Origin of the sequence: Coprobacillus sp. AF33-1AC (assembly GCF_003475785.1) — a bacterium.
Taxonomy (GTDB): domain Bacteria; phylum Bacillota_I; class Bacilli_A; order Erysipelotrichales; family Coprobacillaceae; genus Faecalibacillus.
Window position 1 is genome coordinate 1 of the sequence record NZ_QRQB01000007.1, and the last position, 57,671, is coordinate 57,671.

Annotated in this window: 56 protein-coding genes, 1 pseudogene and 2 riboswitches (1 of these 59 running past the window's edge); of the genes and pseudogenes, 47 read left to right on the forward strand and 10 right to left on the reverse strand. The window is 29.3% G+C overall.

All coding sequences use genetic code 11. The annotated features are described in order from the left end of the window. The first annotated feature begins 112 nt into the window (after positions 1 to 112). Positions 113 to 279: riboswitch (M-box (ykoK) riboswitch) on the forward strand. Positions 280 to 376: 97 nt separating this feature from the next. Next, positions 377 to 1,714 carry a magnesium transporter gene (mgtE, locus tag DWZ53_RS03925; protein WP_118432197.1) on the forward strand — a complete coding sequence of 446 codons (1,338 nt, stop codon included), beginning with the start codon at positions 377 to 379 and terminating at the stop codon, positions 1,712 to 1,714. Between the two features lie 91 nt (positions 1,715 to 1,805). Further along, a complete protein-coding gene (locus tag DWZ53_RS03930) occupies positions 1,806 to 2,261 on the forward strand; it encodes an S-ribosylhomocysteine lyase (protein WP_118432199.1) in 456 nt (151 codons plus the stop codon). 6 nt (positions 2,262 to 2,267) lie between these two features. Here the strand turns inward: DWZ53_RS03930 and DWZ53_RS03935 are convergent, their stop codons facing one another. Beyond that, entirely contained in the window at positions 2,268 to 3,155 is an 888-nt protein-coding gene (locus DWZ53_RS03935) for a LysR family transcriptional regulator (RefSeq protein WP_118432201.1), read from the reverse strand. Positions 3,156 to 3,286: 131 nt separating this feature from the next. Between DWZ53_RS03935 and DWZ53_RS03940 the strand changes: the two genes are divergently transcribed. The 6 genes from DWZ53_RS03940 to DWZ53_RS03965 all read left to right on the forward strand — a co-directional run bounded on the left by DWZ53_RS03940 (position 3,287) and on the right by DWZ53_RS03965 (position 12,122). After that, complete coding sequence (locus tag DWZ53_RS03940; protein ID WP_199589055.1) at positions 3,287 to 5,191, forward strand: FAD-dependent oxidoreductase; 1,905 nt, start codon at positions 3,287 to 3,289, stop codon at positions 5,189 to 5,191. A 91-nt stretch (positions 5,192 to 5,282) separates the two neighbouring features. Beyond that, a riboswitch (Lysine riboswitch) is annotated at positions 5,283 to 5,453 on the forward strand. 105 nt (positions 5,454 to 5,558) lie between these two features. Continuing rightward, entirely contained in the window at positions 5,559 to 6,023 is a 465-nt protein-coding gene (locus DWZ53_RS03945; protein ID WP_118432203.1) for an ACT domain-containing protein, read from the forward strand. Positions 6,024 to 6,032: 9 nt separating this feature from the next. Continuing rightward, complete coding sequence (gene dapA, locus DWZ53_RS03950; RefSeq protein ID WP_118432205.1) at positions 6,033 to 6,926, forward strand: 4-hydroxy-tetrahydrodipicolinate synthase; 894 nt, start codon at positions 6,033 to 6,035, stop codon at positions 6,924 to 6,926. Position 6,927: 1 nt separating this feature from the next. Continuing rightward, positions 6,928 to 7,671 (forward strand): 4-hydroxy-tetrahydrodipicolinate reductase, encoded by a 744-nt coding sequence (dapB, locus tag DWZ53_RS03955; RefSeq protein ID WP_118432207.1) that lies wholly within the window; start codon positions 6,928 to 6,930, stop codon positions 7,669 to 7,671. An 8-nt stretch (positions 7,672 to 7,679) separates the two neighbouring features. Then, on the forward strand, positions 7,680 to 8,978 hold the full coding sequence (gene lysA, locus DWZ53_RS03960; RefSeq protein WP_118432209.1) for a diaminopimelate decarboxylase: 1,299 nt from the start codon (positions 7,680 to 7,682) through the stop codon (positions 8,976 to 8,978). An 87-nt stretch (positions 8,979 to 9,065) separates the two neighbouring features. Further along, entirely contained in the window at positions 9,066 to 12,122 is a 3,057-nt protein-coding gene (locus DWZ53_RS03965; RefSeq protein WP_118432211.1) for an ABC transporter ATP-binding protein/permease, read from the forward strand. A 197-nt stretch (positions 12,123 to 12,319) separates the two neighbouring features. On the opposite strand, the gene DWZ53_RS03970 is transcribed toward DWZ53_RS03965, so the two are convergent. The 3 genes from DWZ53_RS03970 to DWZ53_RS03980 are packed head-to-tail and all read right to left on the reverse strand — an operon-like array spanning position 12,320 to position 14,032. Then, positions 12,320 to 12,973, reverse strand: coding sequence for a prepilin-type N-terminal cleavage/methylation domain-containing protein (locus DWZ53_RS03970; protein ID WP_118432213.1), 654 nt, complete (start codon positions 12,971 to 12,973; stop codon positions 12,320 to 12,322). Positions 12,974 to 13,025: 52 nt separating this feature from the next. Continuing rightward, positions 13,026 to 13,280: a hypothetical protein gene (locus DWZ53_RS03975; protein WP_118432215.1), complete on the reverse strand. Its 255-nt coding sequence runs from the start codon at positions 13,278 to 13,280 to the stop codon at positions 13,026 to 13,028. Between the two features lie 59 nt (positions 13,281 to 13,339). Next, positions 13,340 to 14,032, reverse strand: coding sequence for a GTP pyrophosphokinase family protein (locus DWZ53_RS03980; protein ID WP_118432217.1), 693 nt, complete (start codon positions 14,030 to 14,032; stop codon positions 13,340 to 13,342). A gap of 64 nt (positions 14,033 to 14,096) precedes the next feature. Between DWZ53_RS03980 and DWZ53_RS03985 the strand changes: the two genes are divergently transcribed. The 19 genes and pseudogenes from DWZ53_RS03985 to DWZ53_RS04070 all read left to right on the forward strand — a co-directional run bounded on the left by DWZ53_RS03985 (position 14,097) and on the right by DWZ53_RS04070 (position 31,177). Beyond that, on the forward strand, positions 14,097 to 14,465 hold the full coding sequence (locus DWZ53_RS03985; protein WP_118432219.1) for a hypothetical protein: 369 nt from the start codon (positions 14,097 to 14,099) through the stop codon (positions 14,463 to 14,465). Positions 14,466 to 14,535: 70 nt separating this feature from the next. Continuing rightward, positions 14,536 to 16,509 carry an AAA family ATPase gene (locus DWZ53_RS03990; RefSeq protein WP_118432221.1) on the forward strand — a complete coding sequence of 658 codons (1,974 nt, stop codon included), beginning with the start codon at positions 14,536 to 14,538 and terminating at the stop codon, positions 16,507 to 16,509. A 121-nt stretch (positions 16,510 to 16,630) separates the two neighbouring features. Next, positions 16,631 to 17,773, forward strand: coding sequence for an MFS transporter (locus tag DWZ53_RS03995; protein WP_118432223.1), 1,143 nt, complete (start codon positions 16,631 to 16,633; stop codon positions 17,771 to 17,773). Positions 17,774 to 17,870: 97 nt separating this feature from the next. Then, complete coding sequence (gene ispD, locus DWZ53_RS04000) at positions 17,871 to 18,506, forward strand: 2-C-methyl-D-erythritol 4-phosphate cytidylyltransferase (RefSeq protein ID WP_118432225.1); 636 nt, start codon at positions 17,871 to 17,873, stop codon at positions 18,504 to 18,506. Beyond that, positions 18,506 to 19,849 carry a glycoside hydrolase family 3 N-terminal domain-containing protein gene (locus tag DWZ53_RS04005; protein WP_118432227.1) on the forward strand — a complete coding sequence of 448 codons (1,344 nt, stop codon included), beginning with the start codon at positions 18,506 to 18,508 and terminating at the stop codon, positions 19,847 to 19,849. The genes ispD and DWZ53_RS04005 overlap by 1 nt, the downstream gene beginning before the upstream one ends. A 123-nt stretch (positions 19,850 to 19,972) precedes the next feature. Next, the gene (rpsF, locus tag DWZ53_RS04010) at positions 19,973 to 20,254 is read left to right on the forward strand and encodes a 30S ribosomal protein S6 (protein ID WP_118432229.1); all 282 of its coding nucleotides are present in this window, start codon (positions 19,973 to 19,975) and stop codon (positions 20,252 to 20,254) included. Positions 20,255 to 20,272: 18 nt separating this feature from the next. Beyond that, positions 20,273 to 20,746, forward strand: a complete 474-nt coding sequence (gene ssb / locus DWZ53_RS04015) for a single-stranded DNA-binding protein (RefSeq protein WP_118432231.1) — start codon at positions 20,273 to 20,275, stop codon at positions 20,744 to 20,746. Positions 20,747 to 20,763: 17 nt separating this feature from the next. Then, positions 20,764 to 20,994, forward strand: coding sequence for a 30S ribosomal protein S18 (rpsR, locus tag DWZ53_RS04020; RefSeq protein ID WP_118432233.1), 231 nt, complete (start codon positions 20,764 to 20,766; stop codon positions 20,992 to 20,994). Between the two features lie 237 nt (positions 20,995 to 21,231). Then, positions 21,232 to 21,417, forward strand: coding sequence for a hypothetical protein (locus DWZ53_RS04025; protein WP_118432235.1), 186 nt, complete (start codon positions 21,232 to 21,234; stop codon positions 21,415 to 21,417). A gap of 103 nt (positions 21,418 to 21,520) precedes the next feature. After that, positions 21,521 to 22,780, forward strand: a complete 1,260-nt coding sequence (locus DWZ53_RS04030) for an ATP-binding protein (RefSeq protein ID WP_118432237.1) — start codon at positions 21,521 to 21,523, stop codon at positions 22,778 to 22,780. A gap of 180 nt (positions 22,781 to 22,960) precedes the next feature. Further along, positions 22,961 to 23,389, forward strand: a pseudogene (locus tag DWZ53_RS11280) (flavin reductase family protein); the annotation flags it as partial. 69 nt (positions 23,390 to 23,458) lie between these two features. Next, positions 23,459 to 23,995 carry a rubrerythrin gene (rbr, locus tag DWZ53_RS11285; protein ID WP_233541832.1) on the forward strand — a complete coding sequence of 179 codons (537 nt, stop codon included), beginning with the start codon at positions 23,459 to 23,461 and terminating at the stop codon, positions 23,993 to 23,995. A 276-nt stretch (positions 23,996 to 24,271) separates the two neighbouring features. Next, positions 24,272 to 24,718, forward strand: coding sequence for a PTS sugar transporter subunit IIA (locus DWZ53_RS04040; protein ID WP_158568175.1), 447 nt, complete (start codon positions 24,272 to 24,274; stop codon positions 24,716 to 24,718). A 2-nt stretch (positions 24,719 to 24,720) separates the two neighbouring features. Continuing rightward, positions 24,721 to 25,026 (forward strand): PTS fructose transporter subunit IIB, encoded by a 306-nt coding sequence (locus DWZ53_RS04045; protein WP_118432243.1) that lies wholly within the window; start codon positions 24,721 to 24,723, stop codon positions 25,024 to 25,026. Positions 25,027 to 25,040: 14 nt separating this feature from the next. Then, complete coding sequence (locus DWZ53_RS04050; RefSeq protein WP_118432245.1) at positions 25,041 to 26,117, forward strand: PTS fructose transporter subunit IIC; 1,077 nt, start codon at positions 25,041 to 25,043, stop codon at positions 26,115 to 26,117. 30 nt (positions 26,118 to 26,147) lie between these two features. Continuing rightward, positions 26,148 to 27,938 carry a transcription antiterminator gene (locus DWZ53_RS04055; protein ID WP_118432247.1) on the forward strand — a complete coding sequence of 597 codons (1,791 nt, stop codon included), beginning with the start codon at positions 26,148 to 26,150 and terminating at the stop codon, positions 27,936 to 27,938. Between the two features lie 9 nt (positions 27,939 to 27,947). Beyond that, on the forward strand, positions 27,948 to 28,973 hold the full coding sequence (locus tag DWZ53_RS04060; protein ID WP_118432249.1) for a Gfo/Idh/MocA family oxidoreductase: 1,026 nt from the start codon (positions 27,948 to 27,950) through the stop codon (positions 28,971 to 28,973). Between the two features lie 224 nt (positions 28,974 to 29,197). Continuing rightward, complete coding sequence (locus tag DWZ53_RS04065; RefSeq protein ID WP_118432251.1) at positions 29,198 to 30,013, forward strand: aldo/keto reductase; 816 nt, start codon at positions 29,198 to 29,200, stop codon at positions 30,011 to 30,013. A gap of 9 nt (positions 30,014 to 30,022) precedes the next feature. Then, positions 30,023 to 31,177 (forward strand): MFS transporter, encoded by a 1,155-nt coding sequence (locus DWZ53_RS04070; protein ID WP_118432253.1) that lies wholly within the window; start codon positions 30,023 to 30,025, stop codon positions 31,175 to 31,177. A gap of 39 nt (positions 31,178 to 31,216) precedes the next feature. On the opposite strand, the gene DWZ53_RS04075 is transcribed toward DWZ53_RS04070, so the two are convergent. The 3 genes from DWZ53_RS04075 to DWZ53_RS04085 form a co-directional block, all read right to left on the reverse strand. Beyond that, positions 31,217 to 32,101 (reverse strand): MurR/RpiR family transcriptional regulator, encoded by an 885-nt coding sequence (locus DWZ53_RS04075; protein WP_118432254.1) that lies wholly within the window; start codon positions 32,099 to 32,101, stop codon positions 31,217 to 31,219. Between the two features lie 215 nt (positions 32,102 to 32,316). After that, positions 32,317 to 32,934 (reverse strand): YitT family protein, encoded by a 618-nt coding sequence (locus tag DWZ53_RS04080; RefSeq protein WP_118432256.1) that lies wholly within the window; start codon positions 32,932 to 32,934, stop codon positions 32,317 to 32,319. Continuing rightward, positions 32,934 to 34,358 (reverse strand): 6-phospho-beta-glucosidase, encoded by a 1,425-nt coding sequence (locus DWZ53_RS04085; protein ID WP_118432258.1) that lies wholly within the window; start codon positions 34,356 to 34,358, stop codon positions 32,934 to 32,936. The genes DWZ53_RS04080 and DWZ53_RS04085 overlap by 1 nt, the downstream gene beginning before the upstream one ends. Positions 34,359 to 34,542: 184 nt before the next feature. Between DWZ53_RS04085 and DWZ53_RS04090 the strand changes: the two genes are divergently transcribed. Then, positions 34,543 to 35,433 (forward strand): MurR/RpiR family transcriptional regulator, encoded by an 891-nt coding sequence (locus DWZ53_RS04090; RefSeq protein WP_118432260.1) that lies wholly within the window; start codon positions 34,543 to 34,545, stop codon positions 35,431 to 35,433. 148 nt (positions 35,434 to 35,581) lie between these two features. Then, positions 35,582 to 36,979, forward strand: a complete 1,398-nt coding sequence (locus DWZ53_RS04095; RefSeq protein WP_118432262.1) for an ROK family protein — start codon at positions 35,582 to 35,584, stop codon at positions 36,977 to 36,979. Between the two features lie 83 nt (positions 36,980 to 37,062). Here the strand turns inward: DWZ53_RS04095 and DWZ53_RS04100 are convergent, their stop codons facing one another. Both DWZ53_RS04100 and DWZ53_RS04105 read right to left on the reverse strand, forming a co-directional pair. Further along, a complete protein-coding gene (locus DWZ53_RS04100; RefSeq protein WP_118432264.1) occupies positions 37,063 to 38,418 on the reverse strand; it encodes an MATE family efflux transporter in 1,356 nt (451 codons plus the stop codon). A gap of 1 nt (position 38,419) precedes the next feature. Beyond that, positions 38,420 to 38,995 carry a histidine phosphatase family protein gene (locus tag DWZ53_RS04105; RefSeq protein WP_118432266.1) on the reverse strand — a complete coding sequence of 192 codons (576 nt, stop codon included), beginning with the start codon at positions 38,993 to 38,995 and terminating at the stop codon, positions 38,420 to 38,422. 106 nt (positions 38,996 to 39,101) lie between these two features. Between DWZ53_RS04105 and DWZ53_RS04110 the strand changes: the two genes are divergently transcribed. Then, positions 39,102 to 39,950: a LysR family transcriptional regulator gene (locus DWZ53_RS04110; protein WP_118432268.1), complete on the forward strand. Its 849-nt coding sequence runs from the start codon at positions 39,102 to 39,104 to the stop codon at positions 39,948 to 39,950. Positions 39,951 to 39,956: 6 nt separating this feature from the next. On the opposite strand, the gene DWZ53_RS04115 is transcribed toward DWZ53_RS04110, so the two are convergent. Continuing rightward, positions 39,957 to 41,594, reverse strand: coding sequence for an aryl-sulfate sulfotransferase (locus tag DWZ53_RS04115; RefSeq protein WP_118432270.1), 1,638 nt, complete (start codon positions 41,592 to 41,594; stop codon positions 39,957 to 39,959). Positions 41,595 to 41,888: 294 nt separating this feature from the next. Here DWZ53_RS04115 and DWZ53_RS04120 point away from each other — a divergent pair, with 294 nt between their 5' ends. The 17 genes from DWZ53_RS04120 to DWZ53_RS04200 form a co-directional block, all read left to right on the forward strand. Further along, positions 41,889 to 42,440: a flavodoxin family protein gene (locus DWZ53_RS04120; protein WP_199589059.1), complete on the forward strand. Its 552-nt coding sequence runs from the start codon at positions 41,889 to 41,891 to the stop codon at positions 42,438 to 42,440. A 78-nt stretch (positions 42,441 to 42,518) separates the two neighbouring features. Further along, complete coding sequence (locus DWZ53_RS04125; RefSeq protein WP_118432274.1) at positions 42,519 to 43,322, forward strand: MarR family transcriptional regulator; 804 nt, start codon at positions 42,519 to 42,521, stop codon at positions 43,320 to 43,322. A gap of 131 nt (positions 43,323 to 43,453) precedes the next feature. Beyond that, complete coding sequence (locus tag DWZ53_RS04130) at positions 43,454 to 43,819, forward strand: YbaN family protein (RefSeq protein WP_118432276.1); 366 nt, start codon at positions 43,454 to 43,456, stop codon at positions 43,817 to 43,819. Then, positions 43,809 to 44,141: a nitrous oxide-stimulated promoter family protein gene (locus DWZ53_RS04135; protein WP_118432278.1), complete on the forward strand. Its 333-nt coding sequence runs from the start codon at positions 43,809 to 43,811 to the stop codon at positions 44,139 to 44,141. The genes DWZ53_RS04130 and DWZ53_RS04135 overlap by 11 nt, the downstream gene beginning before the upstream one ends. After that, entirely contained in the window at positions 44,131 to 45,825 is a 1,695-nt protein-coding gene (locus tag DWZ53_RS04140; RefSeq protein WP_118432280.1) for an ABC transporter ATP-binding protein/permease, read from the forward strand. The genes DWZ53_RS04135 and DWZ53_RS04140 overlap by 11 nt, the downstream gene beginning before the upstream one ends. Beyond that, positions 45,818 to 47,428, forward strand: coding sequence for an amino acid ABC transporter ATP-binding/permease protein (locus DWZ53_RS04145; RefSeq protein WP_118432282.1), 1,611 nt, complete (start codon positions 45,818 to 45,820; stop codon positions 47,426 to 47,428). The genes DWZ53_RS04140 and DWZ53_RS04145 overlap by 8 nt, the downstream gene beginning before the upstream one ends. A 48-nt stretch (positions 47,429 to 47,476) precedes the next feature. Next, positions 47,477 to 48,010, forward strand: coding sequence for a TIGR00730 family Rossman fold protein (locus tag DWZ53_RS04150; RefSeq protein ID WP_118432284.1), 534 nt, complete (start codon positions 47,477 to 47,479; stop codon positions 48,008 to 48,010). 112 nt (positions 48,011 to 48,122) lie between these two features. Beyond that, positions 48,123 to 49,448 carry an MATE family efflux transporter gene (locus DWZ53_RS04155; protein WP_233541830.1) on the forward strand — a complete coding sequence of 442 codons (1,326 nt, stop codon included), beginning with the start codon at positions 48,123 to 48,125 and terminating at the stop codon, positions 49,446 to 49,448. A gap of 61 nt (positions 49,449 to 49,509) precedes the next feature. Continuing rightward, positions 49,510 to 50,103: a metalloprotease family protein gene (locus DWZ53_RS04160; protein WP_118432286.1), complete on the forward strand. Its 594-nt coding sequence runs from the start codon at positions 49,510 to 49,512 to the stop codon at positions 50,101 to 50,103. Positions 50,104 to 50,181: 78 nt separating this feature from the next. Then, positions 50,182 to 51,609: an NAD(P)/FAD-dependent oxidoreductase gene (locus tag DWZ53_RS04165; protein WP_118432288.1), complete on the forward strand. Its 1,428-nt coding sequence runs from the start codon at positions 50,182 to 50,184 to the stop codon at positions 51,607 to 51,609. A 60-nt stretch (positions 51,610 to 51,669) separates the two neighbouring features. Next, the gene (locus DWZ53_RS04170; RefSeq protein WP_118432290.1) at positions 51,670 to 52,626 is read left to right on the forward strand and encodes a ketopantoate reductase family protein; all 957 of its coding nucleotides are present in this window, start codon (positions 51,670 to 51,672) and stop codon (positions 52,624 to 52,626) included. Positions 52,627 to 52,700: 74 nt separating this feature from the next. Next, on the forward strand, positions 52,701 to 53,546 hold the full coding sequence (folD, locus tag DWZ53_RS04175; protein WP_118432333.1) for a bifunctional methylenetetrahydrofolate dehydrogenase/methenyltetrahydrofolate cyclohydrolase FolD: 846 nt from the start codon (positions 52,701 to 52,703) through the stop codon (positions 53,544 to 53,546). Between the two features lie 5 nt (positions 53,547 to 53,551). Then, positions 53,552 to 53,749: a DUF951 domain-containing protein gene (locus DWZ53_RS04180; RefSeq protein ID WP_118432292.1), complete on the forward strand. Its 198-nt coding sequence runs from the start codon at positions 53,552 to 53,554 to the stop codon at positions 53,747 to 53,749. Between the two features lie 129 nt (positions 53,750 to 53,878). Continuing rightward, a complete protein-coding gene (locus DWZ53_RS04185; RefSeq protein ID WP_118432294.1) occupies positions 53,879 to 55,234 on the forward strand; it encodes a glycoside hydrolase family 1 protein in 1,356 nt (451 codons plus the stop codon). 90 nt (positions 55,235 to 55,324) lie between these two features. Continuing rightward, on the forward strand, positions 55,325 to 56,743 hold the full coding sequence (locus tag DWZ53_RS04190) for an LTA synthase family protein (protein ID WP_118432296.1): 1,419 nt from the start codon (positions 55,325 to 55,327) through the stop codon (positions 56,741 to 56,743). A gap of 143 nt (positions 56,744 to 56,886) precedes the next feature. Beyond that, positions 56,887 to 57,429 (forward strand): hypothetical protein, encoded by a 543-nt coding sequence (locus DWZ53_RS04195; protein WP_118432298.1) that lies wholly within the window; start codon positions 56,887 to 56,889, stop codon positions 57,427 to 57,429. Beyond that, positions 57,429 to 57,671, forward strand: partial view of a nucleotidyl transferase AbiEii/AbiGii toxin family protein gene (locus DWZ53_RS04200; protein WP_199589061.1) — the 5' portion only. Its footprint extends 402 nt past the window's final position; only the first 243 of its 645 coding nucleotides appear in the window; the start codon lies at positions 57,429 to 57,431; its stop codon lies off the right edge, out of view. The genes DWZ53_RS04195 and DWZ53_RS04200 overlap by 1 nt, the downstream gene beginning before the upstream one ends.

The following is a 57,671-nucleotide window of genomic DNA, read 5'->3' on the forward strand; positions in this document are numbered from 1 at the left end:
TCGTTACTATCTGAAATTCATCTGTCCAACAAATTGGGTTCAGTTCACTTCGGCTTTTAGTCTTTTTTTTCAAATTTATTGACATTTATCATTTTATCAATATAATGAATTAAATAATAAACGGTAGGTGAGGTTACCGCAGGGATTTGGATATCCTAAGATTACTGCCGCAAAATTGTGGAGACACAATACGCTGGTTAACAGATGAAGTCGAGAAGGCTTTATTTAATGTAATTTATATGCCCTGTGATACTAAAGCTTGAACGAATGAATGAACAGATACATCATTGCTCAGGCAATGATGTTTTTTTATAGGAGGTGAGCTATATGGATGAAAGTTGTCAGAATGCAAAAGATAAAATAAGGAGGAATAAAAATGAAAAAGGAATTATTATTAAATTTATTAAAAAACAAACAATATCGACAATTACATACTTTATTAAATCAAAACAATACAACAGATATAGCTTGTCTTCTAGAACAATTAGATATTAAAGATTGTGCTTTAGTATTTCGCTTAATTCCAAAAAAGAAAGCAGCACAAGTATTTGTAAATTTTAATCATTGTACTCAAAAACAATTAGAGATGTTTAGTGAAAAAGAATTAATTGATGTTATCGAAAACCAATATATGGATGATCTTGTTGATATCATCGAAGAATTACCTGCCAATCTAGTTATGCGTATTTTAAATCATATTGATCAAAATCAAAGAGAGACAATTAATCAATTGCTTAGTTATCCTAAAGATAGTGCCGGTTCGATTATGACAACCGAATTTATATCTTTAAAAAAAGAGTATACAATTGGTGAAGCATTGGAATATATTAAAAAAAATGGAATATCTTCAAAAACAATTTATACAAGTTATGTTGTTCAAAATAAGGAACTTTTAGGTGTTGTTTCTACTAAAGATTTACTACTTAGTGATGAAAATAAAAAAATAACGGAAATCATGAATAAAAACAATCAGTATGTTTATACCCATACTGATCAAGAAGCAGTAATAGAAATTTTTAGGAAATATGATTTAATGGTTTTACCAGTATTAGATGATGAAATGATGATGGTTGGTATTGTTACATTTGATGACGTGATGGATGTAATGGTAGATGAAACAACAGAGGATATTGAAAAAATGTCAGCTGTTGAACCTAATGATCAATCATATTTTCAAACATCGGTATTAGAACATGCTAAACATCGCATAGTGTGGTTATTAATTCTTATGTTTTCAGCTACTTTAACAGGGAGTATTATTACCCGATATGAAGACGCTTTTCAGACCATACCATTATTAGTTTCCTTTATTCCTATGCTTATGGATACAGGGGGAAATTGCGGTTCACAAAGTTCGACTTTGATTATTCGAGGGATTGCATTAAATGAAATACATTTCAGAGAAATTTTTAAAGTTATATTCAAAGAATTTCGTATAGCTTTATTAGTTGGTGGTATTCTAGCTCTAGCTAATGGTATTAGAATTTACATGATGTATCAAAATGTAGATATAGCATTTGTTATAGCGTTATCACTTATTGTTACAGTTGTTTTATCCAAATTAATTGGTTGTGTCTTACCATTACTCGCTAATAAGATAGGATTAGATCCCGCTATTATGGCATCACCGCTTATTACAACTATTGTTGATACATGTTCTATTCTTGTTTATTTTAATATTGCAGTACAAGTATTTCATTTAACAATAAAGTAATAAAAATCAAACTTGACATCAGTTAGGATTGCATCTTACTATTTCTATAAGAAAAAATGTTGGACATGGAAAAGAGAAAGAGGGATAAAACATGGAAAGAATAACAAGTTTTAGTGTTGATCATCGTTTATTAAAAAAAGGACTTTATGTATCAAGAATAGATGGTGATTTGATTACTTATGATATTAGAATGACACAACCTAATGTAGAGCCGGCAATGAATCCTCAAGCAGCTCATACTATTGAACATATTGGTGCAACATTACTGAGAAATGGTCCTTATAAAGATCAAGTCATTTATTTTGGTCCAATGGGATGTATGACGGGATTTTATTTGATTGTTAGAGATTTAGATTTAGAAGTTGTGAAAAATATTGTAAAGGACGTATATGAAAAAATAGCTTCATGGGATCAAGAAATTCCAGGAGCTAAGATGGAAGAATGTGGAAATTATACATATATGGATTTGCAGGGAGCAAGACAAGCAGCTCAGTATTTTATTTCTAGTCCTTGGGAACATCAATATCATTTATTAGAAGAAAAATAGTAGATATCATGATTTGATATCTACTATTTTTTCATGATTAATCATGTAATCAATCACGTACTTACATGTTGAAGATAACTTAGTGTTTGAATTATAAGCTAAATAAATGGTTCTAGCTGATTGATCAAGATCTAAAGGAATAATATTAATATCTTTAAAAGGATTTAGTAAATCATTTTTTGCGACAATAGCCACCCCAAAGTTTAAAGAGACCATACTGGCTATAGATGTTTCATCGTCAAGATTATAGATAATATTCGGTTTTAAATGATGCTGTTTAAAGATATCCATAATATTATGATATATAGCGATTTGTTCAAGGTAAGTAATGAAAGGATATTGTGCAATATTTTCAAAAGTAACTTTATTTAAGCTATTAAGAGGATGATTCTTAGGAGTAATCAAGACTAATTCCTCATATAGAAGTGGTAAAAATGTTAAATGAGAATCTTCTATTTTAGAACAAATACCAAAGTCATATTTATTATTTTTTATCCCTTCAATAATATCTAAAGTCTTTTCACTTCTAAATTGAACTTTAATATTTTGTTCATTTAATTTTTTGATCACAGGTGTTAAATAAGAATTGATAATCGTGGCAATGACACTGATTTGGATGACATGTTGTTGATCTTTATTTTTATTTGCTATTTCGTTTACACCTTGTTCTAATATAGAAAGACTTTGATTAACATATTTTAAAAATGTTTTACCTTCATCACTTAAAACAACATTTCTGCCTTTTTTAACAAATAAAACACAATTAATTTCTTTTTCTAATTCTTTAATTGCGTGAGTTAAACTGGGTTGAGAAATATAAAGTTCTTGACTTGCTTTTGTATAATGCTGGTATTTAGCTAAAGTTTGAAAATAATATAATTGATTAATATTCATATTGATCACCACACATTATCATAATATAATCTATAGAATTTTTCTATACATTGAATAAAAATAATATATTGGAAAATACAGGAAAACCTCGTTATATTTAATGTGAAATGTTTAACAAGGAGAGGAATGTTATGTACAAAGAAATGTTTAAACCGATTCAAATCGGTCCTATGAAAGTCAATAATCGTTTTGTTGTGCCACCTATGTCTAATAACTTTGCGATAGCCAGTGGTGAATTAAGTGATCGTTCTTTAGCTTACTATCGAGAAAGAGCAAAAGGTGGATTTGGGTTGATTACTGTAGAAGCTACAGTTATTGATCCTACTGCTAAAGGTGGTCCTAGAAAACACTGTTTATTTGATGATCAACAAATTCCAGCACTAAAGAAAGTAGCAGATGCTTGTCATCAATATGGATCAAAATTGATGGTTCAATTACAACAAGCAGGTCCTGAGGGAAGTGCTAAAGCAGCAGGGCATCCTTTAAAATCAGCATCCCGTATTCAAGCATCATTTAATAAAGATATTCCTTTAGAAATGACCAATGAACAAATTTATGAATTAGTAGAATTATATGGCGATGCCGCTTTAAGAGCAATGAAAGCAGGTGTTGATGCTGTTGAAATTCATATGGCTCATGGTTATCTTGTATCAAGTTTTATTTCTCCACAAACAAATAAAAGAGTCGATGAATTTGGTGGATGTTTCTATAATCGTATGCGTTTACCAAGATTAATTATTGAAAACATTCGCCGTAAAGTTGGTCATAATATAGCTGTTCTAGCAAGAATTAATAGTTGTGATGAAACACCTGGAGGATTAACAGTTGAAGATTCAATGATGGTTGCTAGCTACTTGGAATCATTAGGAATTGACGCTATTGATGTTTCTCGTAGTATTCATTTAAAAGATGAATATATGTGGGCGCCAACTGTTGTTCATCAAGGATTTAATTTAGATCATGTAAAGAAAATTAAAGATGTTGTTAGTGTTCCAGTTATTACTGTAGGTCGTTATAATGATCCATTTTTACCTTCATTAGTTGTAAAAAAAGGTTATGCAGACATGGTCGCATTAGGAAGACAATCTATTGCTGATCCTCATTTTCCAAATAAAGCAGCTGCCAATGCTTTTGATGAAATTACACCATGTATTGCCTGCCTTCAAGGTTGTGTTGGAAATATGTTTAAAGGTAATCCAATTGAATGTCTAGTTAATCCATTTGTTGGATATGAAGAACATCTAGATGAAAAATGTAAAGAAGTTAAAAAAGTGATGGTTGTAGGTGGGGGTGTTGCAGGTTTATTCGCTGCTTACAATCTAGCTAAAAAAGGACATCAAGTTTCTTTATATGAAAAAAGTACAGTTCTTGGTGGACAAATGCGTTTAGCTGCTGTGCCACCAGGTAAAGGTGATATTACGCAAATGGTACGTAATTATATTGCTTTATGTTACAAATATCATGTTGATTTACATGTTGGTCAAGCAGTAGATGAAGGCATGATTAAAGAAATGAATCCAGATGTCTTAATTCTAGCAACAGGGGCAACGCCTTTAGTCCCACCAATTACAGGGGTTGATCATTGTTTACATGCTATTGATGTATTAGATGGTCAAAGTCAATGTGGTAAAAAGACATTAGTTATCGGTGGTGGTTTAGTTGGTTGTGAAACAGCTGATTATTTAGCTAATCGTGGTTATGATGTTACATTAATTGAAGCTAAAGATGATATTGCTGGTGATATTGTTAGTGAACATCGCATCTTCTTAATGGAAAGCTTTAAAGAAAATCATGTTAAAGTCTATACCCAAAGTCCAGTACAATCTATTAGTGAAAATAGTGTAGAAATTGAACATAATGGGTGTCTAGAAACATTTTCTGGATTTGATAGTATCGTTTTAGCTTTAGGTTCAAAAGCAAACCAACCATTTAAAGAAAATCTTGTTAAAGAACAATATGTTATTGGTGATGCTATTAAAGCAAGAAGAGCTATTGATGCTTTAAGAGAAGCAAGAGAAGTGATTATTAAAATCTAAAACTGGGGTATCCCAGTTTTTTTGTATTATAAATGATGATTATTTTGATATTTTCATTGTTTATTAGAGTTGAATATGCTATATTGTATACAAGTTAGATAGAGGCGCAGGTTGTTAAAAATTCTTTGTTATACGATGCAACGAGATAAAGAGGGCGGAACGCTTGCCGAAGGGTTCATTATTTGCATATGATGAATTCCTGGGTAATTAGGGAATACCTAATTAACTGTCATTACTTAAGTAATGTTGGGCTATCATTGTTAGAATCTCAAATAGATGTTGCAATGATAACCATTGCAACATTTTTTATAAAAAAGTATATATAGTTATTGAAAAAAAGAATATAATAGGGAAGAGAGGTAAAGTCATGGAAAATATAGTAGAAGCAAAAAGTTATGAAGATGATATTATTCAATTAAAATTATTAAATGTACCTAAACATCCAAAGATGATAGCAAGAATCTTTAGAATTATTCAGGAACAAGATATTAATATTGATATGATATCACAAGTTATGTTAGAAGATTCAATGCAAATTGAAATTACTTTAGATGCAAAGTTTCAATTAAAATTAAATGAAGCTATTGTTAATCTAAAAGAAGAATTCACTTCAATTGAAATCTATCAAAAAAGAACATTTGCTAAAGTTGCTGTAGGGGGACCATTAATTGAAACAACACCGGGTGCAGCAGCAAGATGTTTTGAAGTATTAGGAAACAATAACATTCATTTTTATCAAATAACAACAAGTAAACGTACTATTTCATTTGTTATTGATAAAGATTCATTAGATTTAGCTTTAGAAAAATTAAAATTGGAATTTAACTTATAGGAGGAAATTATGGCTATTTTTGAAGGTAGTGCAGTTGCACTTGTACTTCCTATGTTTGATGATGGAAGTATTGATTATGAAGGGTATAAAAGACAAGTTCAAAGAATGATTGATGGAGGTGTTCAAGCTTTATTAGTTAATGGAACAACGGGTGAAACAGCAACCATTCATATTAATGATGAATTTAAATTATTAGATATCACAATGGAACTTGCTAAAGGAACAGGGGTAAAAGTTATTTGTGGCGCTGGTTCTAATGATACACAAACAGCACTAAAGAAAGCACGTTATGCTAAAGAAAAAGGAGCAGACGCTATTTTAGTCGTGACTCCTTATTATAATAAAACAAGTCAAAGAGGATTAATTGCTCATTATACTACTATTGCTGATGCAGTTGATATTCCTATGATTTTATATAATGTTCCAGGAAGAACAGGATTAAATATTCAAGTAGATACAGTTGTAGAATTAGCTAAACATAAAAATATCGTTGCTATGAAAGATGCGACAGATAATATTGCTTATGCAATGGAAATCTTAAATAAAACACAAGATTTAGATTTTGATTTATATTCTGGATGTGATGACAATATCTTGCCATTTATGGCTGCTGGAGGGAAAGGCGTTATTTCAGTAACTTCAAACTTATATCCTCGTCAAGTTGAAAAATTAACACAACTTATCTTAAATGGTAATTTAAAAGAAGCTCAAAAATTAGCTTATGCTTTAGATCCTGTATCACGTTATTTATTTATTGATGTTAATCCAATTATGCCAAAAGCTGCATTAGCTAAAATGGGTATTTGTAGTGAACAAGTACGTTTACCATTGCTTCCTACTACTCAAGAAAATAAACAAAAATTATTTGATGCAATGGATGCATTTGAAAAATTGGGGTACTAAGATGAAAGTTATATTATATGGATATGGATTAATGGGAAAAAAGGTGGCTCATAAGTTAAGAGAAAATCCACAATTTGATTTAATTGGGATTGTTTCTTATGAATTTGATGAAAAAGCACCTGAAAATATGTACAACAGTTTAAAAGAGGTTGAAGATCAAGCAGATGTGATTATTGACTTTTCACATCCTAATAATTTAGATGATATTTTAACTTATGCTTTAAAAAATAAATCTAAATTAGTTATCGCTACAACAGGATATAGCCAAGAACAACTCGCTAAGATTGAAGAAGCAAGTCAACAACTTGCTATCTTCCAATCTTACAATACAAGTTTTGGTATTCAAATGGTAACAAAGATTTTAAAACAAGTGGCTAAAGAATTTTATGATAATGGTTATGATATTGAAATTTTAGAAAAACATCATAATCAAAAGATTGATGCACCTAGTGGTACAGCTAAATTACTTTATGAAGTAATGGAAGAAGAAATTAAAGAAACAAAGCCTGTTTATGATCGTAGTTCATTACATGAAAAAAGAAAACATGAACAAATTGGTTTACAAGCTATTCGTGGGGGAACGATTTTTGGTGAACATGATATTATTTTTGCCGGGCTTGATGAAATTATTGAAATTAAACATACAGCTTTATCTAAAGATGTTTTTGTTCAAGGAGCGATTGCTGCTGCTTTAGCGTTAAAAGATAAAGAGAGTGGTTTATTTACGTTAAAAACGTTATATTAGGGGGATATATGGTTTTACAAACACAATTTGCACAAATTAAGAATAATAACTTATACATAGATGATGTGAATGCTTTAGATTTAGTTAAACAGTATGGAACACCATTATATGTTATGTCAGAAGGACATATCAGAAATCAATTCAATACATTAAAAACAAAAATGATTGATAAATATGAAAATGCTTTACCTTTATTTGCTTCTAAATCATTTTCTTGTTTAGCTATTTATAAAATAGCTAAAGAATATGGGATTGGAATTGATTGTGTAAGTGCTGGAGAAATTTCAGTAGCTTTAAAAGCAGGATTTGATCCTAAAAAGATTTATTTCCATGGAAATAATAAATTACCTTCAGAAATTGAATATGCATTAGAAAACGGAGTAGAAAACTTTGTAATCGATAACTTCTATGAAATTAAATTAGTAGAAGAAATCGCATCTAGATTAAATGTTACTGTTAATGGTATTGTTAGAATTACACCGGGTGTTTATGCTGGTGGTCATGACTATATTCGTGTAGGTGCTAAAGATACTAAATTTGGTTTTTCAAGCCATGATAACACTTATTTAAAAGCAATAAAAAAAGTCATTGATGCACCACATATTAACTTTGATGGTATTCATTGCCATGTAGGTAGTCAAATTGAAGATATTCAAGCTTATATTTTAGCGATGAATAAATTCGTTGATATTGCTTATGAAATTTATGATATTTTTGGTATTGTCATCAATAAATTAAATGCTGGTGGGGGATTTGGTATTCAATATACAAGTGCTGATAAACCACTAGAATTTGATTATGTTGTGAGTACGATTATGGATATTATTTATAAAGGCTTCGATGCTAGAAATTTAAAGAGACCAATGGTATTAGTAGAACCAGGTCGTTATTGTGTAGGTAATGCAGGAATTACTTTATATACAGTAGGTTCATATAAACATATTAAAGATATTAGAGATTATATTAGTGTAGATGGTGGGATGACAGATAACATTCGTTCATCTTTATATCAAGCTAAATATGACGCTATTATCGCTAATAAAGCAAGTGAACCGGCAGATACTTTAGTAACTGTAGCTGGTAAGAACTGCGAATCAGGAGATATTTTAATTAAAGATATTAAATTACAAGATCCGCAACCGGGAGATATTTTAGCAATGTTTTCAACAGGAGCTTATCATTATTCAATGTCTTCTAACTATAATCAATTACCTAAGCCAGCCGTGGTCTTTACTTATCAAGGAAAATCAAGAGAAGTTATTAGAAGACAGACTTTTGATGATTTAATTGCATATGATGTAGAATAGAGTATTCAATACTCTATTTTTTTATATTCATGAAAAGTTAATAATAAGTGAGTATAATGACTCTAAATAAGGGTAAGGAGAAATTGAATGTTACAAGTAAAAAATATTTATAAGGAGTATAAGACTGGTAATTTAGTACAAGTTGCTTTAAATAATGTCAGTTTAAATTTGCGAGATAATGAGTTTGTTGCGATATTAGGACCCAGTGGTTCAGGTAAAACAACGTTATTAAATATTATCGGTGGTCTAGATCGTTATGATCGAGGAGATTTGGTTATTAATGGAATTTCGACTAAACAATATAAAGACCGAGATTGGGATTCTTATCGTAATCATACGATTGGTTTTGTTTTTCAAAGTTATAACCTCATTCCCCATCAAACAGTTTTAGCTAATGTTGAATTAGCACTGACAATATCTGGTATTTCCAAAAGTGAACGGAAAAAAAGAGCATTAGAAGCATTAAAAAAAGTAGGTTTAGAAAATCAGGGTCATAAAAAACCAAATCAAATGTCAGGGGGACAAATGCAAAGGGTAGCCATTGCCAGAGCATTAGTTAATGATCCTGATATTTTATTGGCTGATGAACCAACTGGTGCTTTAGATAGTGATACTAGTATTCAAGTCATGGATTTACTAAAAGAAGTGGCTAAAGATCGTTTAGTTGTGATGGTAACGCATAATCCCAAACTAGCAAAAGATTATGCAACAAGAATTGTTGAATTAAAAGATGGGGTTATTTGTAGTGATTCACATCCTTATGATGTAGACAAAAAGCATCTTGTACCTCCTCGTCATCGTACAATGGGGAAAGCCTCAATGAACTTTTTAACTTCTTTGTCTTTAAGTTTTAATAACTTAAAGACAAAGAAAGCAAGGACATTATTAACTTCATTTGCTGGATCAATTGGTATTATTGGCATTGCTTTAATTCTTTCGTTATCAACGGGAGTGAATCAATATGTCAAATCAATAGAAGAAGAGACATTATCAGAATATCCATTACAAATACAAAATACCGGTTTTGATATGTCTTCTATGTTGAGTAATGGTCAAAGTGATAGTCAAAAAAAGAAAGATAAATCAAAAATATATGTTTCTTCTATGGTAACTGGCATGTTATCTACAATAGGATCTAATGATTTAAAATCATTAAAAAGTTATTTAGATAAAAATCCAGATCATATCAATCAATATACGAATTCTATTGAATATACGTATAACGCTATACCACAAATTTATAGCTATAATAGTCAACAAGTTAGACAAGTTCATCCAGATCAATCATTTAAATCAATTGGTTTAGGTTCTTCAACAAGTTCTAATTCAATGATGTCATCTATGATGTCTACTGATGTTTTTTATCAAATGCCAAATCAATCAAGTCTTTACGAAAATCAATATGATATTAAGGCAGGAAACTGGCCTAAAAAATATAATGAATGTGTTCTTGTTTTAAATAGTAATGGTTCTATGAGTGATTTTATGCTTTATACTTTAGGACTAAGAGATTTTAGTGAATTAGATTCAATGATTGAAAAATTCTCTAAAGAAGAAAAAATAGATGAAGTAAAAATTAAAGATACGTATGCCTATAAAGATATGTTAAATAAACAATTTAAACTTGTTAATGCAAGTGATTATTATCAATACGATGATCAATATCAAGTTTATAAAAATAAAAAAGACGATCAGGCTTATATGCAATCTCTAGTTGAAAATGGTGAAGATATCAAGATTGTTGGTGTAGTGCAACCTAAAGATGATACAAGTGCAACAATGTTAAAACCGGGTATTGCTTATCCGGCAACCCTTACTCGTCATGTTATCAATCTAGCTAATCAAAGTGAAATTGTTAAAAAACAACTTGCTCATCCTGATATTGATGTATTTACAAATAAAAGCTTTGACTATCAGCAAAAGAATAACTTTGATATGAATTCTTTAATTAAAGTTGATCAATCAAAGATACAGGAAGCCTTTAAAATAGATCAAAGTAAATTGTCATTTGATACAAAAAGCATAGATTTAAGTCAAATAGATACATCTCAGTTACCTGCTATTGATATCAATCAAATGATGTCTAAAGTTAAATTTAATGTGTCAAAGGAACAAACTGATCACATTGTTAAAGTGATAACTGAGGACTTTCAAAAGTATTTAGTAGAAAATAATTATCAAGATCCTACTAAAATGGAAATCTATTTTAATGCCTACTTACAGACATCAAGAGCTCAAACATTGATTCAAAATGAAATGACAAAATTGATACAAGAAAGTGGTCTTGCAGAACAGTTTCAAAATGAACTATCCAAAGAAATGTCAACCATGATGTCTCAATACAGTAAGGTACTTGAACAAACCATTCAAGCACAACTGACAAAACAAATGGGTCATCTTGCTAGTCAGTTTCCTAAAGCCATAAGTGTAGATGAAAAGAAACTAGCACAAGCATTTCAAATGAATATGTCCCAAGATGAATTATCAGAACTTATTGTTTCTATGATGCAAACTGAAACAACATCTTATGATAGTAATTTAACTCATTTGGGATATGCAAATTATGATAAACCAAGTGCAATTAATCTCTATCCTAAAGATTTTGAAACAAAACAAAAAGTAAAAGATATCTTAGAAAAATATAATGAAAAGATGAAAAAAGTGGATGAAGATAAAGTCATTACTTACACTGACTATGTAGGGACAATCATGTCATCCGTTACTGATATTATTAATGTTATTAGTTATGTACTGATAGCCTTTGTAGCCATTTCATTAGTTGTTTCTTCAATTATGATAGGAGTTATTACTTATATTAGTGTATTAGAACGTAAAAAAGAAATCGGTATTTTGCGTGCTATGGGTGCGTCTAAAGGCAATATCTCGCAAGTCTTTAATGCAGAAACATTTATTATTGGGTTATTATCGGGATTATTAGGTATTGGTATTACACTGATTTTATTGGTACCTGGTAATATGTTGATTCATAGTATTGCTGATAATAACAGTGTTAATGCAGTTTTACCAATTGGTGGAGCTATCATCTTAATTGCATTAAGTGTATGTTTAACATTGCTTGGAGGATTGATTCCAGCAAGAAAAGCTTCACATGAAGATCCGGTTAAAGCATTAAGAACAGAATAAAAGGATTAAGGGTAAAATACTTTAGCATTAGATTTTATACTCATTGAGGTTAAGTTTATTGACTGTTTGTTATTATTTGTAAGATTTCAAATAGTTAATAATCAAAAATAAAAACCAGGATTGTGAAGTGAACCGAAAAAGTTGGACAACTTAGGAGGTTCAGTATAATTGCTATCCTGGTTTTTTGTTAGTTACAATTATTGATATGAGAAGATTGACTTGCCATTTTTAACACAATTTAATTTTCCATTATAAATAGTGACCATATAATTTTCTCTTGCAAAATTCAAGGCTTCTATTTTTCCTTTGTCATTATAAAAAATATTAATTGCAAACCCGTTTTCTTTGCTGGGAGAGTATTCATTAAGTGATTTACCATTTAGACAATCCGATAATTTTTTATACCTATAAACAGCAGAATCTTTATGATCACTTTGTAAAAAATGTAATACATTTTTTACAATCTCTTTATCAATAAATGATGCGCCATTGTAGCTATTGCTAAGATATTTACTGGGATTTGCTTGCCCGTAACTCATCAAGGAATCAGATACTCTTGCCACTTTATCATCATTAGTCTTGGAATGAGGGAAGTCTGCAGGTAATCTATATTTAAATTTAAAGGCTGCTTTATTTTCAAACTCTTCTTTATCTATTGCATAGCATTTTGTAGCAGCAACCTGTGCTGCTTCATAAATACCATGGGCTTCTTGTATAATACTTGCTTTTTTAGCTTCATCTACATATCCTGTTACTGATGGTATAGCAATCGCAGCTAAAATTGAAAGAATGACAAGGACTACTATTATTTCAACGATGGTAAACCCATTTTTATTTCTTATATTCACCATTTTTTCTCCTAATATTCATTTAAGTGATGTTGTATCTTTAATAAAGATTTTATTATATAATATTTTTTTTAGCAACAATTAAAAATGTTCTTTGATGAAATTTATCATCATTTTCTTTAAATTCGGGAGAATAATATCTGTTTCTATCTTTTCTAAGAACATCGAATCCATTTTTATCTATCAATCGTACAAGATATTCAATACCGTGCACATTGATATTATATTCAGTCGAAAGCATGTTTAATGTGTATCCCATTTTTCTTTTATTGTAAATTTCAAATTTTTGTTCGTTTGTAAGTTTAGCCATAATAAAAAGTGAACCTCCTAAGTTGTCCAACTTTTTCGGTTCACTTCATCTTTCCTGGATTATTTTAGTTCTAAATTTTGTTTACCTTTAATTTTATTATGTATATCTTGCATTTCTTGATCAAGTTCAGTAATACTTTCAGCACATTCTAATAAGCGTTTTCTAATATCACTAGGGACTTCTTCTTCATTTTTGTATCTGATTTGATGTTCTAATGAGGCCCAAAAGTCCATTGCAATTGTTCTAATCTGAATTTCTACTGGTACCATTTGTGTTTCTTGTGCTAAAAAAACAGGAACTTCTACAACAAGATGTAAACTACGATAGCCATTTTCTTTAGGATGTTTAATATAATCTTTGATCCTAATTAATGTAATATCATCTTGGCTTGTTAGTAAATCGGCAATACGATAAATATCTTTAACATAATTACAAATCACTCTTATACCCGCAATATCATAAATATGATCGGTAATGGAATCTAAATTTAAAGGTAAGTTTTTTCTTTCTAATTTATCAAAAATACTATGAGGAGATTTAAGTCGCCATTCCATATGATGAATTGGATTATGTGCATAACGAATATGAAATTCATCATCTAATATTTCAAGTTTTGTTTTAATTTCTTTAATACCCGCACTATAAATTTGTTCTACTGATTTAAATTCTTCAAAAAACTTAAAATCCTCTTTAACCACAAGAATGTTACTTGCATCACTCTTGATTTCTTTTTGCATAATTGGATTACTCATTTAAAAATATCCTCCTTATGTATAATTATAATATAAGTGGTCATAATGAACTAGAGGTGAACTTATGAAGAAATTTATTTTAATCTTACTAATATGTATGAATTTAACGAATATTCAAGCAGTAGAACAACAACCAGAATATAAAATTATCGCAAATAGTAATCAACAAGATGATTTAGATCAAATGTATAATATAAAAAATAAATTACTAAGAGATTATCGTAATTGGGCAAGAGGTGTTAATCAAGTGGATCAAGTTCTTATTGATCATTGTCATCAATATGATGCCACATATAAAGAAGGACTTTATCTTATTGTACTAGGTAAAGGAAAGGGAAAATCCATTCAAGGACCTTTAAAAGTCAGTTATTGTATAAGTAGTAAAGACATAAAAAAGAAATCCATCATTCAATCGTTATTTTCATCAAAATAACGATTTTTAATTATTGATTATTTTTTTATGAGTATGAACATACTATTATAAAGAAAGAGGTGGATACCTGGTGTTAACACAATTCGATGAACAAGCACAAAAAGCGATTGTTGTATCAGAAAGTATTGCTTTTGACATGGGACATAGTCATGTAGGAAGTGAGCATTTGTTATTATCTATGCTTAAAATGCCAGAATGTAAATTAAAAGATTTATTAAATGTTCAAAAAATTGATGATCAAAAGATAGAAGAAGATATTAAAAGGTTGTTTGGAATTAAAGATAATGAGCCTTTTTATATGGAATATAGTGATGCTGTTAAAGAAATATTACAAAAAAGTATTTCTTTAATAAAAGAAAAAGGAAAAAATAAAGTGACACTTTCATGTTTGTCTCTGGCTTTACTTCAAACAAAAGAATGTGTAGCTTATGAGTTATTAAAGAAATATCATGTAGAAATAGATGAACTGATTGTATCATTAAATGAAAATAGCGAATTAGAAACAAAACTAGATCAAATATCCATGCTTGTTAATTTAAATCAAAAAGTAAAAAAATTAAATTATCAAATCATTGGCAGAGAAAAAGAAATCAATCAACTCTGTACAATTCTATCAAAAAAAGAAAAAAATAATGTTTTAATTGTAGGTGAAGCGGGTGTAGGTAAATCAGCATTAGTAGAAAAATTAGCACAAAAAATAAATCAAAAAGAAGTACCAGATACCCTTAAACATAAACTTATCTATGAATTATCATTATCATCTTTGGTAGCAGGAACAAAATATCGTGGAGAATTTGAAGAAAAATTAAAGAAAGTTATTGATAAAGTTAAAGATACAGAACAAGTGATTATTTTTATTGATGAAATTCATAATATTATTGGTGCTGGCGGGGCAGAAGGAGCGATTGATGCTTCTAATATTTTAAAGCCTTATCTAGCTAGAGATGAAATCACAGTTATTGGGGCAACAACATTAGATGAATATTATCGACATTTTGAACATGATCAAGCGATGAATAGACGTTTTTCTTTAATTACGATTAAAGAAAATACGAAAGAAGAAACAAAAGATATCTTGTTAGGTATTAAGTCTTATTATGAAAAGTATCATCATCTTACCATTACACCAGAGATATTAGATTATTTAGTGAATCAAGTAGATTTATATATTAAAAATCGGACTTATCCTGATAAGGCTATTGATATTCTTGATTTATCTTGCGTAAAAGCTAAATTTAATCATTTAAGTCAACTTAATCAAGAATGTATTAATCAAGTGATTGAAGATTATGCATCCATCAAAATGGATGAATCAATTGATTATCATCATTTACAACAACAATTAAATCAAAAAATTATTGGTCAAGAAAAAGCCATTTCAAAGATTGTTAAACAATTAAAAATAAAGAAAGAATCTCATCAACCCCAAGCTGTCTTTTTATTCAGTGGCAGCAGTGGTGTAGGAAAAAGTGAAACAGCAAAACAATTGGCCAAAATACTAGATCGACATTTGATTCGTTTAGATATGTCCCAATACAAAGAAATCAGTAGTCTACAAAAGATTATCGGTGCACCACCTGGATATGTAGGTTATGAAAGACCTAGTCTTTTACTACCACAATTACAAAGTTATCCTAAATCAATATTACTTTTAGATGAAATAGAAAAGGCACATCCAGATATTTTACAATTATTCTTGCAAGTCTTTGATGAAGGATATTTAGAAGATAACCAAAAAAGAAAAGTCTATTTTAATCAGACGATGATTATTATGACAACATATCAAAATAATGACATCATGATGGGATTTAAAAAACAACATCATCAAAAAGTAAACCCTATTTTTACTCATGAATTTATCAATAGAATTGATGAAATTGTACCTTTCCAATTACTTAGTGATGAGACATTAAGTCAAATAGTCAAAAAAGAATATGCATTAGATCAAAAACAAATCAATGAATTATTAAAAGATTATTCTATTTACCAAGGTGCAAGACAAATTCTTAAACAGGCAAAAAAATTAATTCATCAACATAGTTAAAAGAAAGATGCGTCTTTCTTTTTTTAGATTTAGATATTGATATTTTTAGGGTTAATTAGAAGATATAGTGATATTTTATGACAAATTTATTTATATAATTGAAGTTGTGGGAGGAAGAAATATGAATAAATATCGTCAATATATTTTATTACTAGGTCATTTATGTTCAGACATTAATCAAAGTATCTTATCATCCATGATACCATTTTTAATTGCAAGTTATCATTATAATTATACAACTGCTACATTGTTAGTAACGGTATCTAATGTGTGCGGGTCGTTAGTCCAACCTTTTATAGGAATGTACATCGATCGGAAAAATAATCCTATGATGATGGCTTTGGGAGTCATTATGGCATCAGGAGGAATGGCACTAACTGGATGGACTTCAAATTTTTATTTATTATGTGTTGAAGTGATGATAAGTGGCATTGGGGTAGCTTTGTTTCATCCTCAAGCAGCGAAGTTAGTTGATGTTTCATCATCTCATAATAAAAAAGGAAAAGGTATGAGTATTTTCTCGTTTGGAGGAAAGATTGGTTTTACTTTAGGTCCGGTATTTACTGCTTTTTTAATTCAAACATGGGGTATGAAAGGAACAATTTTCTTTTTGATTCCAGCAGGGGTATTTACAATTGTGTGTGCAAAATTTAATCATACATTTCATTGTCATGAAGAAATAAAAGAAGTACCGGTAGAAAATATAAATCAAAAGGATAACTGGGGAGGATTTATCCGGTTATGTGTCGTTGTTTTTTCAAGATCCATTCTCACTAATGGTTTATCAACATTTTTATCCTTATATTTTATTCAAAACTTCTTATTAACGAAATCCAAAGCCAGTTTATTATTAAGTGTTTACTATGCTGTTGGTTCCATTTCAACTTTATTTGGTGGTAGTCTTGCAGATCATTTTGGTCATCGTAGAATGATTAGAATCAGTTTTCTTATTCTCTTACCAGCTATGATAATATTTAGTTCTACTCATCACATTGCTTTAGCTTTATATATGTTAGTATTGATGTCATGTGGCGAAAGTTTTTCCTATAGTCCAATGGTTGTCATGGGGCAAAAGTATTTACCCCATCACACAGGTTTTGCATCAGGAGTGACATTGGGTTTGGCAGTAAGTGTAGGGGCTGTTTTATGCCCACTACTAGGCTATGTATGTGATAGTTATAGTTTAACTGCAACATTCTATATAATGAGTGGTACTGCTGGAATAGCTTTATTAGGTTCTATGTTGTTACCGGAAATAAAATGAAGGTGTTAAAACTTATACATGAATATCTAAAGACTATATAAAAATATATGGTCCTTTTTGTATGTAATAAGCTATAATAAATGCAAGGAGGTTGCTTATGAATTATAGTGTTATTATTCTTTGTGCTGGAAGGGGAAGCAGAACAGGATTAAAATATAATAAAATATTTCATTTATTAGAAGGGAAAACAGTTTATCAAAGAAGTCTTGAACTTTTTTTAAATGATCAAAGATGTAAACAAATAATTGTTGTAACAAAAAAGAAAGAGCAAGCAGATTTAGAAAAATTAGTTCAATCAAGTAAGATTGAATATGTATATGGAGGACAAGAAAGACAAGATAGTGTTTATAATGGTTTACAAAAAGTCAATCAAGATCATGTTTTTATTCATGATGGTGCTAGACCTTATTTAACATTAGAATGTATTGAAAATTTATTAATTGCTTTAAAAGATTATCGTGCAGCATTACTCATGGTACCATGTAAAGATACGATTAAAGAGGTTAAAGAGGGTGTGGTTGTCAAAACATTAAAAAGAGACTTATTAATGCAGGCACAGACACCTCAAGTCTTTGTTACAAAATATATTAAGGATGCATATCAAAAAGCAAAAGATGAAGGTTATATGGCTACAGATGATGCCCAACTGTTTGAAAAATATGAAAACGGGGATATTAAGGCTGTCATGGGAGATTATCATAATATTAAGATTACAACGAAGGAGGATTTATAATGACAAGAGGACGGCATGCTAAAAAGCAATATTCTAAAATGATTATTTTAATATTCTTCATAATTACAATGATTGTTGGAATAATGTGGCATTTAAGTCCTACAGAAAAATCAGATCAAGCTACAAACTATAAAATAATAGAAGGACAAATAGCGGGAACAGGAGATCAAGTTGTTTTATTAAGACAAGAGAATAATCAAACTTATTTATTATCATTAGCTAATACTTCTATGGAAGGTGATGATTTATTAGTCGGTAATCATATTAAGATTTCTTATACTGGAAAGTTAAATAAACAATATCAAGATATTCAAGATGTAAAAGTCTATAAAGCTTCTATTAGTGCTAATCAAATTAGAAATGGTGGTAAAGCTAATACAGATAAAACAATTCCTATCGAATATTTATCTTCTTTAGTAGAAAACATGAGTGAAGAAGATAAAGTAGATCAATTATTAATTGGTTATCAATGTCATCAAGAGGTCATTGATAATCATAAATTAGGGGGATTGGTTCTTTCATCAAAAGATCTTAAAGACTTACCTAAAACTGATATTGCAAAACAAATAGATAACTATCAAAATAATACAAATTTGAGTATGTTTATTACTTTAGATGATGAAAGTATTTTAAAAGAGTATGTTCAAGATGGTGTTTTTGATTCCATTAGTCAAGTCTATAATGAAAAAGGAATAGATGGTTTAAAAGAACAATTAGAAAACAAGATTTCTATTTATAAGGAAGTAGGAATGAATTTATCTTTCACTCCTAATGGAAACGATGGACAAGATGAGGATAGTTTAAATCAAGATAGAAATATCACAAATGATTATGTATCACAGGTTATTCAAACAATACATAAAAATGATTTAGGATGTTGTTATCGAAATTATCCAAGTTATGGTACAAAAAACGATTATTCTAGTGAACTTATTCATGATAGCCGTTCATTAGAAGATTTAAAAAATAATGAATATCAAACTATTCAAACGGCAATCAATCAAGGTCAAGACATGATTCTAACAACTAATCAAATTATTGATGCTTTAGATAATCAAAATCCAATCTCTTTATCAAAAAGTTCTCTTCAAAACCTAAGACAGTCTTTTCATTATAATGGACTTATTGTGAGTGATTTAACAAATGAAGCTATTAAAAATACTGAAGATTATATATTAAAGTCCATTCAAGCAGGAAATGATATGATAATAAGTGATGATGTTGAAACAGCAAGACAAACAATCATTGATCATATTCATGCAAATGAAATCAGTATGAATCAAATTGATTTATCTGTTTTAAGAGTATTAGCCTATAAATATCAATTAGGAATAATAAGTTAATTTTATTGATAAAATCATTGAAATTTAAATTTGTCAATGATATAATGTTCCAGCATGTAAAAATATTATTTACTGCCTGCTTATTTATAATAATAAGCCGATAGACCATAGGAGGTAAAAGAAATGAACAAGTATGAAATTATGTTTATTGTTAAACCTGATGTTGAAGAAGAAGCAAGAAATCAATTAATTGAAAACTTCAAATCAATCTTAACAGCTAACGGTGGAACAGTTGACAACGTTAACGAAATGGGATTACGTGAATTAGCTTACGAAATCAAAGATTACAAAAAAGGTTACTATGTTGTAGTTGATACAACTTGTGCACCTGCTGAAATCGCAGAATTCGAACGTTTATCAAGAATTAATGCATCAATCTTACGTCATTTAACTCTTCGTAAATAATTAAAGGAGGCAGATTAAATGATTAATAGAGTCGTTATGGTAGGAAGAATGACTCGTGATCCAGAACTTAGAAGAACTGGAAGCGGGGCAGCAGTGACAAGTTTTACACTTGCTTTAAACCGTAACTATAATTCTGCTGACGGACAACAAGCAGATTACATACCATGTGTGGTATGGAATAAAGTTGCTGAAAATGTTGAACGTTATTGTTCAAAAGGATCATTAGTTGGAGTTGAAGGAAGACTTCGTTCAAGATCTTATGATAACGCTCAAGGACAAAGAGTATTTGTTGTTGAAGTTGTTTGCGATTCTGTACAATTCTTAGAAACTAAATCTCAAAGAGAAAGAATGCAAGCACAATCAAGTCAACCTCAAATGCAACAACCACAAATGAACAACCAATTCCAAGATATGCAAACTGTTGAATTAGAAAAACAATTCGATAATACAGACAATACATTTGATATCATGGAAGACGATATTCAATTTTAAGAAAGGAGTTTTTTAAAATGGCTTTTAGAAAACAAAGAATGGGAAGAAGAAAAGTTTGTTACTTCACTAAAAACAAAATTACTTACATTGACTATAAAGATGTTGAATTATTAAAAAGATTCGTTTCAGCTAACGGGAAAATCATTCCTAGACGTGTAACTGGAACAAGCGCTAAATATCAAAGACAATTAGCTACAGCTATTAAAAGAGCTAGACAAATGGCATTATTACCATACGTTGGTGAATAGTCACTTAAAACGCCCATTTTATGGGCGTTTTTTTAATTGTTTTGCCAATTTGGGGACAAAAGTGGGGACAAAATCGTTCCTGCTTTTTTAGTTCGTATAACTTCTTATGAATTTAAACTAATTTGATATATTGGATATGTGACAATTGTGTAGGGAAAGTATATTTTGCCCCAGTTTATTGTATAAATTCATTTATTAATACTCAAAATAAAGATATAAATATGAAAGAGGGAAATGATGAATCAAGCAATACAGAAATTAACTTATGGATTATATGTTTTAACGGTACGTGTTGATGGTAGAGATAATGGTTGTATTATTGATACAGTAGCGCAAGTCTCGTATAAATCTACTCAAATATGCATCAGCAAGTTACACATACATAATGATAGAGAAGACGCTTCAATCTCATATTTTAAATAGGAATAACATCATTAAAAATAACCATTTAACAGAACTTTTTTTTATTTTTTTTAAAAAAGTTCTGTTATCTGTTTAATATGGTATAATATAAAAGGTGATAAATATGAAAAAATTATTTAAAAGAGAAAATTATTTAAAGAAAATAAGAGGCTTTTATGATGATGTAGATATGATAAAAGTCATCACAGGTGTAAGAAGATGTGGTAAGTCTTCATTAATGGAATTAATTAGTGATGAACTTACTTCACGAGGCATCGAGAAAGAAAATATTATATTTATACATTTAGATAAAAGACCATATAAAAGTATTAAAACAAGTGATCAATTAGAAAAGATCATTGATGAGAAAACCCTACGATTAAATGGGATTAAATATCTTTTTATAGATGAAATTCAAAATGTAACAGGATTTGAAGAAGTTATTAATGCATATCGAGAAGAAGGAGAATACTCAATTTTTATTACTGGAAGTAATAGTTATTTGTTATCAGGAGATCTTGCAACAAAATTAACTGGTCGTTATATTGAATTTGAAATGACAACTTTATCATTTGAGGAATATCTTGGAATGAAAAAGTTTTACGAAAAAGAAATATCACTAGATAAAGATGAAGAGTTTATTAATTATATATTAGAAGGTGGATTTCCGTTAACATTAAAGTATGATTCATTTGATGATAAAAGATTATATGTTGATAGTGTTATAGATGAAATATACGAAAAAGATATACGAAAAAATAATAAAATAAGAAAGAAAGAATTGTTTAAAAAAATACAAACATATATTATCAACAATTTTGGAGCAACAACTTCCGTAGAATCAATTTGTAAATATTTGAAGAAAAAGGGAGATAATGTATCAAAAAATACGGTATATAACTATTTAAATATATTAGAAAGTGCAAAAATTATCTCAAAATGTGAACGATTTGATATGAAAAGCAAACGTTCATTAAGCGGTGAAGAAAAATACTATCTGTCAGATTTAAGTTTTTATTTTGCTAAAAACACAGATAATAGAATAAATTATGGACCAGTATTGGAAAATGTAATTTATAATTATTTGAAGTCAAAAGGGTACAAAATAAGTATAGGGAAAATTGGGAAATTTGAGGTTGATTTTATAATACGAAATAATATGAACGATTATGCGTATATTCAAGTTGCTAGAACGATAGATAATGATAACTATGATGAAAACGGAAAGAATATTACAGAGGAAAGAGAATATAGATCTTTGGAAAATATATCTGATGGTTATAGTAAATATCTTTTAACTATGGATAAATTATTACAAAAACGAAGTGGAATTAAGCATTTGAACATCTTGGATATGATGATTAATAATGAAGAATTACTCTAATAAATACGAACTTAAAAAATAATGAGGATGGCTTATGCCAATCACATTTCACATAGAGTAATTTTACAGATATTGTATAACACTCATAGATATGAGAAAACTTGAATCTATGAGTGTTTTTTTGTATAAATTCATTCATCGTTACTCAAAATAAAGATATGAACATGAAAGAGGTAAATGATGAATCAAGCAATACAGAAACTAACTTATGGATTATATGTTTTAACGACACATGAGGATGGTAGAGATAATGGTTGTATTATTGATACAGCCATGCAAGTCTCCTCTATACCCAGTCAATTATGTATTTGTATAAATAAAGTGAGTTATACATACAAAATGATTGAAAAAACATGTCGATTTAATATCTCGGTCTTAAGTAAAGATAGCAGTATAGAACTCATTAAGCATTTTGGTTATCAAAGTGGTAAAGAAGTTGATAAATTTAAAGATTTTACATCTTGTAAAAGAGCCAATAATGGAATTTATTATATAACTCAAGGAACAAATGCTTATATTAGTGTAAAAGTAAAACAAAAGATAGAATTAGGAAGTCATGTGATGTTTATTGGTGAAATAGAAGAGATGGAAGTTATAAATGAAAAACCATCTTTAATATATGAAGAATATTTAAAGAGTATGAAATCTCATTTAGAAAAAGAGGATCAACAAGAATCAATGAATCAATATCAAGGAACCCAAACAGAAAAGAATTTAAAAACAGCCTTTCAAGGAGAATCACAAGCAAGAAATAAGTATACTTATTTTGCTTCTGTCGCTAAAAAAGAAGGCTATGAACAAATTGCTGCTATCTTTTTAAAGACAGCAGATAATGAAAAAGAGCATGCTAGAATGTGGTTGAATGAATTAGGTGGTATAGGTGATACCAAAACTAATCTTAAAGAAGCAGCTCATGGTGAAAGTTATGAATGGACAGATATGTATGATGATTTTGCTAAAACAGCATTATCGGAAGGATTTGTTGAATTAGCAAGAAAATTTAAAATGGTGGGTGAAATTGAAAAACAACATGAAGAAAGATATCGAGATTTATTAAAGAATATTGAAACAGCAGAAGTCTTTGCTAGAAGTGAAATAAAAATATGGGAATGTAGAAATTGTGGTCATCTTGTTATATCGAATAAAGCACCTGAAATTTGTCCGGTATGTTCATTTCCTCAAGGATATTTTGAAATAAAAGAGAATAATTATTAATGATTTAATTGATGGCAATATCCTGTAGTTATGTATTTTTATTTAGAATGAATACCTAGTAGTAATGAACAAAGGAACCTTATTTCTAGATTATCTAGAAATAAGGTTCTTTTTAGGTGACAAACTATACTTAAATTTCTATATAATTAAATTAATCGTGGTGTCACCGTTATTTTTTGTCACTTTACAGTGTCAAGAAAATGGGATGTAAAGATATGTACTTTTAGGTATATTATAAGTGCAGCCGGTTGAAGTACTAGAGAAATGGAGAATCATATGGAAGATAAAATTATAAATCTTGAATGTATTCATTTGGATCTTAGTGTTACAAGTAAAGAAGAATTATTAGAACGTTTATCAAAAGAAGCAGTACAAGTTGGTGCAGGAGATTCATCTGAAAGTATATTAGAAGATTTATGGAATAGGGAAAAAGAATTACCTACTGCTGTAGGAAAAGGAATTGCTATTCCACATTGTAGAAGTAAATCAATTAAATCTTCTAAATTATTATTCTATCGTTTAAAACAAGATATTGATTGGGATGTTAATGAAAAAATCAACTTAGTATTTGCAATTCTCACACCTGATAGTGGAAATAATCAACATTTAGTTTTACTATCTAAATTATCAAGACATTTATTAAGAAAAGACTTTTTAGAAATGTTAAAAAATAGTTCAAAAGAAGAAATTATTAATAAAATAAAAGAAATCATAGGAGAGTAAAAATGAAGAAAATTGTTGCAATATGTGCATGCCCAATGGGTATTGCACACACATATATGGCTGCTGATGCTATTGAAGAAGCAGCTAATGAATTAGGATATCAAGTTAAAGTTGAAACACAAGGTGCTTCAGGAATTGAAGATAAATTAAGTCCAAAAGATATTAAAGAAGCAGATTTAATCATGATTGCAAGTGCTGTAAAAATCAGTCAAAGTAATCGATTAGAAGGATATGAAGATAAAATTGTAAAAGTAGAATTAAAACAAGCGATTAATAATAGTTTAAATATTATTAAAGAACATATTTAAAGGGGAAAAGAATCATGGAAGAAAAACAATCAGTTTGGAAAGAATTCCAAGAGCATTTAATGACAGGAATTTCATATATGATTCCAGTTATCGTACCAGCAGGTATTATCATGGGTATTGGTATTATGATTGGACAATTTATTGGCGTGGATGCAAATAGTGCTAAATTATTAACATCTAGTGATCCATTTTTAAAATTTGTAGGTTGGATTACACAAGTTGCCGGTGCAGGAATGATGGGACTTATGTTCCCTGTCTTTGCAGCATTTGTTTCTTATAGCATTTGTGATAAGCCAGGGTTAGCTCCAGGATTTATTGGAGGTTATCTTGCTAAAGAAATGGGTTCTGGATTTTTAGGAGCTATTGCTATTGGAATTTTTGCAGGATATGCTGTAAAATTTTTAAATGAACACATTAAATTTTCACGTACATTTAGACCAGTTAAGAATTTATTTTTAATTCCTGTTGGAGGTACAATCTTAGCTGTACTTGCAAGTTATTTTGTTATTGGTCCGATTGGTAATATTCTAATTTCTGCTATTACAGCATTTATTAAAATGATTGGTGAATTTGGAGCAGTTGCTTTAGGTGCAGTTATCTCAGCTTCAATGGCTTTTGACCTTGGAGGACCAATTAATAAAACAGCATTAGCTATGAGTATGCAACTTAATACAGATGCTGGTGTTAATGCATGGGTTCCAGCTATGATAGGTGCTGTTATTCCTGCTATTGGGGTTGGACTTGCAACAATTATTGATAAAGCGGTATTTAAAAGAGCAGTATTTACAGATCAAATGAAAACTGATGGATTTGCATGCTTCTTATTAGGATTTATGGGAATTTCTGAAGGATGTATTCCTTTCGCTATTAAAGATCCATTATTCATGGTACCATTAAATGTTATTGCTTCAGGAATTGGTGGAGCAATTGCCGTGGCATTAGGAACATCAGCTCAAACAGGCGTTCCTGCCGCTATCTGGGGATGGCCATTAGCACATAATCCATTAGGATGGGTTTTAGCTGTGCTTGTTGGTTCACTTATTGTTTGTGCGGGAACATTATATCGTGCTAAAACATTAAGTAAACAATAATAAAGAAGTTAAGGATGAAAGGAGAAAAATATGTCAAAATTAAATCGTGAAATTCTAAAGATACTTGCAGAAAATAATGAACCTGTTTCAAGCGTAAAGTTAGCTGAATTGTTAGATGTTTCTCCTCGAACTATAAAAAGATACATTAAAAGTATTAATGATCAAGAAGATGTGGTTACATCTACAAAAAATGGTTATTTATTAAAAGCAAGTCCTGCGCAAAAAGAATTACTTGTATTTAATTCAAGCCAGGTTCACGATAACTTAAATCAAGATATATTTTATGAGCTTTTTATCCATGATCATCAAACAATAGATCAAATTAGTGAAAATACATATTACAATCGTAATACTGTAAGTAATGCTTTAAAAACAATCAGAAAAGTATTAAAGAATTATCATCTTGACTTAAAATCAGAAAATAAAAAAGGATTGATTATTCAGGGAAATGAAATTAATATTCGTCAATGTATGGTAGAAAATACCGATATCGATCATTATTTTTATCAGATATACGCTGATTTAGATCAATCATTTATACATCAATGCATTATTAAACAATTAAGAAAAAATAAAATCATCAAAAGAAGTATCGAAATTGACTTACTAGAAAAATATATCAAAGTATCAATCTTGAGAGAACCCATGCTTCCTATAGAAGTAGATTTAGACAATGTTTCTATACATATTAAGACTCTTTCAGCAATCGAACACATGATTGCTGAAATCAATCAACATATGCACTTAGAATTAAAAGAGAATTTAAAATATTATTTAGCTTCAGTCTTAGGGGGACAGGTTTTATCATATAGTGAATATCAGGATTTAGAGAAGATTGTAACAGAAGCGTTAGAACATATTGAAAACAAATATAATGAAGATTTGTTGTCTAATAAAAAATTAGTTAATAATTTATACCAACATATAAAAGATACTTGTCAAAAATTAAGAATTAATATTCATGTTGAAAATCCACTTAAATCGGTCATTAAATCTAAATATTATATGGCATATGAATATGCTACAATCCTTACTGAAAAAATACACCAAGCTTTACATTACAACTTCTCTGATGATGAGATAGCATATATTGCTTTACACTTTGAAGGAAATAATATTAATAAATCAAATATGATGAAAAGAAAAATTCTTATTATATGTGATAATGGAGTAGGAACATCTGTTTTACTAAAAGATAAGTTAGAAAGTCAAATACCTGAACTTGAAGTTGTTGATACACTACCTTACTATATGTTAGAAAATTATTCTCTTGAACATATTGATTTTATTATCTCCACACATGAATATGATGAAATACGTTTAAAAAAAGTTTTTGTAGTCAGCCCAATATTATCTGAAGGAGATATAGAACGTATACATCATTATATGAAAAACACAATAAATATCGCATATTTTAGTCATTTGTTTAATAGAGAACATTTTCAATATTTAAAATGTGAAAATAAAGAACAGGTATTAAATATTTTAACTAAAAGCTTATGTAAAGATAAACTTATAAACCAAGAAACAGCACAAGATATCATTCATCGAGAAGAACATTTTTCTACAGAAATAGGACATTTCACTGCTATTCCACATTGTGTCGTAGACAAACCTTCCTTTATATATTTTATTGTTTTAGAAAATCCTATTATTTGGAAAAATGAAAAAGTTCAAATTATTTTCTTTGGAGGAATTAATCCTAATGAACAAGACGGTAAAAAGATATTTAGTTATATTAACAAACAATTAAGCAATCCTGATACAGTAGATGCTTTACGAAAAGTAAAGACATTTGATGATTTAAAACAAATATTATAGGAGAGAAAAATGCTTACAATTGGTTATATTGGAAATGGGAAAAGTGCCAACAGATACCATATTCCTTATGTCTTAACAAGAAACAATATAAAGATTAAAACAATTTATGATCTTCATATATCTCATGATGTTTGGAAAAAAATAGACGGTGTAAACTATACAGAAAATATAGATGATTTACTTAATGATCCACAAATAGATTTAATTGTAATCTGTACAACACCTAAAACACATTATGAACTTACAAAAACAGTATTAAATGCTGGAAAAAATGTAATGGTTGAAAAACCATTTATGCCAACCTATGAACAAGCTAAAGAAATCTTTGATTTAGCTAAAAGTAAAAATTTATTTGTACAAACTTATCAAAACAGAAGATATGATAGTGACTTTTTAACAGTACAAAAAGTAATTGAAAGTGGCAAATTAGGAGAATTATTTGAAATTGTATTAACGTTTGACTATTGGCGACCTGAAGTGCCGCTTCATTCAACACGTGTTCCTTATTACGATACATTGTATTATGGGCATGTTGTACATACAATGGATCAAATAATTTCATATTTTGGTAAACCAGATAAAGTCAAATATGAACTAAGACATCTATGTGGTGAAGATAAAATGAATGATTATTATGATATTGATATGTATTATGGAAATTTAAAAATATCGTTAAAATCAAGTTATTTTATGAAACATAAAAGACCAAGTTTCTGTGTTTATGGTAAGCAAGGAACATTTATTAAGGAGACACCTGATCGACAAGAAGAACATCTTAAAGAATTTTACATGCCGCGTCATAAAGATTTTGGCGTAGATTTACCTGAACATTATGGTAAATTATATACTGTGGATGAAAATGGAAAAGATGTTATTGAAGTCATCACATCACAAGTAGGTGATTATGGTAGAGTATATGATCATGTTTATGATGTGTTAAAGAATGGTAAAGAAAAAGTGATTACTAATGAACAAACCTTACTTCTTATGAAATTATTAGAAGAAGGTTTAACAAAAGAAGAGGTTATATTATAGGATTGTGATACTAATTGAGTATCACAATCTTTTTAAATGCATGATCTTTTACAAATCCCATAATTGATATATTGATTTCTTATTTTATAGATTATGCATATTTTATTTACAAAAAATAACCAATATTCTTTGTGTTTTGTAAATTCAGTTTGAATTGAATTTACTAATATAGATAAATAAATCCATTCTTTATATGATAAGTCATGAAAGAAAGGAGTAATCAAATGAATCAAGATACAAAAGTATTATTGAATGATGGACATAGAATGCCGATTATTGCTTTAGGTGTTTGGCAAAGTCAGGAAGATACCAAAAAAGCAGTACTTGACGCTTTAAAGGCAGGATATCGACATATAGATACTGCCTTTGTGTATGATAATGAAAGAGCAGTAGGTGAAGCAATAAGGGAAAGTGGTATTCCAAGAAATGAAATATTTGTAACAACAAAATTATGGAATGATGACATTAGAAGTTATAAAATACGAGAGGCTTTAAAAACAAGTTTAGATAATCTAGGATTAGATTATGTTGATCTTTATTTAATTCATTGGCCGGCAGAGGGTTATGTGGAAGCTTATTTAGAAATGGAAAAGTTACAAAAAGAAGGATTAATAAGAAGTATAGGTGTTTCTAACTTTAGAAAATCACATCTTGAAAATCTGTTATCTCAAGTACATATTATTCCTAGTATTAATCAAATAGAAACAAACCCACAAATGGTAGATGAAGAAACTATTCAATTTTGTAAAGAAAATAAAATTGTTGTTGAAGCATGGTCACCACTTGGAAGTGGTGCTTGTTTGAGTATACCTGCTATTCAAATATTAGCCAATAAATATCATAAATCATTAGCACAAGTTATTTTAAGATGGTTATTACAAAAAGGAATTGTTGTATTACCAAAATCAATCCATGAAAATAGGATTATAGAAAATATGAATATATTTGATTTTGAATTAACTCATGAAGAAATGAATCTAATGAATCAACTTAATCAACATAAAAGAACGGGACCAGATCCGGATTGCTTTAATTTTTAGGGGACTTATATGAAAAAATATCAAGGAAGTTATTTAAGTTATTTTTTAATGTATATGTTCTATTATTTATCTATGGCTTTATTTTCTGGACTTATTTCAGTTTATCTAATGGATAAAGGCTATAAAGCAAGTGATGTCAGCCTTGTTGTATCAAGTTCTTTTATCTTATCAATGATAACACAACCTTTTATTGGTAATTTATGTGATCGCTTTGATAAGAAAATAGTAAATGGAATTTTATTATCAATTGCAGGCATATTTGGAGTTATCTTTATTTTTGTTAATCATATCTATATGATTGCCTTTGTTTATAGCCTGGTATTAGCTATTTTAAATGGGGTTAACTCTATTATTGAAAGAATGGCCACAGTATCCAGTCATAAGTATGGTCTTATTCGAATATGGGGAACAATAGGATATGCCAGTGGTTCACAATTAAGTGGACTTATTTATCGTTATATCTCACCTGAAGCAATGTATGTTTTTTTTGTTGTCGGAATGGTATTATGTGCAATTGGGATATTTGGTACTCAAGATGTTAAAGAAATAGAAGAAAAAGGTAAAGAAAAAACATCAATGAAAGATGTTTTTCTAAATAAAAAGTTAATCTTTTATATACTTATTACTTGTATTTTTTATGGTATGACTAATGTTAATAGTATTTATTTACCGGCAATGTATCAACATAATGGGTTAACAATATCTCAGGCTACAACGGTCATATTTGCAGGTAGTATGATGGAATTACCCGTTATCTTATTATCACGTTATTACATGAATAAAATTGGTAATAAACAATTATTAATTTTAACTTTTCTATTATTGATGATTCAATTTATGACCTATGCTTTTATACCTTATGTTATGATTCAAGTTATTGTGACATTCTTGACAAAGTCAGTAGCAACTATGGCTTTTATTATGATTAATATGAAAGTGATCGCTACAATCATTGATAGTCAACATCAAATAAGTGCTTTATCAATTGTTTCTACTTTTAAAAGTTTTAGTTCTATTATATTTCAAGCACTTGCTGGATATTTAATTGATTTATATTCATATCAATTCTTTTATATTTTTCTCTTTGGCTTTGCAGTAATAGGATTAGTTTTATGCATTATTTATAAAATACCTAGTGGTAATGAACATCGTTTATTTGATTAAAAAAGCTTTATTTCTAGATTGTTCTAGAGATAAAGCTTTTTAAAATTCATCTTCTTTTAAAATATCAACAGTAGAAAAACGTCCTGTTTCTATGGCTTTAGAAGTCTCAATTTTAATATCTAAATTTTTCTTATAATCTAAGGCAAATACACATGAATAAATAACATCTAATAAATAAGTAACTGCACTATCGGTAGAAAAAGTAGCAATTTTAGAATATAACTTTTCTCTTGTACAAATGCGTAATACACATTGTGACATGCGAGCAATTGTATTATAACCAATACTTGTAATAGCGATAATAGGAATATTTTTATGATTCAATGCTTGAGCTATATGTTCCAAAACATAAGTTTCACCAGAATAAGAAACAATCATTGCACAAGAATCAACACTTGCAAGTGTAGCATTAAAAATAATTTCATTTTGTAAACCATGAATATGAACAGGTTTTCTAATACGAGACATATTGTGTTTAAATTCTTGGGTAATGAGTAAATTATTACTTACAGCAAAAAGATGAATGCAAGATGCTTTTCGTATTATTTGAATCGCTTTTTGTAAATCGTCATGAGTAATTAATGATAAAGTATCATCAATTGATTCTTTTTTTAAAGTAGCAATCTTGCCAGCAATAGACATCATCGTGTCATTATCTTTAAAAGGAATATTAGCGTCAATATTTGAAAAATGACTTTGCAGATAACGAGCCTCTTTAAGATAAGCTTCTTTTAATTCGTTCCAACCTGAATAGTTAAGTTTTTTTGCAATTCTAATGAGCGTAGATGGAACAGTATAAGTTGCCTGAGCAATCTCTTTAGCAGTCATATTTTCAATAAGAACATTTTTTTCTAAAATATAATCAATAACAGCTTTCTCTGAATTAGAAAAGGCATGATTTTCCATTTTTTCTCTTAATAACATATTTCATCACCTAGAAATATTTTATCATAAGTATTTTTAAAATTATATTTTTATAGGTAATAAACTATATTTAAATTCTTATATAATTAAACTAATCATTCATCATTGTTTTTATTACTTAACAGTGTTACTAAAATAAAAAGTTAGGATATGTGCTTTCAAATATGAGATAAGTGCAACCAATTGAGGTATTAAAGGAATAAATAAATGTGATACTAATTGAGTATCACAATCTTTTTAAATGCATGATCTTTTACAAATCCCATGATTGGAGAAAAGATACATGCCGCTATAATAGTTCCTTCCCTAAGTGCAAAGCCACATTGAAAGATAAGAGATAGACATATACATGTTATAACAAGAATGATATCCAAAATCTGTCTAACTTTTTGAAAATCAATGTGAGATGTATTGGATAAAGCAAGGGAGAAACCTTCGCATGGGAAAACACATACATTTAAGGCAACAAGCATACCACAACCACTTGCTGAAATACATAAACCAATGATTTCCATGATAAGTGATTGATAATATTGAAGAGAAATACTACCTAGAATTTGATAAACAATTGTATTAACAATCATTCCAAATAATAAACTCATCATCAATTGTAAAATATATTTTATTTTCAATTGTTTAGAAATCATAATTTGAAAAAGAATCATACATGCATTAACAAAGAGAGTCAATGTACCTACTTTGATATGACTTATGTAATTAAATGTTACGGCTAAGGCTTCATATGGCGAAACGCCAATATTAGCTTTAAAACACAATGAATCACCAATAGAAACCATCATTAAAGTAAGTATAAAAAGAAGATATCTTTTCATTACAATTCTTCTCCATTAGAAGCAATGACTTGTTTATACCAATAGAACGAATCTTTTTTATATCTTTTTAATGTACCATGTCCTTCATTATCTTTATCTACATAAATGAAGCCATATCTTTTCTTCATTTCTCCGGTTGTAAAAGAGACAAGGTCAATACAGCCCCAAGGAGTATAACCAATTAAATCTACACCATCTTCTTCAACCGCTAATTTCATTTGTTGAATATGTGCCTTTAAATAACTAATACGATCTTGATCATGAACGGTCCCATTTTCAAGTTGGTCAATTGCTCCAAAACCATTTTCAACAATAAATAAAGGTATTTCATATCTTTCATAAATAGCATTTAAAATATAACGCAAACCTTCTGGATCAATTGTCCAACCCCATTTAGTCACATTTAAGAAAGGATTTTCAACGGTATGACTATGTGCTGCTTCAACTGTTTTGGATAAATCAATAATATGATCTTTATCAACAGTTGTTGACATATAATAACTAAATCCAAGATAATCCACTTTACCTTGTTTTAGAATATCCAAATCACCTTGTTCCATTTCGATAGTATATCCTTTTCTTTCAAACATTTTTAAAGCATAGGTAGGATAATGACCGCGACATTGAACATCACTAAAGAAATAACGATCATGCATGGCTTCTAAAGCAAGTTGATTATTTTGCGGATGACAATTATATGGATAAACAGGTTCCATCGCTAACATACATCCAATTTTAAAATCAGGGTTGATTTGATGTCCTAAAATAACAGCCTTGGCACTAGCGACAAACAAATGATGAACACTTTGATACATAGCAAGTTCAGGATTATCATATTGGCTATAGAGAACACCTGCATTGGTCCAACCAAAGATGTCATTATGATAATTCGCTTGATTATTGATTTCATTGAAAGTCATCCAATATTTAACTTTGTTTTTATATCTTTTAAAACATACTTCACAAAAATGGATGAAAAAATCAATCATTTTTCGATTATGCCAACCACCATATTCCTTAGCTAAATGAAAAGGCATTTCAAAATGACTTAAAGTAATAATAGGTTGAATACCATATTTTAATAATTCATCAAATAAATCATCGTAGAATTGTAATCCTTTTTCATTAGGTTCCTGTTCATTCCCGTTAGGGAAAATACGAGTCCAAGCAATAGAAGTTCTAAAACACTTAAATCCCATTTCAGCAAACAACTTAATATCTTCTTTATAACGATGATAGAAATCAATGGCTTCTAAATTTGGATAAAATTCTCCTTCAACTAAACCATCCGTAATTTTACGTGCTGTATCTCGACTTCCTGCTGTCATGACATCAGCTACACTTAATCCTTTACCATCACAAAAGCCACCTTCTAATTGATGAGCAGCAACAGCGCCACCCCATAAAAAATCTTTACTTAACATAGATATACCCTCCTTTTTTACATGTTCATCATAATTGGATATGATAAAAATGAATAGAGATAAAAAAACAATTAATAGTTATTTCCTGTAAAATAGATAATTTAATAGTAAAATTGGAAATTTTTTCCAAATATAGGTAAAATAAAGCTATAAATTTCCAATTATCTATAAAAAGGAGGAAAATATGTTACTCATTCAAAAACTAGAATACTATGATCATCTTACTGCCAATGAACAAACTGTTGCTCATTATTTATTAGATAACCAACATCGTATGCAGGATGTTTCTATTTCAGAAATATCAAAAAATACATATACTTCATTATCTACGACAGTTCGTTTATCTAAAAAATGCGGTTATCAAGGCTGGAAGGAACTTAAAAAAGCTTTAATTGAAGAAATGAATTATTTAAATAAACAAACAACACATGTTGACGCTAATTATCCTTTTAAACAAGGTGATTCAATTTTCACCATCGCTAAGAATCTATCATCATTATTATCAGAAAGTATTTTAGATACTTATCAGTTATTAGAACATGATAGTTTTCAAAAAGCTATATTATTGCTTAGATCCAGTCAAATCATCAATGTATATGGTATAACTCATCCAATTAGTGTTGCTTATGATTTTAAACTAAAAATGCGAACAATAGGTAAAACTGTAAATATCATTCAAGATGAAGATGCTTATTACTATTATTCTTATTATACAAATAAAGATACATGTTCTTTATTTGTTTCTTATTCAGGTGAAACTTTAGAATTATTATCACCATTAAAGAGAATAAAAGAAAAGGGATATCCCGTGGTGACTCTAACCAGTATTGGTGATAATACTTTTTCTAAACTGGCAGATGCCTGGTTACCCATTACGACTAAAGAGAAACTATCTAATAAAATTGCTACATTTTCATCTAATATTGCTATTCATTATTTATTAGATTTAATTTTTGCTTGTATTTTTGAAGCTAATTATGATGAACATATTAAAACAAAAAAAGAAATATCTAAACAATTAGATTATGAACGTTTCTCTAATGTATCATTATTAAATGATGAAATAGAGTCATAATTAGATATAAAAGATAAATTTTTTTCAAATTTAAATTAAAGATTGAAAAAATAAAGAAAAATTTGTTTCTATAATAGTAATTTACATTATTATTATAGATTTTTTTATTATAATAATGATGTAAACAAAAGGCATGGGAGGTATAACGATGGATGAATTTTTAAATGATATTTATATTAATGTATATAAAAAATGGATTTTAAGTCATAATCAGGATGATTGTAAGTTATATCTTGTAGATGATGGTGAAATTAAGATGGAAACAAAATATGGAATAGGACAAATATGTTTTCATCCTTTAAGTATCATAGAATTTTCAGTAAAAAATATTATTACTGAAGAAATAGAATTTTACCTACATTTTCAATTTAAAAACATGCGCCATGCAGTATATTTATTTAATGAAATGTTAGATAGCACTAAACATTTAACGAATCATCATAAATTAAAAGTATTATTATCATGTTCGGGAGGACTCACAACCAGCTATTTTGCTCAAAAAATGAATGAGGCAGTAGAACTATTAGGCATTGACATCCATGTAGATGCTATAGGATATAATAATCTATATAAAGTAGGACATGATTATGACATGATTTTATTAGCGCCGCAAATTTCTTATATGTGTGCTAAAGTAAGTGAAATTTTACAGAATCAAATTGTCGTTAAGATTCCTTCCAGAATATTTGCTAAATATGATGTAAAAGCCATGTTAGCACTTATTGAAGAAAAAAGAAATGAAAAGAAAAAAATCTTACCTACAACTCAATCCCCAGTTAAACTTAATAATATTGAACCTACAGGAAAGAAAATTTTATGTTTAGGTTTTGTAAGAAATTCTCATCGTATTCATATTGCATATCGTCTTTATGGAGAAAATAATCAAATTTTAGCTGATAATGAAATTATTAAAAAAACGTTGTATATTCAAGATTATTATGATGTGATCGATAGTATTTTAGCTCAATATACTAATGTACAAGTTATTGGTATTGCTATGCCAGGTATAATTCATGAAGATCGTATTACCTCTATGATGATTGATGGGTTAGATGATTTATATTTTGAATACTTTACTAAAAGATATGCACAACATTTTTACTTTGAAAATGATGTGAATGCTGTTGCTTTAGGATATCATGCTTCCCAAAATCAATATCATTCACTTTCACTTATATTTCAACCAATTATCTCATATGCTGGCGTGGGTAATATTGTCCATGACCGTTTATTAACAGGAAAACATCATGTATCAGGAGAAGTTCAATTTTTACCTTTAAATTTAACCAAAAATGCTTTAGAACTTCATCAAACACCTGAAGGAGCAATTGAATCAATGGCTAAAACGATTGTTTCTATCATTAGTTTACTTGATCCTCAAGAAATTGTGATGTGTTGTTTCCTTATAACGGATGTACAAGATCTTTATAATGAAGTAAAAAAATACCTACCTGAAGAATACATTCCACCTATTATAAAGATTGATTATCTACAAGAGTATATGTTAGCGGGAACATTATTATCATGTTATCAAAAAGTCATGTAATAATGTAAAAAGGAAATTGAGAAAACTCAATTTCCTTTTTTAGTCGATCATAATTCTATTTTCTTTGATAAGGGTTGCCCGTTTTAGTTTCTTATATAAGCATTATGATAGAATGAATAAACTAACTGAATGGTCATGACACACCAAATAACCGGTTCACAGAAAATAACTGCCATATATTGAAAACGAGGAATAAAGATAAAAACAAAGATAATCTTTCCTACAAATTCAATAATACTTGAAACTAATGGTAATAGTTTTTGACCAATTCCTTGTAAAGCATATCTTGTTTGCATTAAAATACCTAATATTGCATAGAATGGCGCCACAATAGTTAAATATAATGTTCCATTATGTAAAACAACTTCTTGGCTTGAACCAGAAATCATCTTAACAAGAGATGAACCAAATAATAAGATTAAAACAGTAACAATAGCCGCACCTACAATATCATAAATATAAGCATATCTTAAAGCTTTTTTTATTCTATCTTTTTGGTTTGCTCCTTTATTTTGGGAAACAAAAGTAGAAATAGCTAGAGCCATAGCTGTAAAAGGCATATTAAAGAACATGTATAACTTTCTAGCAGCAGTATGACCAGCAATAATAAGATAACCTAAATTATTAATTCCATATTGTAAAATAACAGAACCAGCTGAAACAATACAACTCATAAATCCCATTGAAAATCCTTGACCTAATAATTCTTTATATAATTCTTGATCATATTTAAAATGTTCTTTTTTAGGTAAAAGTAAAGGTGTCTTTTTAAACATATAAATAATACATAAAATAACTGAAACACCTTGGGAAATAACCGTAGCAACAGCAGCTCCTTGTATTCCCATATGTAATTGTGTAATAAATAATAAATCTAAAACAATATTTAAAACAGAAGAGACAATGAGAAATACCAGTGGCATAACACTATTACCAATCGCTCTCATTAAACCAGCACATAGATTATATGCAAACATAACAATAATAAATAACACAATAAAGAAAATATAACTGTATGCTTCATTAATAATTTTAGCCGGTGTATTTAATAAATGAAGTAAAGGGTTTAAAAAGATTAAACCAATAATAGTAAGTGAAATCGAAACGACAATCCCAATAACTAAAGAACTCGCTACTGATTTTTTAAGCAAGTTTTCATCTTTAGAACCGTAACTTCTTGCAGTAACAATGGCTAAACCATTGCCTATACCTAAGGCAAAACCAACTAATAAATCATAGATTGAAGTACAAGATCCAATAGCGGCTAAAGAGGCATCCCCTAAGAAGTTACCGACAATCATGGTATCGACAGTATTATATAATTGTTGAAAAATATTTGAAATGAATAGAGGTAAAGCAAAGATAATTAATGATTTAAAAATAGGACCATTAATTAAATCTACATTACTATTTAATGATTTTCTTTTAATCGTATTCATATTATTCAGTAATATTACGGTTAAATAATTCTACTAATGTAAAAATACCGTCTTCATATTCATATTTTTGGATACAACAATTATAAAATCTTTCTGTCTTTTTCACTTTAGCATGTTCTTCCCATGCACGATAGAATTGAGCACAAGCTGCACCATGTGATACTGCTAATACAACTTCATGATCATCTTTATTCATAATATCAGTAAGTGTCTTAGACATTCTTTCACGTAATTCCATTTCCCCTTCACCACCAAATTGTTTAAAGAAATCACCATAAGGTAGTTTAGGATTTAAACATTCGTCTTTTCCTTCAAAAGCACCAAAATTCCATTCTTTTAAACCTTTTACTCTAGTATAAGGCATACTTGTAACAAGTTCTAAAGTATCACAAGCTCTTTCAGAAGTAGAAGCATAAGCATGATCGAAGACAATATGATTGTTTGTAAAATATTCACTTGCTTTCTTTGCTTGTTTGATACCTAAAGGTGTAAGTGGAGCATCACACCATCCTTGGATTTTATGTTGTAAATTAAATAATGTTTGACCGTGTCTCATCAAATAAAGTGTTTTTTTCATTATAAGTACCTCCCTTTTTCATTCTTATTTTAAGGAATAAAAATAAAAAAGTACAATATAAATAATGAAAACTGCTATAATAAAATTGCATAGTGGAGGGAACAGGATGATAGAACTTGAACAACTTAGACATCTTATTGCATTTTATGAATGCAAGACATTAGTAGGAGCGGCTAAACAATTACATATTTCACAACCGGTACTTACAAGATCCATGCAACGTTTAGAAGAAGAATTAGAAGTTTCTTTATTTATCCGCTCTAAAAATAAATTAACTTTAAATGAAACAGGTTTAATGGCTGTTGATCTAGCCAAAAGAATTGTCAGTGACGCTGATGATATGAAAAAACAAATTAAAGACTTTGATCGTAAACAACATACTTTTGCGATGGGGTCTTGTGCACCAGCTCCTATTCTGGAAATGAATAAAAGAGTATCGCAAATATATAGTCAAAAAACATTTTCTAGTGAAATGAAAGATATGGATGTTTTAATTCGTGGACTAAAAGATAAAACTTATTCTATTATTATTATGCCTATTCCAAGTGATGATGATATGATGGGTTCAGTTCCTTTTATGGAAGAAGAAATTTTCTTTTCTTTACCGTTAGATCATCCTTTTGCGGGTAGAAAATCTTTATCCATGAAAGAAATGGATGGACAAAGAATGCTACTCATGTCTAATATTGGCTTTTGGCACGATATTCATAAAAGAAAAATGCCACATACCAAGTTTCTTGTTCAAAAAGACCGGAGTGAATTTTTTGATTTAATGGAATTATCATCATTACCTTCATTTACTTCGACTTATACTTTATCTCATGAAAAAGTACCTGAAAATAGAAAAATCATTCCAATCAGTGATAAGGAAGCAAAAGCAACCTTTTATTGTTGGTATTTAAAAGAAAACAAAAAGAACTTAGTCTTGCTTTTAGATAAACTAAAAGCAATCTAAGTTCTTTTATTGAAACCAGTATCCTAAATAATCATACTTAAAGACACGATATACAAATTTACCACCGGTTGTTGTATATTTTTGTAGAAGAGTACCATCTTGACTATACTCACTCCATGACATCGCCATACCACTATCAATGATGATATGTCCATTTAATTCTTGAACACTGCTGACATATCCTGAATAATCAACAGGGATACTTTGTACTAATTCTACAGTACGATTATTTTCATCAATCAGATATTTATAATAATAAGATGTCCCTTTTTTTAGATTATAGTAAGCAAGAGAATAATGAGGATCATTTTTCCAATCATAATTGGCTCTGGTTGTACTAACAGCAAGATTATTGTTATATAAATAAAGATAATATTGTCCTTCATTTAATGAATTATCTTTAACATAGGTCACACAGTGTTGACCTGCTTGTAAAGAAAAGTCGCTGATTTGATCTAATAATAGATTGTCATATCCACTTTCTTTCCAAAATTGATCAGATCCAATCATATAATCAATCGTTGGAGAACTATAAATCTGATTAATTTTAATAATGGTTGAAGTTTCACGAGAACTAATAATTAAATTAGAATGATCAACTAAAGCTAAAGAATTAATATGCATCCAATCTAAATCATCTGCACCATCTGGTAAAGATGTTGTTTTATAGTAATCAGGTAATAAATCAATTAAATCTACAAGTTCAGTGACGGTACCTGTACCGTTTTCAATCATAATAATCTTATCTTCACTGGTTTTAGCGTTCTTTTTACTTGCTAGAACAATGAGATTATGCTGATCATCAAAGATATAATCATGATGTAATTTATATTCACCAGTATTATAAAATTGACTAACATATCCTGTTTGTCCAATCCCAACAATTTGTGAACTTGATATTGAAAAATACATTACATTTTGATCAAAGAGAATACGATGACTACGATAAGAAATAATAGGAATTTCACTACGAATGACACCATCATTATCATAAAGACGCATATAGGCTTGATCTTCGCTATCTTCAGTAACATCGTTACCTAAAACAGTATAAAGACCATTTGTTAGTGAAGCTGATTCTTGATGAGTCTTATCTACAGTTAAATACTGATTTCCTCCTTGTAACTCAGGAGCACGATAAGACCATGATAAAGTATTCACTATTTTTCCTGCTTGATTGGTAAGAGTTAAGGTAATCGTATTTGTTTTACCAGGAATAGAACCAATTAATAAATATTCATGTTTGGTGGTATAACCAGTTAAGGTATTGTTATTTAATGTACGTGAGAAATCTTGATACCCATCACAGTGGATAGTATAACTGGCTTGTAATAATTCATCTGTTTCAAAGTATGCATAGATGCCTGTTGTATTTGTACCATACGGATTTTCAATTAACAAAGGTTGATCAAAAGTATATTGATGATGATTGATAATTTTATTAATCTGAGTATTGATTTGACTTTGATATGTCTCACTATAAATCGTAATGGGATAATCACTGGTATGATGAAGTTTAACATAGCTGATAGCATTTTCATCATCACTATATGCTTCAGTTTCTAATGGTTCATAGAAAGTAAAACATAAAAGTATAAAAGTCATGGATAAAAGAAGAATGAGTATTTTTTTAATATGTTTCACATGTTTTCACCTCAAGGCAATTATGTCTTTAAATTATGTGAAAAATATCATGATATTATCTTGAAAAATCAAATAAATTAATAAAAATAAGATAAAATTGATGACTTGAATTTTAGTGAGACGTTGTGATTTTGTCGAAAAGAGGATATAAAATAGCTCTGCATTGATATAGTAATATATCATGTACGATTTGTAATCCAGTGGATAATAATTTGTTTTACTTATGAAAATGATTAGTAATCAAAATTGTAAGCTAAATAGTGACTTTCTATAATATAAATAGGAGGAATGAAAATGGCAAAAGTATTAGCGTTAATGTCAAGTGCAAGAAAGAAAGGAAATACAGACCGTTTAGTAGATCAGATGCTCAAAGGGGCAAGTGAAATGGGGCATGAATGTCAAAAAGTGTGTGTAAGTGATTTAAATATTCATCCCTGTATTGGTTGTCGTAGTTGTAATCATAATGGAAATTGTGTATTTAAAGATGATATGGTGAGTTTATACCAACAATTATTAGAAGCAGATGTTATTGTGTTAGCTTCACCAGTATATTTTTATACTTGGAATAGTCAAATGAAAAGTGTCTTAGATCGTACCTTTGCGATTGAAAATATATTAAAGAATAAAGATTTCTATTTAATCACAACCGGATTAGCTCTGGAAGAAAAATATTTTGATATAATGATTGAATGCTTTAAAAAATATGTACAGTGCTTTAGAGCAGGTGGCAATCAAATTGTTGACTATGTATTAGGTATGAAAACAGGTAATAAAAATGATATTGAAAAGAGTGAAGCAATGAATCAAGCTTATCTTATGGGTAAGAATATAAAGGATAGATGGTAAGTCTATCTTTTTTATTTCCTCGGTAATATAATTGACACAATAGTTAGTGTGTGCTAACCTTTTGTGTAGGTGAGTAACATGACAGAAGAAAAAATAAGATGTTTATTATTAATATATAAAAATAAGAATTTAACAGTAACTTCTTTGGCACGTAAAATTAATATGTCTAAAGCAACAATTAGCCGAATTCTTCATTTTTTTTATCAAGAAAATCTCATTGTTGAAAAGGGAAAATGTATTTTAAATAAAAATGGAAGTGAACTAGCTAAACAATATAATCAACAAATAGAAAGATTAGCTTATTGGATTAAAGAAACTAGTCATCTACAAGATGAGGATGCAAAGCTTGAGGCTATTAAATTAGTGATTTCTCTTAATCCTGAGACGATTCAAAAAATATGCAGTCGTATTCATATGGATGAAATCTTTAATAAACTTGATCATTTAGTAGAATTTTCAGGGCAGTATTTAGAAAGCAATTTAGAAGATGGACATTATGATTTTTCTTTTTCTATATTTAAAGATCAAGATCATAATCAGTTTTCAATGGCTCATCAAGCATTCAAACATCCGGCTTTTTTACTTATTAAGGAGGGAAGAGGATATCTTGTCTTTGAACCCATAGAGATAAAAAAACCACTCCTTAAAGAAAAAATTGTGATCACTTCTAAATTAAAACAAATGCAATATTTAATAGATCGACAATATTATGATTGTCTAGAAAATGATCATCAAATCTTTATCCCTATCACGCATTTAAATTTCTTCTATACTAAAGAAGAAAGACTGATACAAACATCCTTTACTATTAAAGTTCAAGCACAGGTATCTAAGTATCATATGCCAGAGAGTGTTGCTTCTTTAAAAATACTGTTTCATTGATGAAACAGTATTTTTTTATGTTTATCTAGATGGATAAGAGACTTTGTTTCATCAATGAAACAAAGATTAGGATTGAAAATGAGGTAAAAGTAAAGATAATAGTTAGTGTAAACTAACTAAAGGAGAAATAAATGAAAATTATTTATATATGTTTAGGAATATTATCCCTTGTTTTAGGTATGTTAGGGATTATATTACCTATTTTACCAACGACACCATTTTTATTATTAAGTGCCTTTTTATTTTCTAAAAGTTCTAGTCGTTTACATGAATGGCTGATACAAACAACGCTTTATAAAAAGTATATTCATGAACTTGTTGTATCAAAACAAATAACAAGAGAAAAAAGAAATCGTTCTTTAATGAGCGTGTCTTTTATTTTTATGATTTCTATGATAATAACGCCAATATGGATAGGTAAATTGTGTTTATTGTTGGTGATGTGTATTCATCATTATATTATGCTAACAAAAGTGAGGGTCATTGATGAAGAGTAACGAAAAAAAAGAGCATGAAAAGAAAATTATCAAAGAAATGATTAAGATTTATTGTGCTAAAAATCATCATCAAAAAGATTTATGTGATGAATGTTTAGACTTATATACCTATGCTACAAAAAGAATAGACTGTTGTCCTTTTACGGAAACGAAGAGTTTTTGTAGTGCTTGTAAAGTTCATTGTTATCAAAAGGAATATCGTCATCAAGTGAGACAAGTGATGCGTTTTTCAGGAAAATATATGTTATTTTATCATCCTGTCATGACCATCAAACATGGTCTTGTTTCATTAAAAGAAAGAAGGAATCAACATGTTCAATAAAAGATTGTTAAAGTATTTTTCTAAAGAATTAAAATATGTTTATTTGATTGTACTAGCACAATGGCTTATTTTATTAGTACATACTGCTTTAAGTTATTATCATGTTGAAGTCTTACAAAAACTTTATCATCATCAAAATATAGAAATAATCAGTTATATGCTTATTGTTTTAGGATTGATTGTCTTACGTTTATTTTTACAAAGAGTACAAGATGATACAGCTTTTAAAGTAAGCACGTTGACTAAAAGTAAATTAAGAGAAGATGTTTTTAAAAAAGTATATCAACTTTCCTCTCCCTGTTTTAATCAAGCTACATTAACTCAATTATTATCGGAAGGCATTGAACAATTAGATATTTATTGTTCTAAATATTTACCACAGTTTTATTATGCCCTGTTAGCACCATTGACTTTATTTATTTTTATTGTGCCTATTTCTTTTAAAGTAGCGATTACCTTATTAATATGTGTTCCCTTGATTCCTTTATCTATTATTGTGGTACAAAAGATTGCTAAAAAATTATTAGCGAAATATTGGAATAGTTATACTGGTTTAGCGTCTTCTTTCCTTGAAAATCTTCAAGGTTTAACAACACTCAAACTCTATCAAAGTGATAAGATCTACCAAGATAAGATGGACTTGGATGCTGAAGATTTTAGAAAGAAAACAATGAAAGTGTTAATCATGCAACTTAATTCCATTAGTATTATGGATATTGTAGCTTATGGTGGTTTTGGTATCGGGGTCATTTTATCGGTTATTGATTATCAAAATCATATTTTGTCTTTAGGACAAACATTATTGATGATTATGGTCTCTATTGAGTTCTTTTTACCACTAAGATTATTAGGTTCTTATTTTCATATTGCGTCTAATGGCAATGAAGCAGCAAACAAAATCTTTAAATTATTAGATCAAGAAGAAAAAGAAACGGGTAGTCAAATGATGACTTCATTTGAATCTATACAATTTGATCATGTTGATTTTGCTTATGAAGATATTGCAGTCATTAAAGATTTATCTTTTTCAATTAAAAAAGGAGATTTTGTAGCGATTGTAGGAAAATCAGGATCAGGTAAAAGTACATTAACATCCCTTATGTTTAATGATTATCAAATACAAAAGGGAAAAATTTTATATAATCAGATACCTATTCATCAATATTCTAAAAAGACTCTTTATCAGCATCTTACCTTACTTCAAGATGATACATATATATTTAAAGGAACACTTCAAGAACATCTTGCCTTATCGGGAAATGATTGTACAAAAGACTATCTAAAAGTATTAAAACTCGTTAAATTAGACCAACTAGGAGGCTTAGACTTTATGGTTGAAGAAGGGGGTCGTAATTTATCGGGTGGTCAAAAACAACGTTTAGCACTAGCGAGAGTTTTATTACATGATAGTGATTTATATATCTTTGATGAAGCGACAAGTAATATAGATAGTGAAAGTGAAAAGATTATTATGAACGCTATTTGTGAACTAGCTAAAACGAAAACTGTGATGATGATTACTCATCGTATGTATTTTAGTCAAAAAGCACGTCACATTATCGTATTAAAAGATGGTCATATTCAAGAACAGGGAACTTACCAACAACTTATGCAAAAAGAGGGTTACTATAAAGAACTGTATCAATCACAAGAGAATTTAGAAAGGATATTACATCATGAATAAAAAACCATTACTTATTAAATTATTAACGCTAGTAAAGCCCTTTTTTATCATCATGATACTAGCTATCATTTTAGGTGTGATGGGTCATTTCATGGCATGGGGAATAACTGTTATTGCTATAGCTGGAATGGGACATCTTATAAAAATAAAAACGGTGATGTTTTGTATTATCTTATTTGCATTGTTAAGAGGAGTTTGTCGTTATATTGAACAAGCATGTAATCATTATATTGCTTTTAAAGTATTGGCTCATATTCGTCATTTAATGTTTGAAAAATTACGAAGTCTAGCCGTGGCTAAACTGGATGGTAAAGAAAGAGGAAACTTGATAGCGACACTGACAAGTGATACAGAAACCCTTGAAGTCTTTTTTGCTCATACGATTTCCCCGGTGATGATAGCCTTCATTTATTCTATAATTGTTTTATGTTTTATAGCTCATTATTCTTTACAGATCATGTTTCTTACAGGATTAGCTTATTTATTAATGGGCATAGGTATTCCTATGATGATTTATCATTTATCTGTTAATCAAGGTGATGAATATCGACAAAATCAAGGGACCTTTCAAAGCTTTATTTTAGAAAGTATTCTTTGTAAAAAAGACTTTATTCAATTTGGTAAACAAACACAACGTTTAAATCAAATGTTAGAAAAACAAACACAATTAGAAATGAATCATAAAGAACTCATCAAAAAACAAACCTATCAACAACAACTTACACAATCATTAATTATGATTGTCATGTTAGTTGCTGTCATATTAGGTACCGTTTTAGTTCAACAGGGATATGATTATTTTGATATTGTGATGGGTATTTTAGCGTTATCGTGTTCGTTTGGTCCAACTGTGGCTTTAGCCAATCTAGCCAATAACTTAAACCAATTGATACCTTGTGCCAAAAGAATTATGACCATTTTAGAAGAACAACCACTTGTTGATGATATAACAAATCAAGATAATCAGCTTAATTTACCTATTGAATGTCAAGATGTCTCTTTTCATTATCCAAATCATTCTAAAATGATATTAGAAAACTTTAACGGACGATTTGAATTGGGAAAAACTTATGGTATATTTGGTCCTTCAGGGTGTGGGAAATCAACATTATTAAAACTATTGATGCGTATTTATGAAGCATCAGGTCAAATTACTTTTAATCAAGTTTCTATTCATCAAATTAATAGCGAAGTATTAAAAGAAAACATAAGTTATGTTGATCAAGAAACATTTATGTTCCATGATACCCTCTATCATAATATTACTTTATTTAATCAATCTTATACGCTTGATGATGTTATCCTTGCTTGTAAACAAGCATGTATTCATGATTACATCATGACTCTACCTCAAGGATATCAAACAGTCTTTGATGATAACCTTTCTAGTGGTCAAAAACAAAGAATTGCTTTAGCGAGAACTTTTATAAGAAAGAGTTCTATTATTCTATTAGATGAACCTACAAGTCATGTAGATAGTCTAAATGAAGCCTTAATCTTAAAAAGTTTAGCACAGATAAAAAAAGACAAATTATTGATTTTAGTTACTCATCGACCTTCAACTTTATCAATATGTGATGAAGTCATTGAAATGAAGTCATAAATTGTAAGATTTATGATAGAATAATATAAAGAAGTTGGAGGTGTGAATATGAATATAACTGTTTATCTTGGTGCAAGTGAAGGAAATGATCCGATATTAAAAGAGACTGTCTGTCAGTTAGGTAAATGGATTGGACAAAATGGGCATACTCTTATTTATGGTGGTTCTAAAACTGGTTTGATGGGAGATCTTGCAACAAGTGTATTGGAAAATGGAGGTAAGGCTAAAGGCGTAGAAACTCAATTTTTTGTTGATCAAGATGTTCAATATGAGGGTCTTACCAAATTATATGTTGTTAAAACAATGGCTGAAAGAAAAACGAAAATGATTGAACTGGGTGATGCTTTTATTGCTTTTCCTGGAGGAACGGGAACATTAGAAGAAATTAGTGAAATCATGTCTAAAAAATCTTTAAAGCAGTTAGATGCGCCTTGCATTTTCTATAATTTAAATGGTTATTATGATCATTTAAAAGCCTTTCTTCATCATATGATTGAAAAAGGTCTTTCTACTAAAGAAAAACAAGAAGGTATCTATTTTTTAGATAATCTAGAAGAGATTAAAGAAATCATACTTAAATAATAAAGACCCTAAGGGTCTTTTATTATGTCTAAAATGCATTATAAGTTATACTTAATAAGTATTTGTAATTGATAGAAGAATCTATAGAATAATAGGTAAGGAGGGTGAGAGCGTGTTTAGTAATAAAGATTTAAGAAATATGATTGTTCCTCTATTTATGGAACAGTTTTTAGTCATGTTAGTAGGAATTATTGATACTTTTGTAGTCAGTTATGTAGGTGAAGCCGCAGTATCAGGAGTATCTTTAGTGAATAGTTTTAATACTATTTTTATTTATCTATTTACGGCTTTGGCATCAGGCGGGGCAGTCGTTATTAGTCAGTATTTAGGAAGTAAAGATCAAAATAATACAGTCAAATCATCGAGTCAGTTACTCATGTTTTCTACACTATTTTCAATTGTATTAGGCATTTTGGTTTTAATATTCAGTCAATCATTATTATCCTTTTTATTTGGAAAAGTAGAAACATCAGTGATGGATGCTTGTATGACATATCTTAAAATATCAGCTTACTCTTATCCAGCATTAGCGATTTACAATGCAGGAGCAGCAATGTATCGTAGTATGACAAAAACAAGTACAACGATGTATTTATCTATTGTTTCTAATATTATTAATGTTATTGGAAATATGATTGGGGTTTTCGTGCTTCATGCTGGGGTTGCTGGGGTTGCTTATCCTTCACTTATTGCACGTGCTTTTTCAGCTATTGTCATTACTATCTTATTGTTTAATAAAAAATATGAAGCTCATTATGTTAAAGAATGGTTATTTAAGTTTGATTTTTCTTTATTAAAAAAGATGTTAAATATTGCGATTCCTAATGGTATTGAAAATGGTATTTTCCAACTCGTTAAAGTAGCCTTAAGTAGTGTTGTAGCGATGTTTGGTACATATCAAATTGCTGCAAATGGTGTAGCTCAAAGTATTTGGTCATTGGCTGCTTTAGTTGGTTCGGCTATGGGGCCAGTATTTATTACGGTCGTCGGTCAATGTATGGGGGCAAGTGATATTGATCAAGCTGATTATTATTTTAAGAAGTTAATGAAAATCACTTTAGTTTTATCTATCGCATGGAATGCTTTTATTCTTGCCATTACACCAGTATTTATGAATTTCTATGTTTTATCTGACAAAACAAAAGAATTGATTATTATTTTAGTTGCTATTCATAATATCTTTAATACTGTTGCTTTCCCATTCTCTGGACCATTGAGTAATGGATTAAGAGCTACTGGAGATGTAAAGTATACAATGATTGTTTCTATTGCTTCTACTGTTGGTGGAAGACTGGTATTCTCACTTATTTTTGCAATTTATTTTAATATGGGAGTCATTGGTATTGCTCTTGCTATGTGTTTAGATTGGTCTATTCGAGGTATCATCTTCTTCTTACGTTATAAGAGTCATAAATGGACTCAATTTAAAGTTATTTAATCAACCTGTTAATAGGTTGATTTTTTTGATATGATGGAATGAGTAGGAAAGGAGTAAATTTATGCAATTTCATCATATTCGCTGTTACAATCAAGATCCACAATCTTTACCAGGAAAACATCAAAATGGCGCTGTGCCTTTAGACGAAATTCACAGTAGTGATTTTAAATCATTGTCGAAGCGTTTGTTCAAAGTAGAAATCATGTTTTTTGTGCTACTCTACATACCTTATTATATTTATACATGGGATGATATGATTGATTCAAATATTTACCAAATAGTTTTATTTGTTTTATTAACGATGCTTTCTATGATTATCAAATATTTATCATGTATTCTTTTTTATCATGATGATATTTATATTTGTACTAATCTAAAAAAGTTATCTTTGCTTATTTATTCAACTGATACAATGAGTAAAACAAGGTTTATTTTAATGAATAGTTTACCAGTTATGCTTTTGGGATTGATTCCCTATATTCTAGGATATGTCTATCCAACACATATGTTGCTTGCTTTTGTAGGAATATTTAATATCTCTACAAGCATAGTTGATATTTGTCGTGTGTATCAAGCAATAACCAAAGTTCCTAAAGGAGCTAAAGTATATTGTTATCAGTTGAATTACTATTGGTATAAAAATAGTTTTTATTAAAAAGAATTGCTTAATTTAGATAATTAACGTATAATACGTAGGGTTAAACCGAAATTTGAATAGGATGGTTAATTATTGATGAAAGAAAAATATGATGTTATTGTTGTTGGCGCTGGGCCAGCAGGGATTATGACTTGTTATGAATTATATTTAAAAAATCCCGAATTAGATGTTTTATTAATTGATAAAGGTCATGATGTTATGTATCGTCATTGTCCAATCAAAGATAAAAAAATTAAGCATTGTCCTGTAGTAAAAGATCATGAACCAGGATGTTTACCTGCTTGTTCGATTACTGCTGGATTTGGTGGTGCTGGTGCTTATTCTGATGGTAAATTTAATATTACGAGTGAATTTGGTGGCTGGTTGACAGATTATTTAGATAATCAAGAAGTTGAAGATGTGATTCATTATGTTGATAATTTATATTTAAAACATGGTGCGACTAAAGAAATTACGGATCCAACAACACCTAAGGTTAAAGAGATTGAACATCGTGGATATGCTGTAGGATTAAAACTTTTAAGAGCAAAAGTAAGACATTTAGGTACGGAAGAAAACTTAAGAATTATGACTGAAATGTCTAATGAATTAAAAGAACATATGGATTTACAATTTAAAACAGCAGTCAAAGATATTATTGTAGAAGATCATGAAGCAAAAGGTATTATTTTAAATAATGATGAAAAGATTTATGCTAAAAAAGTTGTTTTAGCACCAGGTAGAGATGGATCTGCATGGCTATCTAAAGTATTATCTCATCAAAATCTAAAACTATATAATAACCAAGTAGATATTGGTGTGCGTGTAGAAACAAGTAATATTGTTATGGATGAAATCAATCAAAACTTATATGAAGGTAAGTTTGTTTACAATACATCAGTAGGAACAAGAGTAAGAACTTTCTGTTCTAATCCTAGTGGTCATGTTGTTATTGAAAATCATAGTGGAACAATGTTAGCTAATGGACATGCTTATCATGATCCTAAATTAGGTAGTCATAACACGAACTTCGCTTTACTGGTATCTCATACATTTAGTGAACCTTTTAATGAACCAAATGAATTTGCACATGAAATTTCACGTTTAGCTAATAAATTATCAAATGGTTCCGTTATTGTTCAACGTTATGGAGATATTAAAAGAGGACGTCGTACAACATACAAACGCTTAAAAGAGGGGTATACAGTGCCTACATTACCAGAAGCAGTACCAGGGGATTTAGGACTTGTTTTACCTTATAATACAATGAAATCAATTATTGAAATGATTGAAGCTTTAGATAATGTTACACCAGGTATCGCTAATGAACATACTTTATTATATGGAGTAGAAGCTAAATTCTATTCAGCAAGACCTAAAGTAAGAGAAGGTTTTGAATCGGAAATTGATAGTTTATATGTTGCTGGTGATGGTGCTGGTCTAACTCGTGGGTTAGCTCAAGCTGGCGCAAATGGTATCTTAGTCGCAAGACATATTGTAGATAGTTTAAAAAATAATAAATAGTAAAGTGGGGTTTACCTCACTTTATTTTTATGTTAAAAAATAATAAAAAGGGGTGATAATATGGAAATCAAATCAGTAGCGATATTAGGGGCTGGTGCAGTAGGTTCTTATGTGATTTGGGGATTAAGTCAATTATCAAATATTCAACTAGGCGTTGTTGCAGAAGGTGAACGTGCCAAGCGTCTAAAACAAGAAGGTATTAAAATTAATGATCAGATTTATCATTTAAATGTATGGTCACCAACTCAAGCACATGGTGTTGATTTGCTTATTGTCTGTTTAAAGTATGGGGCTTTATCATCGACGTTGGATACAATTAACACAGTTGTAGATGATCATACTGTGGTGATGTCATTAATGAATGGGGTTGATAGTGAAGAAATCATTGGTCAAAGAATAGGAATGAATCATATGATTTATTCTTTAATTAAAGTGGCATCACGTAAAGATGATGGCTATCGTTTTGATCCAGAAACAACGATTGGTATTGTTTTTGGTGAAAAGCAAGAACCTTATCATAGTGAACGTATCCAAGCTATTGCATCATTATTTAAAAATACAGGTCTTCATTATCGAACAAGTGATTACATTCAAGAAGAAATATGGAGTAAATTTCGTTTAAATGTATGCAATAACTTACCTCAAGCTATTTTAGGTGTCGGTGTAGGGTGTTATCAAGATAGTGAACATATGAAGTTTATTCAAGATGGTTTACGTCAAGAATTAGAAGCGATTTCTGATGCTAAAGGAATTGATTTAACTAAGGCTGATTCATCATCAAAACATGGCAGTCAGGTTCCTGCTTGGGCTCGTTATTCTACATTACAAGATTTAGATGCTAAGCGTTTAACGGAAATTGATATGTTTTCTGGAGCGTTAATAAAAATGGGAAAGGAACTCCATATTCCTACCCCCTATAATGAATATACTTATCATATGATTAAAGCTTTAGAAGAAAAAAATGAAGGACGCTTTGATTATTGTCATGATCATTCTAAAATGACATGTTCAAAATAGTATGGATATATTAGTTGAATTTATAAGTTGCTTCCATTATAATCTAGATAATATCTAATTGAGGGGGATATATGATGATTATTAGTGGTAAAGAAATATCAGTAAAAATAAAAGATCAATTAAAAGAAGAAGTATTAAAAATTAAAGATGAATATCAACGTTTACCTAAACTTGCTGTTATTTTGGTGGGTGACAATCAAGCAAGTCAAGTTTATGTAAGAAATAAAGAAAGAGGATGTGCTTATATTGGCATTGAATCATTAAAGATTACACATGATGCATCTTTTAGTGAAGCAGAATTATTAAAGGAAATTGAACAATTAAATCAAGATGATACGGTAGATGGTATTCTTGTTCAATTACCTTTACCAAAACATATTAATGAAGATAAAGTATTAGAAGCAATTGATCCATCAAAAGATGTTGATGGATTCCATCCACAAAATGTAGCTAAATTATTTTTGGGACAAAAAAGCTTAGTTCCTTGTACACCTAAAGGAATGATGGTTTTATTAGATGAAATTAATTATGATTTAACGGGAAAAGAAGTTGTTGTAGTAGGAAGAAGTAACATTGTAGGTAAACCAGTAGCTCTATTATGTTTACAAAAAAATGCAACAGTCACTATTGCTCATAGTAGAACTAAAAATTTAAAAGAAGTATGTAAAAGAGCAGATGTACTTATTGCGGCTGTAGGTCGTCCAAAGATGATTAACAGTGAATATGTTAAAGAAGGTGCGGTTGTTTTAGATGTTGGTATCAACCGTGATGAAAATAATAAATTATGCGGTGATGTTGATTTTGAAGACGTTAAAGATTTAGTACATGCGATTACACCAGTTCCTGGAGGAATTGGACCCATGACAATTACTATGTTATTACAAAATACATTAGAAGCCTTTTATCAACATCAACAATAGGAGGAATGATTGTGGAATATAAATTACATGATATCGTAGAGATGAAAAAACCACACCCATGTAAAAAGTCTAATCAATGGCAAATTATCAGAATGGGTGCTGATATTAAAATTAAGTGTTTAGGATGTCAGGCCATTGTTATGTTTTCAAGACGTGATTTTGAAAAACGTTTAAAGAGGGTCATTCCACAAGATCAAGAATAGTGTAAGTGAAACAAAGTTTCATTTATACTATTCTTTTTTCTTTATTTATGAAACATGATTATGAATTAACTTGATTAACTCACAACATTTTTATTTCATGTTATGATGTTAAGCAAGGAGGAAATATAAATGTTTCAAGAAGGATTTTTATGGGGTGGAGCAGTAACTGCTCACCAAAGTGAAGGAGCTTATACAGCTTGTGGAAAATCACCTGCCGTTTGTGATTTATTTCCAAAACCAGAACATAGTGATTTTAAGGATGGTATTGATAGTTTTCATCGTTATGATGAAGATTTTGCATTATTTGAAGAAATGGGATTTACAAGTTATCGTTTTTCTATAGATTGGTCTCGTGTATGTCCCGATGGAGAACATTTCAGTGAAGAGGCCATGCAATTCTATGATGATTTCATTGATTCAATGATTAAACATGGTATGGAACCAATGTGTTCTTTATATCATTTTGAAATGCCTCAAGTATTAATGAAGAAGTATAATGGTTTTTATAGTCGTAAAGTGGTAGATTTATTTGTGAAGTTTGCTGATAAAATGATTGATCGTTATGGTGATCGTGTTAAAAAATGGATTTCATTTAATGAACAAAATTCAATTGGTTTAATTGGTAGTAAAAAAATAGCTTATGGAGCCGTATGTCCTACTGGATGTGATGAACAACTCTTTATTAATCAATTAGTACATAATACTTTTGTTGCTCATGCTAAAGTAGTGGAAAAAGTACACACTATTAAAGATGCTATTGTACTGGGAATGGTCATCTATATTCCTCATTATGCAGCAACATGTAATCCATTAGATGAATTAGAAGCCCGTAATCAAATGGCAGTAACGGATATGTATTTTGAAATGTTTACTTATGGTGAATATTCTTCTTATATGTTAGCTAAGATGAAAAATGAAAATAAAATGCCAGAGATGGAACCGGGTGATTTAGAATTATTAAAGAATAATACTTGTGATTGGTTATCATTATCTTATTATTTCTCTACAGTAGCATCGTATGGTAAATTAAGCATGGATATGAATGGTAATGCTAAGGCAGCAGTAAACCCTTATTTAAAAGCCAGTGAATGGGGTTGGCAAATTGATCCATTAAGTTTAAGAATTGGTTTAAGAGATATTTATGCGAGATATCGTTTACCAGTCATGGTTGTTGAAAATGGTTTTGGTATGCGTGATCAATTAGTAAATGGTACTGTTGAAGATGATGATCGTATTAATTATATGAAAGATCATATTGAACAAATTTCATTAGCGATTGATGAAGGAGTCGATTGTCGAGGATACTTAATGTGGGGTCCTATTGATATTTTATCTTCGCAAGGAGAAATGTCTAAACGTTATGGAACAATCTATGTTAATAGAGAAGATAAAGATTTAAAAGATATGAAACGTTATAAAAAGAAGAGTTTCTACTGGTATAAAAAAGTGATTGAAACAAACGGGAAAGATATAGCCAATGACTAACTTGTAAGGAAAGTATGTAAATGACATGCTTTCCTTTTTTTTTCGTGTTAGTTATGATAGAATGATTCAATAACGAAAAGGACTGATAAAATGTTAATTTTAATTATTTTTATAGCTATGCTTGCTATCATGAGTATACTATGGGGCAATCGTACATTTTCTGTAAAGACATTAAATCAAATGATTTATCACTTAGTTGTTCCTTGTGATGGAACAGATCAAGGAATATTTAAGGACTGGTTTTTAAATTGTGGTCCACAAGCCATGTTACTGACACTAGGATGGTATGTTATTTTTTATCATACCCCACTTCAATTTTTACTTGATTATCAAGGATGGCTTATTTTTATTTTTGTTTTTGGAACAATCCTTTATGCTTTAATTAATTATCAAATTATAAGTTATGTACTAGATATGATAAGAGTATCTCGTTTATATGAAGAACATTATGTTGATCCAAGAACGGTAGAATTAGAATTTCCAAGTAAAAGAAATCTTATTCATATTTATTTAGAATCAGTAGAAAATACGTATCTATCTAAAGAAGATGGAGGACAAGAAGAAAATAATTATATTAGAGAACTAGGAACATTAGCTAAAAAAGAAGTCAATTTTTCTCATCATGATTTAATTGGTGGAAGTCATACGGTAGAAGGAACACAATGGACAATTGCTTCTATGGTAGCTCAAGAAGCCGGTATACCATTATTATTCCCTCTTACTAAAGATAAATACAATACAGAGTCACCGTTTCTGCCAGGTTGTTATACCATGGGAGAAATATTAGAAAAACAAGGGTATCAAAATGAAATCTTAATGGGATCAGATGCAAATTTTGCGTGTACTTCTAATTTTTATAAACAACATGGACATTTTAAAATTGTTGATATTGAAAGTGCTAAAAAAAGTGGTCGTCTTCCTGAAGATTATCATGTATTTTGGGGCTTTGAAGATAAAAAAGTATTTGAGTTTGCTAGAGAAGATATCACTAAAATGGCACAAAGTAAGCAGCCATTTTGTATGGAATTAGTCACAATTGATACCCATACACCAGATGGTTATATTTGTGAAGATTGCAAACATGATTATGATCAACAATATGCTAATGTTATTCGCTGCCAATCAAAACAAGTTGAACAGTTTATCTTGTGGTGTCAAAAACAACCTTGGTATGAAAATACAACCATTGTGATTACGGGTGATCATAATAGTATGTCTGAAAAATTCTTTACTCATTTAGATAAAAATTATTTAAGAACACCTTATAATTGTTTTATTAATTGCGATGCTAAAATTGAAAATAATAAAAATCGTGATTTTGCTATTTTTGATTTCTATCCTACTATTCTTGCTTGTATGGGCGTTAAAATTAAAGGGGAACGCTTAGGGTTAGGAACAAATTTATTAAGTGGACAAAAAACATTAATGGAACAATATGGATTTAAAAAACTGAATAGTGAAATTAAAAAAAGATCACGTTTTTATAAACATAAATTAGTAAAAAAATAGGAGAAATGGTAACATTTCTCCTTTAAAGTATAAGAAACAGTAAATTAATATTGATTATTCACAGATATGATAATATAATTTATTTAAGTAAACATCCGAAAAAAATAGTATTTTTCGGATAAATAATGAAAAGTGGTGATAATATGATTTTAAAGCATAAGCAATGTTTAGAATTGTATAATTCTGATTATATGATTAAAGAAAAATTAAAAAATAATACGCTATTTAAAATAGAAAAAGGTTTGTACTCAACTATAAAAAATTACTCATATTTGGAAGTGATACTGACAAAGTATCCTCAAGCAATATTAACTATGGATTCTGCTTTTTATTATCACGCTTTGACAGATGTTATTCCTGAAAAGTATCATTTAATAACAAGTAAAGATGCTTATAAAATTCAAGATAAGAATATAAAGCAGTATTTTATTAAAGATGATTACTTGAATTATGGAAAAGAAACTAAAGTTATACATGGTATAAATATGAATATTTATAGTAAGGAAAGATTGTTGATAGAATTGATAAGATACAAAAATAAATTACCTTTTGATTACTATAAAGAAATTATTGATTCTTACAGAAAAATTATTCATGAGTTAAATCTTGAAAAGATAGAAGAATATGCATATACACTTCCAAAATCCCAAATGGTAATGAATACAATTCAAATGGAGGTGTTTTAATGGGATATTTGCAATCATTAATTGCAACAACAAAAGAACAAGGATATGATGATGAAAATGCTGAGGCTAAAGTTTGCCAAGATATTATATTAAAAGCTATATCTAATACTTCGTTACGTAACCATGCAACAATAAAAGGTGGTGTAGTTATGAGAAATATTTCCCATAATATTAGGAGAGCTACACAAGATATCGACATTGATTTTATAAGATACTCTTTAAGTGATGAATCAATATTAGAA

Bases quoted from the DNA above. Each gene is read 5' to 3' on its own strand.
- mgtE (WP_118432197.1), top strand. From the start codon at position 377: ATGAAAAAGGAATTATTATTAAATTTATTAAAAAACAAACAATATCGA.
- DWZ53_RS03930 (WP_118432199.1), top strand. From the start codon at position 1,806: ATGGAAAGAATAACAAGTTTTAGTGTTGATCATCGTTTATTAAAAAAA.
- DWZ53_RS03935 (WP_118432201.1), bottom strand. From the start codon at position 3,155: ATGAATATTAATCAATTATATTATTTTCAAACTTTAGCTAAATACCAG.
- DWZ53_RS03940 (WP_199589055.1), top strand. From the start codon at position 3,287: ATGTACAAAGAAATGTTTAAACCGATTCAAATCGGTCCTATGAAAGTC.
- DWZ53_RS03945 (WP_118432203.1), top strand. From the start codon at position 5,559: ATGGAAAATATAGTAGAAGCAAAAAGTTATGAAGATGATATTATTCAA.
- dapA (WP_118432205.1), top strand. From the start codon at position 6,033: ATGGCTATTTTTGAAGGTAGTGCAGTTGCACTTGTACTTCCTATGTTT.
- dapB (WP_118432207.1), top strand. From the start codon at position 6,928: ATGAAAGTTATATTATATGGATATGGATTAATGGGAAAAAAGGTGGCT.
- lysA (WP_118432209.1), top strand. From the start codon at position 7,680: ATGGTTTTACAAACACAATTTGCACAAATTAAGAATAATAACTTATAC.
- DWZ53_RS03965 (WP_118432211.1), top strand. From the start codon at position 9,066: ATGTTACAAGTAAAAAATATTTATAAGGAGTATAAGACTGGTAATTTA.
- DWZ53_RS03970 (WP_118432213.1), bottom strand. From the start codon at position 12,973: ATGGTGAATATAAGAAATAAAAATGGGTTTACCATCGTTGAAATAATA.
- DWZ53_RS03975 (WP_118432215.1), bottom strand. From the start codon at position 13,280: ATGGCTAAACTTACAAACGAACAAAAATTTGAAATTTACAATAAAAGA.
- DWZ53_RS03980 (WP_118432217.1), bottom strand. From the start codon at position 14,032: ATGAGTAATCCAATTATGCAAAAAGAAATCAAGAGTGATGCAAGTAAC.
- DWZ53_RS03985 (WP_118432219.1), top strand. From the start codon at position 14,097: ATGAAGAAATTTATTTTAATCTTACTAATATGTATGAATTTAACGAAT.
- DWZ53_RS03995 (WP_118432223.1), top strand. From the start codon at position 16,631: ATGAATAAATATCGTCAATATATTTTATTACTAGGTCATTTATGTTCA.
- ispD (WP_118432225.1), top strand. From the start codon at position 17,871: ATGAATTATAGTGTTATTATTCTTTGTGCTGGAAGGGGAAGCAGAACA.
- DWZ53_RS04005 (WP_118432227.1), top strand. From the start codon at position 18,506: ATGACAAGAGGACGGCATGCTAAAAAGCAATATTCTAAAATGATTATT.
- rpsF (WP_118432229.1), top strand. From the start codon at position 19,973: ATGAACAAGTATGAAATTATGTTTATTGTTAAACCTGATGTTGAAGAA.
- ssb (WP_118432231.1), top strand. From the start codon at position 20,273: ATGATTAATAGAGTCGTTATGGTAGGAAGAATGACTCGTGATCCAGAA.
- rpsR (WP_118432233.1), top strand. From the start codon at position 20,764: ATGGCTTTTAGAAAACAAAGAATGGGAAGAAGAAAAGTTTGTTACTTC.
- DWZ53_RS04025 (WP_118432235.1), top strand. From the start codon at position 21,232: ATGAATCAAGCAATACAGAAATTAACTTATGGATTATATGTTTTAACG.
- DWZ53_RS04030 (WP_118432237.1), top strand. From the start codon at position 21,521: ATGAAAAAATTATTTAAAAGAGAAAATTATTTAAAGAAAATAAGAGGC.
- rbr (WP_233541832.1), top strand. From the start codon at position 23,459: ATGAATCAATATCAAGGAACCCAAACAGAAAAGAATTTAAAAACAGCC.
- DWZ53_RS04040 (WP_158568175.1), top strand. From the start codon at position 24,272: ATGGAAGATAAAATTATAAATCTTGAATGTATTCATTTGGATCTTAGT.
- DWZ53_RS04045 (WP_118432243.1), top strand. From the start codon at position 24,721: ATGAAGAAAATTGTTGCAATATGTGCATGCCCAATGGGTATTGCACAC.
- DWZ53_RS04050 (WP_118432245.1), top strand. From the start codon at position 25,041: ATGGAAGAAAAACAATCAGTTTGGAAAGAATTCCAAGAGCATTTAATG.
- DWZ53_RS04055 (WP_118432247.1), top strand. From the start codon at position 26,148: ATGTCAAAATTAAATCGTGAAATTCTAAAGATACTTGCAGAAAATAAT.
- DWZ53_RS04060 (WP_118432249.1), top strand. From the start codon at position 27,948: ATGCTTACAATTGGTTATATTGGAAATGGGAAAAGTGCCAACAGATAC.
- DWZ53_RS04065 (WP_118432251.1), top strand. From the start codon at position 29,198: ATGAATCAAGATACAAAAGTATTATTGAATGATGGACATAGAATGCCG.
- DWZ53_RS04070 (WP_118432253.1), top strand. From the start codon at position 30,023: ATGAAAAAATATCAAGGAAGTTATTTAAGTTATTTTTTAATGTATATG.
- DWZ53_RS04075 (WP_118432254.1), bottom strand. From the start codon at position 32,101: ATGTTATTAAGAGAAAAAATGGAAAATCATGCCTTTTCTAATTCAGAG.
- DWZ53_RS04080 (WP_118432256.1), bottom strand. From the start codon at position 32,934: ATGAAAAGATATCTTCTTTTTATACTTACTTTAATGATGGTTTCTATT.
- DWZ53_RS04085 (WP_118432258.1), bottom strand. From the start codon at position 34,358: ATGTTAAGTAAAGATTTTTTATGGGGTGGCGCTGTTGCTGCTCATCAA.
- DWZ53_RS04090 (WP_118432260.1), top strand. From the start codon at position 34,543: ATGTTACTCATTCAAAAACTAGAATACTATGATCATCTTACTGCCAAT.
- DWZ53_RS04095 (WP_118432262.1), top strand. From the start codon at position 35,582: ATGGATGAATTTTTAAATGATATTTATATTAATGTATATAAAAAATGG.
- DWZ53_RS04100 (WP_118432264.1), bottom strand. From the start codon at position 38,418: ATGAATACGATTAAAAGAAAATCATTAAATAGTAATGTAGATTTAATT.
- DWZ53_RS04105 (WP_118432266.1), bottom strand. From the start codon at position 38,995: ATGAAAAAAACACTTTATTTGATGAGACACGGTCAAACATTATTTAAT.
- DWZ53_RS04110 (WP_118432268.1), top strand. From the start codon at position 39,102: ATGATAGAACTTGAACAACTTAGACATCTTATTGCATTTTATGAATGC.
- DWZ53_RS04120 (WP_199589059.1), top strand. From the start codon at position 41,889: ATGGCAAAAGTATTAGCGTTAATGTCAAGTGCAAGAAAGAAAGGAAAT.
- DWZ53_RS04125 (WP_118432274.1), top strand. From the start codon at position 42,519: ATGACAGAAGAAAAAATAAGATGTTTATTATTAATATATAAAAATAAG.
- DWZ53_RS04130 (WP_118432276.1), top strand. From the start codon at position 43,454: ATGAAAATTATTTATATATGTTTAGGAATATTATCCCTTGTTTTAGGT.
- DWZ53_RS04135 (WP_118432278.1), top strand. From the start codon at position 43,809: ATGAAGAGTAACGAAAAAAAAGAGCATGAAAAGAAAATTATCAAAGAA.
- DWZ53_RS04140 (WP_118432280.1), top strand. From the start codon at position 44,131: ATGTTCAATAAAAGATTGTTAAAGTATTTTTCTAAAGAATTAAAATAT.
- DWZ53_RS04145 (WP_118432282.1), top strand. From the start codon at position 45,818: ATGAATAAAAAACCATTACTTATTAAATTATTAACGCTAGTAAAGCCC.
- DWZ53_RS04150 (WP_118432284.1), top strand. From the start codon at position 47,477: ATGAATATAACTGTTTATCTTGGTGCAAGTGAAGGAAATGATCCGATA.
- DWZ53_RS04160 (WP_118432286.1), top strand. From the start codon at position 49,510: ATGCAATTTCATCATATTCGCTGTTACAATCAAGATCCACAATCTTTA.
- DWZ53_RS04165 (WP_118432288.1), top strand. From the start codon at position 50,182: ATGAAAGAAAAATATGATGTTATTGTTGTTGGCGCTGGGCCAGCAGGG.
- DWZ53_RS04170 (WP_118432290.1), top strand. From the start codon at position 51,670: ATGGAAATCAAATCAGTAGCGATATTAGGGGCTGGTGCAGTAGGTTCT.
- folD (WP_118432333.1), top strand. From the start codon at position 52,701: ATGATTATTAGTGGTAAAGAAATATCAGTAAAAATAAAAGATCAATTA.
- DWZ53_RS04180 (WP_118432292.1), top strand. From the start codon at position 53,552: ATGATTGTGGAATATAAATTACATGATATCGTAGAGATGAAAAAACCA.
- DWZ53_RS04185 (WP_118432294.1), top strand. From the start codon at position 53,879: ATGTTTCAAGAAGGATTTTTATGGGGTGGAGCAGTAACTGCTCACCAA.
- DWZ53_RS04190 (WP_118432296.1), top strand. From the start codon at position 55,325: ATGTTAATTTTAATTATTTTTATAGCTATGCTTGCTATCATGAGTATA.
- DWZ53_RS04195 (WP_118432298.1), top strand. From the start codon at position 56,887: ATGATTTTAAAGCATAAGCAATGTTTAGAATTGTATAATTCTGATTAT.